The sequence below is a fragment of the Bacteroidota bacterium genome (assembly GCA_040388375.1).
Taxonomy (GTDB): domain Bacteria; phylum Bacteroidota; class Bacteroidia; order UKL13-3; family UKL13-3; genus JAAFJM01.
Genome location: JAZKBU010000005.1, coordinates 186,825 through 244,495 on the forward strand (window position 1 = coordinate 186,825; position 57,671 = coordinate 244,495).

38 protein-coding genes (1 of these 38 only partly in view) are annotated in these 57,671 nt (G+C 36.1%); 13 read left to right on the top strand and 25 right to left on the bottom strand.

The window, feature by feature from the left end:
* The 7 genes from V4538_08420 to V4538_08450 all read right to left on the bottom strand — a co-directional run.
* Window positions 1-6,067: hypothetical protein (locus V4538_08420; GenBank protein ID MES2381050.1), on the bottom strand; the 6,067-nt coding region annotated here is incomplete at its 3' end.
* A gap of 555 nt (window positions 6,068-6,622) precedes the next feature.
* A complete protein-coding gene (gene odhB / locus V4538_08425; protein ID MES2381051.1) occupies window positions 6,623-7,843 on the bottom strand; it encodes a 2-oxoglutarate dehydrogenase complex dihydrolipoyllysine-residue succinyltransferase in 1,221 nt (406 codons plus the stop codon).
* A gap of 208 nt (window positions 7,844-8,051) precedes the next feature.
* The gene (locus V4538_08430; protein MES2381052.1) at window positions 8,052-11,570 is read right to left on the bottom strand and encodes a T9SS type A sorting domain-containing protein; all 3,519 of its coding nucleotides are present in this window, start codon (window positions 11,568-11,570) and stop codon (window positions 8,052-8,054) included.
* Window positions 11,571-11,840: 270 nt separating this feature from the next.
* Complete coding sequence (locus V4538_08435) at window positions 11,841-14,240, bottom strand: T9SS type A sorting domain-containing protein (protein ID MES2381053.1); 2,400 nt, start codon at window positions 14,238-14,240, stop codon at window positions 11,841-11,843.
* Between the two features lie 183 nt (window positions 14,241-14,423).
* A complete protein-coding gene (locus V4538_08440) occupies window positions 14,424-15,983 on the bottom strand; it encodes a T9SS type A sorting domain-containing protein (GenBank protein ID MES2381054.1) in 1,560 nt (519 codons plus the stop codon).
* Window positions 15,984-16,200: 217 nt separating this feature from the next.
* Window positions 16,201-17,421 (bottom strand): T9SS type A sorting domain-containing protein, encoded by a 1,221-nt coding sequence (locus tag V4538_08445; GenBank protein ID MES2381055.1) that lies wholly within the window; start codon window positions 17,419-17,421, stop codon window positions 16,201-16,203.
* Window positions 17,422-17,638: 217 nt separating this feature from the next.
* On the bottom strand, window positions 17,639-20,485 hold the full coding sequence (locus V4538_08450; protein ID MES2381056.1) for a TonB-dependent receptor: 2,847 nt from the start codon (window positions 20,483-20,485) through the stop codon (window positions 17,639-17,641).
* Window positions 20,486-20,740: 255 nt separating this feature from the next.
* Here V4538_08450 and V4538_08455 point away from each other — a divergent pair, with 255 nt between their 5' ends.
* The gene (locus tag V4538_08455; GenBank protein ID MES2381057.1) at window positions 20,741-21,106 is read left to right on the top strand and encodes a DUF4783 domain-containing protein; all 366 of its coding nucleotides are present in this window, start codon (window positions 20,741-20,743) and stop codon (window positions 21,104-21,106) included.
* Between the two features lie 57 nt (window positions 21,107-21,163).
* Entirely contained in the window at window positions 21,164-21,853 is a 690-nt protein-coding gene (locus tag V4538_08460) for a hypothetical protein (protein ID MES2381058.1), read from the top strand.
* Window positions 21,854-21,890: 37 nt separating this feature from the next.
* On the opposite strand, the gene V4538_08465 is transcribed toward V4538_08460, so the two are convergent.
* Window positions 21,891-23,765 carry a DNA topoisomerase IV subunit B gene (locus tag V4538_08465; GenBank protein ID MES2381059.1) on the bottom strand — a complete coding sequence of 625 codons (1,875 nt, stop codon included), beginning with the start codon at window positions 23,763-23,765 and terminating at the stop codon, window positions 21,891-21,893.
* Window positions 23,766-24,153: 388 nt separating this feature from the next.
* Here V4538_08465 and V4538_08470 point away from each other — a divergent pair, with 388 nt between their 5' ends.
* Window positions 24,154-26,421, top strand: a complete 2,268-nt coding sequence (locus tag V4538_08470) for an aconitate hydratase (GenBank protein ID MES2381060.1) — start codon at window positions 24,154-24,156, stop codon at window positions 26,419-26,421.
* Between the two features lie 218 nt (window positions 26,422-26,639).
* On the opposite strand, the gene V4538_08475 is transcribed toward V4538_08470, so the two are convergent.
* Both V4538_08475 and V4538_08480 read right to left on the bottom strand, forming a co-directional pair.
* Window positions 26,640-27,761 carry a cytochrome c peroxidase gene (locus V4538_08475; protein MES2381061.1) on the bottom strand — a complete coding sequence of 374 codons (1,122 nt, stop codon included), beginning with the start codon at window positions 27,759-27,761 and terminating at the stop codon, window positions 26,640-26,642.
* A gap of 28 nt (window positions 27,762-27,789) precedes the next feature.
* On the bottom strand, window positions 27,790-28,485 hold the full coding sequence (locus V4538_08480) for an outer membrane beta-barrel protein (GenBank protein MES2381062.1): 696 nt from the start codon (window positions 28,483-28,485) through the stop codon (window positions 27,790-27,792).
* A gap of 182 nt (window positions 28,486-28,667) precedes the next feature.
* Between V4538_08480 and V4538_08485 the strand changes: the two genes are divergently transcribed.
* Window positions 28,668-29,342: a hypothetical protein gene (locus V4538_08485; protein MES2381063.1), complete on the top strand. Its 675-nt coding sequence runs from the start codon at window positions 28,668-28,670 to the stop codon at window positions 29,340-29,342.
* A 61-nt stretch (window positions 29,343-29,403) separates the two neighbouring features.
* Here V4538_08485 and V4538_08490 read toward each other — a convergent pair whose 3' ends face one another.
* On the bottom strand, window positions 29,404-29,811 hold the full coding sequence (locus V4538_08490) for a DUF1801 domain-containing protein (GenBank protein ID MES2381064.1): 408 nt from the start codon (window positions 29,809-29,811) through the stop codon (window positions 29,404-29,406).
* Window positions 29,812-29,874: 63 nt separating this feature from the next.
* On the opposite strand from V4538_08490, the gene V4538_08495 reads away from it, so the two are divergent.
* On the top strand, window positions 29,875-30,744 hold the full coding sequence (locus V4538_08495) for a bestrophin family ion channel (protein ID MES2381065.1): 870 nt from the start codon (window positions 29,875-29,877) through the stop codon (window positions 30,742-30,744).
* Between the two features lie 289 nt (window positions 30,745-31,033).
* Here V4538_08495 and V4538_08500 read toward each other — a convergent pair whose 3' ends face one another.
* Window positions 31,034-32,890, bottom strand: coding sequence for a multicopper oxidase domain-containing protein (locus V4538_08500; GenBank protein MES2381066.1), 1,857 nt, complete (start codon window positions 32,888-32,890; stop codon window positions 31,034-31,036).
* Window positions 32,891-33,391: 501 nt separating this feature from the next.
* Here V4538_08500 and V4538_08505 point away from each other — a divergent pair.
* The gene (locus tag V4538_08505) at window positions 33,392-34,192 is read left to right on the top strand and encodes an SH3 domain-containing protein (GenBank protein MES2381067.1); all 801 of its coding nucleotides are present in this window, start codon (window positions 33,392-33,394) and stop codon (window positions 34,190-34,192) included.
* A gap of 25 nt (window positions 34,193-34,217) precedes the next feature.
* Here V4538_08505 and V4538_08510 read toward each other — a convergent pair whose 3' ends face one another.
* The 5 genes from V4538_08510 to V4538_08530 all read right to left on the bottom strand — a co-directional run bounded on the left by V4538_08510 (window position 34,218) and on the right by V4538_08530 (window position 38,376).
* The gene (locus V4538_08510; protein ID MES2381068.1) at window positions 34,218-35,120 is read right to left on the bottom strand and encodes a T9SS type A sorting domain-containing protein; all 903 of its coding nucleotides are present in this window, start codon (window positions 35,118-35,120) and stop codon (window positions 34,218-34,220) included.
* A gap of 6 nt (window positions 35,121-35,126) precedes the next feature.
* Complete coding sequence (locus tag V4538_08515) at window positions 35,127-36,056, bottom strand: hypothetical protein (protein MES2381069.1); 930 nt, start codon at window positions 36,054-36,056, stop codon at window positions 35,127-35,129.
* 251 nt (window positions 36,057-36,307) lie between these two features.
* A complete protein-coding gene (locus V4538_08520) occupies window positions 36,308-37,291 on the bottom strand; it encodes a hypothetical protein (protein ID MES2381070.1) in 984 nt (327 codons plus the stop codon).
* 165 nt (window positions 37,292-37,456) lie between these two features.
* Window positions 37,457-37,681, bottom strand: coding sequence for a hypothetical protein (locus V4538_08525; GenBank protein MES2381071.1), 225 nt, complete (start codon window positions 37,679-37,681; stop codon window positions 37,457-37,459).
* Window positions 37,682-37,695: 14 nt separating this feature from the next.
* Entirely contained in the window at window positions 37,696-38,376 is a 681-nt protein-coding gene (locus tag V4538_08530) for a DUF4145 domain-containing protein (protein ID MES2381072.1), read from the bottom strand.
* A gap of 1,235 nt (window positions 38,377-39,611) precedes the next feature.
* Here V4538_08530 and recG point away from each other — a divergent pair.
* From recG to V4538_08560, 6 genes are all read left to right on the top strand, one after another.
* On the top strand, window positions 39,612-41,717 hold the full coding sequence (recG, locus tag V4538_08535) for an ATP-dependent DNA helicase RecG (protein MES2381073.1): 2,106 nt from the start codon (window positions 39,612-39,614) through the stop codon (window positions 41,715-41,717).
* A gap of 259 nt (window positions 41,718-41,976) precedes the next feature.
* A complete protein-coding gene (locus V4538_08540) occupies window positions 41,977-42,441 on the top strand; it encodes a DinB family protein (GenBank protein MES2381074.1) in 465 nt (154 codons plus the stop codon).
* 114 nt (window positions 42,442-42,555) lie between these two features.
* A complete protein-coding gene (locus tag V4538_08545; GenBank protein ID MES2381075.1) occupies window positions 42,556-43,956 on the top strand; it encodes a DUF2807 domain-containing protein in 1,401 nt (466 codons plus the stop codon).
* Window positions 43,957-44,026: 70 nt separating this feature from the next.
* Window positions 44,027-44,842 (top strand): SDR family oxidoreductase, encoded by an 816-nt coding sequence (locus V4538_08550; GenBank protein ID MES2381076.1) that lies wholly within the window; start codon window positions 44,027-44,029, stop codon window positions 44,840-44,842.
* A gap of 213 nt (window positions 44,843-45,055) precedes the next feature.
* Window positions 45,056-45,955: a phosphatidylglycerol lysyltransferase domain-containing protein gene (locus V4538_08555; GenBank protein MES2381077.1), complete on the top strand. Its 900-nt coding sequence runs from the start codon at window positions 45,056-45,058 to the stop codon at window positions 45,953-45,955.
* Window position 45,956: 1 nt separating this feature from the next.
* Window positions 45,957-46,493: a hypothetical protein gene (locus V4538_08560; protein MES2381078.1), complete on the top strand. Its 537-nt coding sequence runs from the start codon at window positions 45,957-45,959 to the stop codon at window positions 46,491-46,493.
* A gap of 5 nt (window positions 46,494-46,498) precedes the next feature.
* Here the strand turns inward: V4538_08560 and V4538_08565 are convergent, their stop codons facing one another.
* The 8 genes from V4538_08565 to V4538_08600 form a co-directional block, all read right to left on the bottom strand.
* Window positions 46,499-49,099: a S8/S53 family peptidase gene (locus V4538_08565; GenBank protein ID MES2381079.1), complete on the bottom strand. Its 2,601-nt coding sequence runs from the start codon at window positions 49,097-49,099 to the stop codon at window positions 46,499-46,501.
* A gap of 35 nt (window positions 49,100-49,134) precedes the next feature.
* Window positions 49,135-50,331: a TIGR03862 family flavoprotein gene (locus V4538_08570; protein MES2381080.1), complete on the bottom strand. Its 1,197-nt coding sequence runs from the start codon at window positions 50,329-50,331 to the stop codon at window positions 49,135-49,137.
* 131 nt (window positions 50,332-50,462) lie between these two features.
* On the bottom strand, window positions 50,463-51,836 hold the full coding sequence (locus V4538_08575; protein ID MES2381081.1) for a DNA/RNA non-specific endonuclease: 1,374 nt from the start codon (window positions 51,834-51,836) through the stop codon (window positions 50,463-50,465).
* A gap of 104 nt (window positions 51,837-51,940) precedes the next feature.
* A complete protein-coding gene (locus V4538_08580; GenBank protein ID MES2381082.1) occupies window positions 51,941-53,131 on the bottom strand; it encodes a hypothetical protein in 1,191 nt (396 codons plus the stop codon).
* Window positions 53,128-53,952: a GMP synthase gene (locus V4538_08585; GenBank protein MES2381083.1), complete on the bottom strand. Its 825-nt coding sequence runs from the start codon at window positions 53,950-53,952 to the stop codon at window positions 53,128-53,130. Before V4538_08585 ends, V4538_08580 begins: the two co-directional genes overlap by 4 nt.
* 11 nt (window positions 53,953-53,963) lie before the next feature.
* Window positions 53,964-55,076 (bottom strand): carboxylate-amine ligase, encoded by a 1,113-nt coding sequence (locus tag V4538_08590; GenBank protein MES2381084.1) that lies wholly within the window; start codon window positions 55,074-55,076, stop codon window positions 53,964-53,966.
* An 18-nt stretch (window positions 55,077-55,094) separates the two neighbouring features.
* Complete coding sequence (locus V4538_08595) at window positions 55,095-56,099, bottom strand: hypothetical protein (GenBank protein ID MES2381085.1); 1,005 nt, start codon at window positions 56,097-56,099, stop codon at window positions 55,095-55,097.
* 36 nt (window positions 56,100-56,135) lie between these two features.
* Window positions 56,136-56,840 carry an alpha/beta fold hydrolase gene (locus tag V4538_08600; protein ID MES2381086.1) on the bottom strand — a complete coding sequence of 235 codons (705 nt, stop codon included), beginning with the start codon at window positions 56,838-56,840 and terminating at the stop codon, window positions 56,136-56,138.
* A 172-nt stretch (window positions 56,841-57,012) separates the two neighbouring features.
* Between V4538_08600 and V4538_08605 the strand changes: the two genes are divergently transcribed.
* Window positions 57,013-57,671: the 5' portion of an alpha/beta hydrolase-fold protein gene (locus tag V4538_08605; protein MES2381087.1), read on the top strand. Its footprint extends 130 nt past the window's final position; 659 of the gene's 789 nt are visible here — the first part of the coding sequence; it begins with the start codon at window positions 57,013-57,015; its stop codon lies beyond the right edge, outside the window.

Consider the following 57,671-nt stretch of genomic DNA (forward strand, 5'->3'; position numbering starts at 1 on the left):
TAGTACCTGAAGTAAAAGTAGCCGAGCTTGTAAATGTACCTGCTACGCCAATAGTTCCACCATTTACTAAGGTAACATTGTTAGTGGTTCTGGCTCCACTTACTATTAAGTTGTTATAGTTAAAAGCATTGATAGTTTGTGCTCCGGTACCATCAAAATCAATAGTTGAGCCGGTGTTGGTATATGTACCTGCACCCACTGTAAATGTGCCTGAAATGGCAATGGTACCTGTATTGGCTAATACCCTGTTTCCACCTGTACCATTTAAATTGGTGTAATCACCTGCAACTATGTTTTGAGCACTTGCACTATTGTATACTACAGAACATGTCCATGTTTCTCCGCTTGGAATAGGTGTAGTAGCTACACTTTGAGTATTCAGTGTTCCTGTTCCACTGGTGCTGGCTATTCCGTTTAAAGTAAAAGTAACCATGTTTAAAGTAACGCCACTGTTAATAGTTAATATTCCATTTACCGTAATATCGGCAGTAGCAGTTTTGGTACTTGTACCTGCACAGGTTAAATTGTTAAAAGTAAAATTAGGAATATTTTGTGCAGCACCATTTAAATTAATATTGCTATTAGTGGTAATGAAAGAACCTGAAGTAAAAGTAGCCGTATTGTTTAAATTACCTGCAATGGCAATAGTACCGGTAGGAGATAGTGTTACATTGTTTGTAGTTCTTGCACCACTAATAGTTAGTACGTTATAGTTAAATGCATTTACGGTTTGTGCACCAGTTCCATTAAACTCAAAAGTATTACCGGTAGTAACAATAGTACCTGAAGTAAAAGTAGCCGAGCTTGTAAATGTACCTGCTACGCCAATAGTACCGCCATTTACTAACGTAACGCTGGTAGTAGTTCTTGCACCACTCACCACTAAGTTATTGTAATTAAATGCAGGAACTGTTTGTGCTGTGGTACCATTAAACTCAATGGTAGAGCCTGTATTTACAATAGTACCTGAAGTAAAAGTAGCCGAAACTGTAAATGCACCTGCAATGGCAATTGTTCCGCTGTTGGCTAAAGTAACATCATTGGTAGTTCTTGCCCCGCTTATGGTTAAGTTATTATAGTTAAAAGCTCTAACCGTTTGTGTTGTTATACCATTGTAGTTAATAGTGTTAGCAGTATTAACAAAAGTTCCCGAAGTAAATGAAGCTGTGTTGCTAAAAGTACCGGCAATTCCTATAGTGCCACCGTTTACTAAAGTAACATTGCTAGTAGTTCTGGCACCGCTAATGGTTAAGTTATTATAATTGAAAGCAGGAACTGTTTGTGCTATAGTACCATTAAAATCAACAGTAGAACTAGTGTTGGTGTAAGTACCTGCACCTATTGTAAATATACCTGCAATACCAATAGTACCAGTTGGAGATAATGTCCTGTTTCCACCTGTACCGGTTAAGTTAGTATAATTACCATCTACTATATTTTGTGCGCTTGCACTGTTATAAGCTACAGCACATGTCCAGGTTTTGCCACTTGGAATTGGTGTAGCAGCTACACTTTGAGTATTCAGTGTTCCTGTTCCGCTGGTGCTGGCTACTCCGTTTAACGTAAAGGTAACCATGTTTAAAGTAACCCCACTATTAATGGTTAATACTCCATTTACAGTAATATCAGCTGTAGCAGTTTTTGTGTTACTACCAGCACAGGTTAAATTGTTAAAGGTAAAATTAGGAATATTTTGAGCTGCCCCATTTAAGTTAATATTACTGTTGGTCGTAATAAAAGCACCCGAAGTAAAAGTAGCCGTATTGTTTAAATTACCTGCAATAGCAATAGTACCGGTAGGAGATAGTGTAACATTATTTGTAGTTCTTGCACCACTAATGGTTAGTACGTTATAATCAAAAGCATTAACAGTTTGAGCGCCTGTTCCGTTAAAATTAAAGGTATTGCCACTGGTAATAATAATACCTGAAGTGAATGTAGCAGAATTAGTAAACGTACCAGCTACTCCAATAGTACCGCCATTTACGAGTGTAATATTGTTGCTGGCTCTGGCTCCGCTAATGGTTAGGTTATCGTAGTTAAATGCAATAATAGTTTGTGCATTAGCGCTGTTGTAATTAACAGTACTACCTGCAGTAATAAATGCACCCGTAGTAAAAGAAGCAGAATTGGTAAAAGTACCAGCAATGTTTATGTTACCTGATAACGTAACATTATTAGTAGTTCTTGTTCTTGTAATGCTTATGTTATCATAATCAAAAGCAATAACAGTTTGCGCTCCCGTGCCATTGTAAGCAACACTACTTCCTGTTGTAATAAAAGTACCCGTTGTAAAAGAAGCTGAGTTTGTAAAAGTATTACCAATACCAATAATACCACTACTGGCTAAGGTTACATTATTAGCACCTCTTGCACCACCAATAGTTAAGTTATTATAATTAATGGCAACAATGGTTTGTGCCGCAGTACTGATATATTCAAAAGTATTACCGGTACTAATAAAGGTACCCGAAGTAAAACTGGCCGAATTAATAAAATTACCGATAACAGTTATTGTACCTCCATTGGCTAAAGTAACACTGGTAGCAGCCCTTGTGCCACTCACCGTTAAATTATTATAGGTTAAAGGAATAACAGTTTGTACAGAGTTTCCATTGTAATTAATGGTAGTACCCGTTGTAATTAAGCTGCCCGAAGTATAAGTAGCTGAATGAGTAAAAACACCTGAAATGCCTATTGTTCCACTGTTAGATAAAGTTACATCATTGGTAGTTCTTGCACCACTAATAGTTAAGTTAGTATAATTTAAAGCGGGTATGGTTTGTGCACCAGTACTGTTAAAATTAAAAGTACTACCGGTAATTAAAATAGCACCGGTTGTAAACGTAGCTGAAGTAGTAAAAGTACCTACTATATTCACTACTCCGCTAATAGTAACATTATTGCTGGTTCTTGTACCACTGATAATTATATTGTTATAATTGGCAGTAGGTACTGTTTGTGCACCGGTACCATTAAAATCAACAGTAGAACCGGTGTTGGTATAAGTACCTGCACCCACTGTAAAGGTACCTGCAATACCAATAGTACCCGTAGGAGATAATGTCCTGTTTCCTCCAGTACCATTTATATTAGTGTAATTACCTTCTACTATATTTTGTGCGCTTGCACTATTGTATTGTACCGTAAATGTCCAATTTTCTGCTGTAGGAATAGGAGTAGCACTTACATTTTGAGTATTCATTGTTCCTGTTCCGCTGGTGCTGGCTACTCCGTTTAAAGTAAAGGTAACCATGTTTAAAATAACTCCACTGTTAATGGTTAATATTCCATTTACGGTAATATCAGCAGTAGCCGTTTTAGTACCGGTACCTGCACAGGTTAAATTGTTAAAAGTAAAGTTAGGAATATTTTGAGCCGCTCCATTTAAGTTAATATTACTATTGGTAGTAATAAAAGCACCCGAAGTAAAAGTTGCCGTATTGTTTAAATTACCTGCAATGGCAATAGTACCGGTAGGAGATAGTGTAACATTACTAGTAGTTCTTGCACCACTAATGGTTAGTATATTATAATTAAAAGCATTAACCGTTTGTGCTCCGGTTCCGTTAAAATTAAAAGTATTACCTGTGGTAACAATAGTACCGGAAGTAAAAGTAGCAGAATTAGTAAAAGTTCCTGCAACACCAATAGTACCATTTGCCAAAGTAATATTATTCGTAGTTCTGGCACCGGTAATGGTTAAATCATTATAGTTAAAAGCAATAATAGTTTGTGCATTAGAACTATTGTAATTGATGGTGTTCCCTGTTGTAATATATGCACCTGTTGTAAAAGTGGCTGAGCTTACAAAAGCACCTCCGATAGTAATAGCATTACCAAGCGTTACACTGTTAGTCGTTCTGGCACCACTAATAGTTAAATTATTATAATCAAACGCAATAACAGTTTGTGCACCTGTACCATTGTAAGCAATAGTACTACCTGTATTAATAAAATCACCTGAAGAAAAAGTAGCCGATAAGGTAAGTGTACCTGACACACCAATGGTACCACTGCCGGCTAACGTTACATTATTAGTACCTCTTGCTCCACTAATAGTTAAGTTGCCATAATTAATAGCAACAATGGTTTGTGCTGTGGTACTGTTATATTCAAAAGTATTATTTGTACCAATAAAATTACCCGAAGTAAAAGTAGCCGAATTAGTAAAATTTCCGGTAACAATTATAGTACCTCCATTAACTAATGTTACGCTGGTAGTAGTTCTTGTACCGCTCACCGTTAAATCATTATAAGTTAAAGCGGCAATGGTTTGTGCGGTATTTCCGTTGTAATTAATATTAGTTCCTATTGTAATTAAGCTACCCGAAGTATAAGTAGCTGAATGGGTGAAAACACCTGAAATACCTATCGTTCCACTGTTAGATAACGTTACATCATTGGTTGTTCTTGCACCACTGATAGTTAAGTTAACATAGTTTAAAGCAAGTACAGTTTGACTACCGGTACCATTATAATTAATAGTACTACCGGTGAAAACAAGAGCTCCTGAAGTAAACGTAGCAGAAGGAGTAAAAGTACCTGCAATATTTACTACCCCGGTAAAGGTAACATTGTTGCTGGTTCTTACTCCGCTAACAGTAAGATTATTATAGTTGAAAGCAATAACCGTTTGTGCTCCTGTACCGTTGTAATTAATGGTGCTCCCTGCGGTTATATAAGCACCGGTGGTAAAAGTAGCTGAACTGGCAAAAGTTCCTGAAATATTTATATTACCGCCAACGGTTACACTATTGACGGTTCTAGCACCACTAATAGTTAAATTGGTATAATCAATTGGCATAATAGTTTGCGCGGTGGTACCATTATAGTTAATGGTAGTACCTGTAATTACTAAACCACCCGATGTAAAAGAAGCTGCATTGGTAAATGCACCGGCAATACCAATGGTTCCATTATTATCCAATGTCACGTTATTAGCACCTCTTGCACCACTAATGGTTAAATTGTTGTAATTAATAGCAGCAACAGTTTGTGCAGCGCTACTATTGTATTCAAATGTATTACCCGTGGCAACATACCTACCTGAAGTAAAAGTGGCTGTACTTGTAAAAGTACCCAGTATAGTTATAGTTCCACCGTTTACTAAAGTTATATTCGTTGTTGTTCTTGCTCCACTAATAGTTAAATTATTGTATGTTATCCCAACAATAGTTTGTGCTGTAGTGCCATTGTATTCAATAGTAGTACCAGAGGTTATTAAACTCCCTGTAGTATATGTGGCCGAGTTGGTAAAAGTGGCGGCAATGGTTATAGTTCCTGTATTGGCAATAGTTACATTATTGGTTGTTCTTGCTCCGCTAATGGTTAAACTGTTATAATTAAAAGGAATTACCGTTTGTGCTCCAGTTCCATTGTAATTAAAAGTTCCTGTTACAATATAAGCACCACTGGTAAAGGTAGCAGTGTTTGTGAAGGTATTAGATACATTGGTATTACCCATTGTAATAGAGTTAGTTGTTCTTGCGCCACTAATATTTAAGTTATAATATGAAGAAGCCCTGATGGTTTGTGCACCAGTACCGCTATAATTAACAGTTGTTCCAGTGTTATTTACTGTAAAGGTTCCTGTTGCAGAGCCTGTTACGCCTGCGCCAGTTATGTTTATAGTACCCGCACCAGTAACGACAAAAGAGTTTTCGTTACTAGCCCCGGCAAAAACAAGATTTTCAATATTCACAGTACCCGTGCTTACGGTAACAAAGTTATCTTCATTTCCAGAAGTAGTATTTGCAAACATTATGCTTCCGCAAGTTAATGTACCAGCCCCAACCGCAACAGTCTGATCATTATTGTTACCAAATGGATCTACAAAGGTTATTGCACCTGTTACTGTTAGTGAATTACTACCAGAAATGGTAATAGTACACGAAGCATCAGAAGTATTACCAAAGATAAAGGAGCTGCAAACAGCCGCAACATCCACGGTAACGCTTCTTCCACTTGGTAATGTTACATCGTCACCTATACCAGGTACACCTGTTGGAAGCCAGTTGGCTCCGTTGTTCCAGTTACCAGTTGTCACATTAAATGTTTTGCTCACAGCAAATACATGTATGCTTGACAATAACAAAATGGAAAAGAATAAAAATTTTACGAGGGGGTTTAATAGGTTCTTTTGTTTATTAAAATTTATGTACATTTATAATGAGGCTTAATTTTGTTCTTATATACGAATTAACTATACATTACAGATTTTATCAATTGGTAAATATTATCTTTTGTTTAAATAATAGCATGTGTTCGCTAGGTTGCAATATAATTATTCAAGTGGTTATAGGTGCCTAGCTGTAATAGTTTTGCCCCAATTAGACAACTGAGTGTACTAAATTTGTAACTCAGACGATATAATCGTCAACTAGCATAATTTAAGGATGTTAACATAAGTTTAAAATACCCAAGTTATCAACATAAAAAGTAATTTTTTGAAGTTGAAAAGGTGTTAATAAACGACATGATGATAGCAGAAATTGGCAAAATATTAATGCCTGTATTTTTAACTAAAGGCAGTATTTTTTTCAATTATAAACTGTATAAAAACAAAAAAAATCCCAAGCTTTAAACTTGGGATTTTTTGTAATCTGTAAAATACTTAATTTTATAAATCAAGAACCATTTTATGAGGGTCATTACCTTCGGTAAGTAACAAAACAGGATTCTCTAAACATTGTTTTACTTTTACTAAAAAGCCAACAGATTCTCTTCCATCAATAATTCTGTGGTCATAACTCAATGCTAAATACATCATGGGGCGGGCTACTATTTGCCCATCCTTAACAACAGGACGTTCAATTATATTATGCATGCCCAATATAGCCGATTGAGGAGCATTGATAATAGGAGTACTCATCATACTGCCAAAAACACCACCATTCGTTATGGTAAATGTTCCACCGCTCATTTCTTCTAAACTTAATTTGTTATCCCTAGCTTTACCTGCCAAACGAGCTACTTCAGCTTCTATTTCAGCTAGGCTCAAGCTTTCCGCATTTCTAATTACCGGAACTACCAATCCTTTTGGAGCCGAAACAGCTATAGAAACATCGCAGTAGTCATGGTAAATAATTTCTTCACCATTAATGTAAGCATTAACTGCCGGGTATTGTTTTAAAGCTACGGTTACAGCTTTGGTAAAAAAGCTCATAAAGCCAAGGTTTACACCATGCTTTTCTTTAAACTGAGTTTTAAACTGGTTACGTAAATCCATAATTGGTTTCATGTCAACTTCGTTAAAAGTAGTTAACATAGCTGTTTCATTTTTAACAGCAACCAATCTTTTTGAAACAGTTTTACGCAATGAGGTCATTTTTTCAGTACGCTCATTTCTTCCTTTTGTTTCATTGGTAGTTATTTTCAACTGTGCTTGCACAGCATCATTTTTTGTTATACGTCCGTCTTTTCCGCTGCCTTTTACATCCTTTGCATCAATTCCTTTTTCAGCTAATATTTTAGTTGCTGCCGGTGAGGGAAAAGGTTTAGCATTATCGTTAGTAGTATTAGCAGTAGCAACAGGTGCAGTAGTTTCTTTGGCAACAGGAGCCTCCACTTTTTTTGCTTCAGGTTTTGCACCCTCAGGTTTAGCAGCACTATCATCTATTAAACAAATTACATCACCTACTTTTATAGTATCACCTTCGTTGGCTTTAGTAGTAAGTATGCCTGCTTTTTCAGCATTCAATTCAAAAGTAGCTTTGTCACTTTCAAGTTCACAAAGCAATTCATCCATTTCTACATAATCACCTGTTTTTTTATTCCAGCGTGCAACAGTTACTTCGCTAATAGATTCGCCTACGGTAGGTACTTTTATTTCGAGCATGATTGTAATTGATTGTTATAAAATTTAGCGCAAATTAATCATTTGGAAGTTTATAAAACAAAAACAGCTGGTAATTTTAATTAGCTTATTGTTTTTTATACCATTACGATTGCTCAATACATTATAATATGTGGGATAAACTATAAAATAAAAGCCCGGTTGGTACATATACTAACCGGACTTTTATGGATTTATTGAATAAATGAATAACTTATTCCTTAATCATTTTTTGAATATAAGTAGTGTGCTCGTTTGATACTTTCAATAAATAAATGCCTTTATTTAAAGTACTTGTGTTTACTTGTATCTGGTTTAAAGTATTGTTTTCAAACGATTGATTTAAATAAACCTTACCCGTTATATCCATTATACTTACTTCTATATTATTATTCAAAATAGAATTAGGCAATACAATAGAAATGTTTTCGTTAAAAGGATTAGGGAAAGTAAGTAATGGCGCAGCCGATACATTTTTTACACCCAACATATTTCCTAACGTAAAGTTAGCTGTAAAAACAGAATCTGAGCTCTTGCTAAATAAACCAGATGCAGCATTTACTTTCCAAATGAACGATTTGGTTTGACCTTTTTGAACACCCAATGAAACCAATAAAGCCCTAATTTGGCCATAGGTTAAAGTTAAAGAAGTATCAGCTCCGGCTGTAGTAGAAGGAATACTTAATATAGGATTGGTAAAATTGCCGCCCGTAGAATCCAATACCCAAGTATAAGTAGCTGTGGCAAGTAAAGGACTATTGATTGATTTGGTCCATGAGATAAATACCGTTTGATTAGTGTCTCCCTGAATAGGAATAGTAGTATTGTTTGCAGGCGATAGTAATTTAAAGTTACTCAAAGCAGTGAATGTAATAATATCACTCGTACCCCGTGGTAAAATTTGATACCCAGTAAAGGCATAAGGTGAATTTAAGTTTGATTGTTGAGTGCCCAAACCAATAACATGGAAGAAATTAGTAGTAGGCTTCAGTGCCCCAACTAAATTACTCGTTGCATAAATTCTTATGTTTGTGGTATCGCCTGCCAAGGTAATTATTGGGTAAGTTGAATTGGCTCTCCAAATAGTGTCGGTTTGTGTTGTTAAAAATTTAACACGGTTTAACCTAACCAAATTATTTTCTGTATTTTCATCCAATTTGCTTTCTAAAACAGGATTGTTAATTGATTTACCTGAAGCCAATAATTTTAAAGTATCTAAAGTATTAATAATAAGTAAGCCCCTGTTAGATGATACCATACCTTGTACCAAAATACTATCACCTTCACTTGGTGTGTAACCAAAATTGTTTGCTGTATTTGATACCGTTATGCCCCCAGTATTGTCGCGTAAAACAAACTGTAAACCATTCGTACGTTGATTTACGCCATAAACAATGCCACTCAACTCTACTAAGGTATTCAATGAGTCAGGAACACCAGTAATTGAATTGATAGCGTTGATTTTTGATATAGTATAGTGTGGGGGAGGTGGAGAGGAGGTACCTGATCCAGTTGCACTTAAGATAGAATAAGAAGAATCTATGTCGCGTACTACATAAATTAATACGTGGTAATTATTGCTATGACTTATGCTTGTAATATTTACAAAATTAGTATCGCCTTTGTATACACATTTAGCATTGGTATCATTTTGATAACGGGTGCTAAATGTAAAAGCAAAATTAGAAAAGGCGTTATAGTAAGTTACTGTTTTAGTCGGAATTCCCGCTGTAATACCAGCATTTGCTTTAACAAAAACCAAAGTAGTATAAGTAGCGTTGGTATAGCTGCTTGGTTTAGTCCATTCAATTTTAGCACTGGTGGTTGTTAGACCCGTAACTGTTACACCAATAATATTTTCAGGTGGCACAGCTTTGGTAATTCCAGTTACATTACTTGGGTTAGAGTATAAAGAGTCGCTGTTGTTTACTACATATATTACAGCATAATAAGTAGATGAAGGAACTAAATTTACCGGGGTTATTACGTTTGAATCACCATTGTAAACACAGAAAGCACCCGGATCAATTTGATAAGGAGTACCTGCACCAAAAGTTGAATCAGGGCTATAATACAATGGGTCCCTGCTAGGGCTTCCCGAGTTAATGGCAGAACCTTTTTTCAAAAATACCAGTGTTGAATAATTGGCATTGTTATAAGTACTGTCCTTGGTCCATGATAAACGGCAGGTGTATGGAGTAAACGAAAGGAAAGTAACTGATTTAACATTAGCAGGACCTGCGCTAGCCGTAATACCTTGCGCATTAATTACAGGCGAGTAGTTTGAGTCAACATTATTGATAGCATAAGCTACTAAATAATAGTTTGTTCCTGCAGTTAATCCTGCAATTCTTAAAGTAGTACTATCGCCTTTATAAATACAATAAGCGCCTGAGTCAAGTGATAATGGAGAACCATTTCCAAAGTTGCTATCAGCAGTAATTAAAGTTGGATTTGTTGTTGGTATACCTGCGGTTATTGCGGAGGCTGCTTTTACGTATACAACCATGGTGTGGTTAGTATTTGAGTAACCTGTTGGTTTTGCCCAGGTAATGGTAGCTGTTTCTCGTCCGTTATTACCAAAAGTTAGTGCTGTTATTGCCCTTGGAGCAGTGCTTTGAGTCGTAAAACTTCCTAATGTAACTGTAGCATAAGCACTATCTAAATTACGTACAACAAATATTGCTACTTGGTACAATGTGTTTTGAGTTAAACCAGATGTAGCCACATTATTTGTATCACCTTTGTAAATACATCTGGCAGCAGCATCATTCTGATAAAAAGAACTAGCCAATGAAAAATTAGCATTAGCCGTATAATAATCGGCAGATAAATTAGGACTGCCCACAGTAATAGCAGTAACAGGTTTAACAAAAACCAAAGTAGTCATAGTACTATCTACATAATTACTATTTTTAGACCAAGTAATATTAGTTGTTGTAGTGGTAATTGAGTTAAATGCAGTGGTAAATACGGATGGTGGATTATTGCTAGCACTAGCATTTAAATCAGCCCATGTATTAGCCGTTCTAATACCATCCATGTTTAAACGAGGTGCAGAAGCGGCTGTGCCTTGACGTAATGCCAAACGGCCTAAAGCCGCAGCATCAGCTGTTGCACCACCAATGGTAGCTACTGTAGCAGTAGTTGGCTCAGTTGAAGGAAAGGCACTTGGTATATTATAAACCAGAATACTATCATTGGCAGTTCCTGTTGTAAATTGGTATTTTACTACCAATAACGAAGTAGTGTTAGTTGCAAAACTATCAGTACTGTAAACCGCCAGATCAGTAGATTTAGAAATACCTATACGGTAATATCCGGTACCTGCTGCTTTTATAAACAAACGACCCGTAAACAGGGAAGTAGAGTTTTGTGGTAAATAAGCAAAAAAGTAATCGCCAGCATTAGTTGCTTTACTTACGTTCAGCATAAAAGAAGTATACAAACTGCCTGAATTAGTATTGGCAAATAAATCCCTGTATACATCTTGTCCGGTAGTGTCAATTTTAGCTCCATTACCTATGGCAGATAAGTTGTAGCCAGAAAACGATAAACCAGCATTTGTTACAGAAACAGGTAATACCGTGGATGTTAAAATTTGTACCCAATTGTTAGTAGTAAGAGGGCTTGTAGCGGTGTAGTCAAAGTTTTCAGTAATAAGTTGTTGTGCTTGTACTGAATAGTTAAACCCCCATACTAAAAATAGCAAAAAAGTAAATTTTATTTTCATAGAATTATTTAATAAGTTTTTCAATGATACATTTTTTTGTAGTTAAAAAAGAGAGAGATTTAATAAGGATAGAAATTTGACAATCAATGTTTAGTGTTAAAAATTGTTAATCAATATTACATACTTACTATTTAATAGCAATTGTTTTGTTTAAGAGAGAAATAGCGTTTTATAGCTTATATTATTAACCCTTCATTTGGACTTATTCTAAATAAAAATCCCTGATTAAGCAATGTTAATCAGGGATTTTTAAATCATCGAAATCAGTAATTATTCCTTGATAATTTTTTTAGTATACACCTCATTTTGATTGGTAAGCTTTACTAAATAAATACCTCTGTTTAAAAAGCTGGTATTTATTTCAACACCGTTAACAGAAGCTGCTGCATTTATTTCCTGACTAACATACACTTTACCATTTATATCTAATATTTCAATAAACTGAGTGGTGTTTGCATTGGTAACAATATTTAATTTATCGTTTACCGGGTTTGGACTTAATTCCACTACTAATTTAGTTTCATTGTTAATTTGAATAGTTTTTGAGTAGTCAAACTGACCGTCAAAATCAATTTGTTTGAGCCTGTAGAAAATAGTTGAGGGTTTGCTTGTATTATTCAATGCATCAATAAAAGTATAATTGCAGGTAGTTGAAATATTTCCGTTTCCTTTTACTTTACCAATCATTTCAAAGTTTGTTCCGTCAAAACTTCTTTCAATTTCAAATTCTTTGTTATTGGTTTCCGAAGCAGTAATCCAGTTTAGAACAGAGCTGTTATTAATAGATACACCAGTAAATGAAATATATTTAACAGGCAACGGATTTTGCGAAGCAGCCGAACCAATATAAAACGTATTATTAATAGTTGTTGTGGTTAAATTAGTTCTACTTGCCTGAGGTAATAAAACCGTTCCACCTCCGTCAACAGCAGTTCCTGGCGCAATGGCACTTGCCAAAGTTAAACGTATATTAGCCGGTGTTGTAATTTGCCCAATAGTAGCAGAACCTTGCACTTTAACGGCAAAGTCAGTAGCTGAAATACCATTTCCCGTAGCAATAGTCCAGCTGTAATTTTTACGAACGTTCACTGTAACATTATTGGTAGCGTTATCGCTAAAAGGGCTTGCAAATAAAGTAAAACCGGCTGCATCAGTATGTGATACAGTTAAAGTACCAGCCGATGAGGGGTTACTTGTTATCCATGCATAACGTTTTGATGTTGGTGTACCGAAAGGGAATAAACAAGAATCTAAATTATTAGTAGAGGTATTGCCCGATGGAAACCAACGTGTTAAATTTCCGGTTCCAAAAAGGTAACCAAGGTTGGCAGTAATAAGTCCATTATTGGTTCCACTATTACCAATGGTTAAATTATATCCGTTTAAATTAAGCGCTCCGCTATCAAGAGCCAATCTTGCACCTCCAAAGTTTACAGCCCTGTCTAGGCGTAAACCAAAAGCATTATTGCTTAAAGTAAAGTTTATATTGGCAGTACCGGAATTATTAATACCCAAAATACCTGCTCCGCTTATGGTTTGTAATTTTGTACCATTAAAAATATAATTAGGTGTTCCACTCGCTGCATTCATATAACAAATACCGGGTGAGTTAACAATAATGCTTCCTTTAATATTGAGTGTACCCGTTAGTCCCAAAGTAAATTGTCCTGAATCTACCTGTAAATTTTCGAAAGTAGCTGTTCCACCTGTTGCGCTATATGATGATGTTGAACGGTAGATAAAATTAGCATAAGTTCTTCCAGAAAAAGCAGGACCACCAGTTGTTGAAGAAAATATAAAATTACTACCAGAAGAGAAAGTTACTTTAGATGCTGGTTGACCCAACCCAAATGGATTAGCTCCTGCATATTGCTGAAATACAGAGCCAGAATCAAAAACAACAATATTGGGAACACCAATCAAGCCAAAAACATTACCGGTATAGTAGTTGCTATTCATTTGTACCTTTCCTTGATTTCTTACTCTAATGGCATTGGCATCTGTGGCAAACAATTTACATTTATCCGAAAAGGTAATGGTACCCATTATTTCGGCATAAGCACCAGTATCAATAATCATGGTTACAGAAATTCCTGTGCAGTACATGTTTAAAGTGGCCCCACTGGCAATTTCTAGTGCAGGTAGTGTAGTAGATACGTGTTTGAAAACTAATTTTGGAAAAGCCCCAAAACTAGTTGAAGCTGCTATAGTACTAGAACTACCTGTTGTTAAAGTAGTATTACTAGCTATGGCCGAAATCTCACCTATAAAATTGTTGGTTCCAGTATATAGTTGGTCGTACAAACGAAATTGACTTAAAAAAGTAGTACCTGTGCCAGTTACGGTTACCCCACTTCTACCAATAGTACCTGTTCCAACATCTGCTACTGCTGTTGAAAAATTTACATTGACACCGTTAATTAGGCGTAAACGACCAATGGTTTGTGTACTCACATTGGTAACAGTTGGGTTGGCTTGTGTACTACCGTTAAAAACAAGTACATCATTGGCTGCTGGGCTCGTTCGTGTGGGTGTCCAGCTGGCTGCAGCGGTAAAATCGCCTGTTGCAACATTCCATGTGTAAGTTGTTTGCGCCATTAACTGGTTGTATCCAACACAGATTAATAAACAAATAAAACTTTTCGCAAAAAGTGTAAATATTTTTTTCATAGTCCTTTATTAAAGTGTCGCAATTTATAGCTTACAATTCAAAAGTTTATAAAAAAAATAGCCCTGATTTTGGCTTTTACATAACAAGAAAAATAACATTTTAATGTCATAAATGTGATGAAAATACAAAAGCCCGTTCTACTTATATAGAACAGGCTTTTATATTTTAAATCGGATTAAAATTTAATTTTTAACAATACGTTTGCTAATAGTTTGTTCACCATTATTTATTCTAATAAAATAAATTCCATTATTCATATTATCCAGTTTAAAGCTATAAGTTAAACTATTTGGATTGCTAGAGAAACAAACTTTACCCGTCATGTCTATTACTTCAACAGCATAAATATTTTGATTGCTTGTTACCTTAATTTCATTGCTGAAAGGATTGGGACCAACTACCACATCCAATTGATTATTATTTGATACTTTTACAACATTGGTATAAGTAAATTGACCATCAAAATCAATTTGTTTTAAGCGATAGTAAGTAGCGCTAGTCATAGGAGTGTAGTCAATAAACTGATAATTGCTTAAAGCATTGGTTGTTCCATTGCCTTTTACAAAGCCTATTTTTTCAAACGATTTGTTATCAGAACTTTTTTCCAATTCAAAACCGTAATTATTTAGTTCAGTAGCTGTAGACCAGTTTAAAACTACATTGTTAATAGTTGCGCTGGCATTGAACGATATTAGTTTTACCGGAAGTGTAGTTGTTCCGGGAGTAAAAGCAATACCTCTAAAAATAGTGTTAGTAGCAGCAGTTGCCAATGTAACAGCGGTTACGTTAGAAGCAGTATCGTTAATTCTTATAGCTCTGTTTAATGCCGCTTCAGCAGTAGTTGCTATAATTGTTGGTGGGGTAGTAGTCCAGTCAACAGCCAATCCGCGAGCACCAACAGTACTACCGGTTCCGGTTGTTAATGTATAGGCTAAAGTCCAGGTGCTTCCACTTCTGGTCCATTTTTGAATACCACCACCATTGGCAATACTTCTGTCATCAGCTACATAACAAATGCTTGAATCATACTTCATAGAGAAAGCATACGGAGAACAAGATCCTGTTCCGCCAACAAGTGTTATATAAGGAGTAGATACATTACCTGAATTGGTAGGAGCTCCGGTACCTAATTTCCAAATACCAATAGTTCCAGAAGCAGTTGCATAATACAATTGAGTTCCGGCATTGCTTATAAAGCGCGTATTAGTACTTGAAGTTGTTACAATCGTGTCAATATTTGAAGATGTATTACCAAAAACAATTCCGGTGTTTCCACCTCCACCCCAATAGTTTGTTCCATTGGTAAAAACGTGGCGCGGGTTATTACCTGATAAAGTGGTACTGGTGAAAGTAGGAATAGTAGCTACTCCGGCACTATTAACAGATACAACAGCACGGTTAACGGCTGCTGAAGTTGTTGCACTAACTGATGATGTATAAGGCGCAGCTGTTTTATAGGCAAATAATACCAATGACGATTTATTACCTGCTAAAGTTAGCATTCCTTCCGATGTTGCAGAACCACTCAGGCAAACAGCATTGCTTCCCGTTCTGGGTAAAATATTGGTGTTTACATAAGCACCGGTTAAGGTAAATTGATCAATAGCAACATTATTCCCTGTGTTGGCAAGTGTTGCTAAACTATCTCCAACTCTTAGTACAGCTATGTTTCCGGCAGTAAACTGCGCTTTAGCAGCTAATAATGACAATGAACTTATTAATAGTAATAGTATTTTTTTCATGATATTTTAATGTGTGAATTTTTTGCAAGGTTAATATTGACGCTTTAGCAAATAGTTAGGTTTATGTTAATATAATGTAACCAATTTTAAACCCCGTTTCAAAATTCAGGATAAGTTTATATTTTACCTATATCAGATTTAAACCCCATGTTTATTACAGAATTAAAACAAAAAAAGCTGCCCGTAAGGCAGCTTTTTAATAGAATAATATTTTTGATTAGTTTTTGATAATGCGTTTGCTGATTGTTTGCTCACCATTATTTACACGGATAAAATAAACACCATTATTCATGTTATCTAACTTAAAGCTATAGTTTAAACTATTTGGATTGCTTGAGAAACAAACTTTACCTGTTACATCAATTACTTCAATAGCAGAAATGTTTTGGTTGCTTGTTACTTTAATTTCGTTGCTGAAAGGGTTTGGTCCAACTACTACATCCAATTGATTATCGTTTGATACTTTAACAATATCAGAATAAGTGAATTTGCCATCAAAATCAACTTGTTTTAAACGGTAGTAAACGGTTGTTGATACCTGTGTATTATCTATAAATTGGTAGTTACTAATAATATTTGTATTTCCGTTTCCTTTTACTTTGCCAATGGTAGTATAGTTCTTAGCATCAAGGCTACGCTCTACTTCAAAGTAGTTATTGTTTATTTCACTGGCTGTACTCCAGTTTAAAGTAGTATTGTTATTATTATTGTAAGCAGTAAAATTATTCCATTTTACTGGAAGTGTTCCTGCTACTGTAAAACTATAGTCATCAATACTTAACCCGTCATCACTTCCACCTACGTTTGGATCTTGCCATCTTAACCACAATGTATCACCAACATTAACTGTTAAACTTGATACAGTGAATTGGTAATAAGCTCTATTGGCACTTTGGTTACCATCTAGAGTAGTAGCTGAAGCAAGCGTAACTTTACTTACTAAGTCGCAAGCAGGAACTCTTGTCCATGTGCCTGTAAATATTTTTGCAGTACCAGCTGTGTCTAAACTATTATTAACGGAATAATAAAAGTATAATGAATCTAATCCTGTTCTGCCACCTGATCTCCATTGTTCCATAAACATATTGATAGAGAATGAAGTAAAACTAGCTCCAGAATTATTAATGTATTTTACTCCAAAATTAGGTGCAACACTATTACTAGCTAAACCACCTAAACATCTTTCTGAGTTAGTTCCTGTGCCGAAACTATAAGTATCACCAGAATTAGCACTACCATCACCTGCACGGTAAGTAGTGTTTCCGGGGAGTTCATTTATCCACCAGCCAGCAGGTAAAGTTGTTTGCGCTGTACCAGAGGTTGATAACGTATTAAAGTTTTCTGAATAGATAGATGACTGATTAGTAATGGCAATAAATTGACCAAAACCTGATTTGCTTGCAAGCAATATTGCTATTGCGTAAATTAATTTTTTCATTTCTTGTTATTAAAGTGCGGCAAAAATAGGCGATTAAACTTGAATATTACTATAGGGGAAACACTAGTAATTAACATTTTGCCCTGTTTTATGTACTTTCCCTCTGTGTATTAGGTAGTTCCGTTTAAATGTTATTTAAATATTAATATTAAAAACATTTAATTTTACAATACCAGTTATTAACTAATTGATATTGTTGTAATAGCAAAGTTAAAAACTAGAATTTAACAGCCATACCCACCATAATATGGCGTTGTTGCAAATACCTGGCAGGATTAGTAGGAGGTGGGCCACCATTGCCTAAACGAGGGTCATTGTAACGAGGGTCAGTCCATGTTTCAGGTACGTTATCGCCATTAGCGTAAGCTGAACCTGTAACCGGGTTAATAATGGAAGCATTTTGGTTGTTGAAAATATTGGTAATTTGAATATTCCATGAAACATTTACTTTTTTAAATTTCATGTATTTAGTAAAAGTAAAATCAGCCCAGAACCAATAATCGCCAATTTTACTCCAACGTGCATCAGGGTTAGGGTCGGTTACATATATGGGTCTGCCCGTTTGTGCATCTACACGCTGAAATATAGCAGGCGTGTACCTGATACCTGAACGCGTAACGGTTTCAAAATAAAAACTCATGTTATTTAACCACGATTTATTAAAGAATCCTTTTTTACGAGCAATTTTAAAAACATGGTTTGTTTTAAAATCAATTGGCACATCCCAAGGTAAAAAATATTCTTTGGTATCTTCAACAGCTCCACTGGCCAATAATTGTTTTAGTTTTTCATTGGCACTGGCACTTTGCCCGGTAGTTACCATATAGGTTACCGATGCTTGACCTTGATACCATGTTCCTATACGTTTAATATAGCCCAATTCAATTCCCCTGCTTCTGGCATAATCAGAGTTAATACGCATGGTACGGGTAACATCTCTACCGGTCACATCTTTTATAATAACGGAAGCTGTGGTCACAAAATCGTATTTATCTTTCCAGAAAGCAGAAACGGTTAAAGCGTCATTGGTAGTAATTTGAGAACGTAAGCCAATTTCATAGCTAATATCCACCTCAGGGTTTAAGTTAGGATTACCAACCGTAGCAGCCGTACTTCTATCTTGGTAAAGTGGGTTTAAGCCCGGATATATGTAAGAAGGATGTGGTAAAATGGTACTATGCCCGTAGTTAAAATAAAGCATTTGGTTTTCGGCAATAGGGAAGGATGCAGATATTTTAGGTAAAAACCTGAACTTATAACGCATATCGCCAATTTTAGTAGTTAATGATAAAAAGTCGGCACGTACTTCATCTCTGATTGGCGAGTTACTATTAGCTATCGCATCATCAATATATTGTCCTGGAGCCCAATATTCAAAACGACCACCAATACTGGCTACTAAACCTTTGTATTTTATTTGATCAGTTATATAAAAACCACCTCTTCTGGGATTTACTTTCCATACATCGCTTTGCTGACCTAATCTAAACGATTGAGATTGAGAACCGTCAGATAATGTAATGGGAGCTCCAACCCAAGGCCTTACCACATCAATCCATAACATTTCCTGAAATTTCATTTCAAAACCAAAAGTGAATTTGTTTAATGAATTTCGTGAAAAAACATTTCCTTGTGCTTTAGCTACATATTCCTCTAAGTAATGGTGATGCCATAAACTGGCAATTCCATTGTTATTATTAAAACCACTAGGTAACTGCACAAAAACAACATCGGTACCTGCAGTAGGTAAAAATATGGGACTTGGGAATAAATTAATGGAGTTTGCATCAAACTCTTGGTCAACATTTTTTGGTCGCCAGTCACGGCCATTGGCATCAGCACGTAACTGAACAAAAAACCTTGAAACGGTAGCATCAAAACTAAAACGTTTATTAACAGATTGTTTATAGTTAATTACCTGCATATAAGCATCGTGGGTAAACGTATTGGCATTATCCATTTGCTCGCTAAAGTTATATTGGTAACCCGGTTGAAAAGGCACATCATTACCAAAAATACGCAACATATTAATATCCTGATTAATAGTTAACGACCTTAAAAGACTGAAAGTGAATTTTTTGCTATTACTTAAATCGTAATTTACTTTTATAAATGCACTCCACTTATTATCTTGGTAAGGGCTCCAATCCGTATTGTTATAAAGCGATGATTTAACTTGTTTGGCCGGGTTCAGGTAAAACTCATCAGTAAAAGCAGCACGTAAAGCTACTGAAAACTTTACCTTATTTTTTAAAGCTTTTTTCAAAAGGGGGCCACTTAAGTTAAGTTCGCCCACTTGTGTATTCCAATTGGCTCGTGAGGTATTATTAAAACCAAAATTATCCCTTTTATAGCTGGCATTTACTTCGTATTTATCGCCACCTCTTTTTGTTTTTGTACTAATTACCCCTGCCGTAGCATCGCCCACTTCAGCTCCAATACCACCTGTAGTAATTTCAATTTCACTAATGGCATTTGAGCCAATGTCAAGTCCAAAACCTGTTCCCGCTAAAGGGTCGGTAACAGAAACACCGTCAATATAAGTACCTGTTTCGTAAGTTCTACCACCGCGAATATTCACACCAGCAGGCGATTGTACTACACCGGGTTGTGTATTTACCAATTGTTGTAACTGGCGCGAAGGTCCTAAATCAATATTGTCCTGGCTAATGGTATTAACAGTTTGTGGTTTATCAACATCAATTAAGGGTTTTTTACCTACAATAACTATTTCGTCCATATTGGTACTGGCAGGAGTCATTTCAATAGTTCCAATATTGGTTGTTTGGCCTGCTTTTACTATTACTTCCGTTTTTAAAGTAGTTTTAAATCCTAAATATTTTATTTCAAGATTGTACTCACCAACCTTCATGTTTTTAATAGTAAAAATACCATCGCTATTGGTTTGGGCACCAAAAGAACTTCCTTTTACTACTACTGTTACACCTATAAGTGTTTCATTTCTTTTAGCATCAATTACTTTACCCGTAATGTTACCAATATTTTGCCCAATTAATTGAGTAGTAAGTAAACAGAATAATAAAGCCGTATAAATATATTTCATGAAATAGCTGAATCAATAAAAGGCTTGCAAAATAGTTGTTTGTATTTGTTTTGCATAATTAAGTTTATGTTGTGTAGGCTTGTGCAAACATTTTTATAATGCCGGTTGACTGATTGTTGTTTGAAAACCGCCAATGCACGGGAATTTACTTTTGTTACAATTCAATTATCCTGCACTTTGAGTATAAATTAATGGCATGGTTTTAGTTATTTTTTGTTATGCTTGCAATACTAAAATTGTAATCGCAAAAATAATATGAAACGAATATTTTTATTTCTTTTACTAATACCATTTATCGCCAAAGCTGATGTGTTTGATGATGTGGTTGCTTCTATTAGAACCAATAATAGCGATGTAGTAGCAAAATATTTAAACCAAAGCGTTGAACTTACTTTGTTAGAAACGGAAAGTTTGTGCAGTAAAGCACAGGCTGAACAAATGCTAAAAAAGTTTTTTGATAAATATCCTTCTAAAACAATTGTTATTAAACACCGTGGATCTTCTGCACAGGGTGCCAAATACGCTATAGCTACTTACGAAACAGCTTCGGGTATGAAAATGCGATTATATATTTTCATGAAAGATAACTTAGTACATGAATTAAAGGCAGAACGAGAATAAAATTGAAGTAACAGTTTTACATTTATTAAAATTTAAAATAGCATATAATTATAGCCTATGGAGAATCCATTAGAGAAGATAACAGAACTGTTATTAAATAAATCATCGACTAAGCAATTAGCATTTCGTACTACCAAGCAAGCTTTTTCTATTTTAAAAACAGAGCTTAAGCAAATAGAAACAGCATTAATACCTAGTATAACAGCTGTTGACAAAAACGTAGAAGTAAAATATACCGATAAAGGTGAATTAGAAATTCATTTAAAGTTTAGTGGCGATACACTGGTTTTTATGATGCACACCAATGTGTTTGATTTTGATGAGCAACATGCGGTAGCCAAATCGCGTTATGTACAACAAGATGCATTAAGAGAGTTTTGCGGATTAATTCAGGTCTATAATTTTTTGAGTGATTCTATAAAATATAACCGCGAAGCAGATGCCGGTTTTTTGGTGGCACGCATTTTTGTCAATAAAGAAAACCATTTTTTTGTAGAAGGTAAAAAACCATTTTCATTTTTATATAACGATTTTGAAAAACAGGTTTTTGATAACAAAGCAGCTCATGACATTATTGTAGAAGCCATCAAGTTTACACTTAATTTCGATTTAAAGATGCCTCCTTTTGATGCGGCTCAATTTATTAGTCTGGAGCAAAAAAATATGATGAGTTATAGTAGTGGTATTCCAACACAAAAACAATTAGGGTTTACTATTACAAAAGAAAACACCGAAAATAATTACTAAAAAAAATCCCCATTTGCAATTACAAATGGGGATTTTTTTATACCAATTCTTCGTCTTCTACTTCGGCAAATAAAAAGTCTTTCTCAACCCTTAAATTATTGATGATAAAGTTTTGCCTGTCCATGGTGTTTTTACCCATATAATATTCCAGTAATTTTTGAATAGTAGTTTCCTGGTTTAACAGAACTGGTTTTAAGCGGATATCTTTACCAATAAATAAACCAAACTCTTCCGGGCTAATTTCACCCAATCCTTTAAATCGGGTAATTTCAGGTTTTCCTTTTAACTCATGAATGGCTCTTTGTTTCTCTTCTTCGTTATAGCAGTAAATAGTTTTTTGCTTATTACGTACACGGAATAAAGGAGTTTCTAAAATATACAAATGCCCGTTTTTAACCAAATCAGGGAAAAACTGCAGGAAGAAAGTCATAATCAATAAACGAATATGCATACCATCCACATCCGCATCAGTTGAAATAACTATTTGGTTGTAACGCAAATCATCAATGCTTTCTTCAATATTTAAGGCATGTTGCAACAAGTTAAATTCTTCATTTTCATAAACAATTTTTTTGGTCAGTCCGTAACAGTTTAGTGGTTTGCCACGTAAACTGAATACAGCTTGCAACTCTACATTTCTACTTTTAGTTATACTTCCACTTGCACTATCACCTTCGGTAATAAACAAAGTAGTATCAAAGCGTTTATCAGTTGTATTGTCGTTATAATGCAAACGGCAATCGCGTAATTTTTTGTTATGTAAATTAGCTTTTTTAGCACGCTCATTGGCTAACTTACGTACCCCGGCTATTTCTTTACGTTCACGCTCACTTTGCATAATACGCTTTAATAAAGCGTCAGCACTTTCAGGATGTTTATGTAAGTAATCGTCTAATTCCTTTTTTACATAATCAACAATAAATTGCTTTAAACTAGGCCCGTCAGGGTAAATAGCAGTAGAGCCTAACTTTGTTTTGGTTTGACTTTCGAAAACAGGTTCCTGAATACGTACACTTACGGCAGCTACTATACTTTGGCGTATATCTGCTAAGTCAAACTCCTTTTTATAAAACTCGCGTACTGTTTTGGCAAAGGCCTCTCTAAAATAAATTAAATGCGTTCCACCCATGGTGGTATGCTGTCCGTTTACAAAAGAGTAATATTCTTCGCCATATTGATTTTCGTGGCTAATAGCCAATTCAATATCTTCCGATTTTAAATGGATAATAGGGTAACGTAAATCTTCTTCGTTGGTTTTACGTTTCAATAAATCCAATAAACCATTTTTCGAAAAATACTTTTCACCATTAAAATTAATAGTTAAGCCGGCATTTAAATAAGTGTAATTCCAAATCTGGTTAACAATAAACTCATTGATATACCTGTAATTTCTAAAAATAGTTTCGTCAGCTATAAAAGTAATTAAAGTGCCATCAGGCTCCATGGTATCATTAATCTTGTGGTCTTTTACCAGTTGTCCTTTTTCAAACTCAGCCGCTTTTGATTTACCTTGGCGGTACGATTGTACTTTAAACGAAGCCGATAAAGCATTTACAGCCTTGGTTCCCACACCGTTTAATCCTACCGATTTTTTAAATGCTCCACTATCGTATTTACCACCGGTATTTATTTGACTTACACAGTCAATTACTTTACCTAAAGGAATACCACGTCCAAAATCGCGTACGGATACTTTATTGTCGTCAATTTTTATATCAATAACACGGCCATTACCCATTACAAACTCATCTATTGAGTTATCGATAATTTCTTTTATAAGCACATAAATACCATCATCTACCGAACTACCATCGCCCAGTTTTCCAATATACATTCCCGGACGAAGACGAATGTGTTCGCGCCAATCGAGCGAGCGTATCGAGTCTTCGGTATAATTAACTTCTTCTGCCATATTGCATCCAATTTTAAAAGGCAAAAATAAGCTAGTTTAAGAGCTCTTTTATTTAAATTTATCAACTAAATATTTTGTGCTTAAACAGAGCGAGTTAACGGTAAATGCAATGAATACGGAAATTGAAATGAGTTTTAGTAATTTGTTTTTTAAACTTATAAACAGCTTTTATTGAGTGCGGTGTAAAATGTAATAGTCTCCCGAAACTATTTAGATAAAATATAAATTAGATACGTAAAACACTGTCGAAATGTTCTTAATTTTCGAAAGTGCTTTTTATTATAAATTTTTGTTGGTATTTATTTTTCCAAAAAATTAATTAATGCTACATTGCGACCACTTTTGAAAAAAGGTACATTTTACATCGTAAAACAACAATTTTTATAATATGGCATTTGATATTGAAATGATTAAAGCTGTATACGCCAGAATGGATGAACGTATAGCAGCCGCTCGCAAAGCAGTAAATAAACCTTTAACTTTAACGGAGAAAATTTTGTATAGCCATCTAACTCAAGGCAATGCAACTACCAGTTATGTAAGAGGTAAAAGTTATGTTGATTTTGGACCGGACAGGGTAGCCATGCAAGATGCAACGGCTCAAATGGCTTTATTACAATTCATGCAATCAGGCCGTCCAAAAGTAGCAGTTCCTTCTACTGTTCATTGCGATCACTTAATTACAGCTAAAAATGGTGCTGACGAAGATTTAGCTTTTGCCAATAAAGAAAGTAAAGAAGTTTTTGAATTTTTAGGTTCAGTATCTAATAAATACGGAATTGGATTCTGGAAACCGGGTGCAGGCATTATTCACCAGGTAGTTTTAGAAAACTACGCATTCCCGGGTGGAATGATGATAGGAACAGATAGCCATACTGTAAATGCAGGTGGTTTAGGAATGATTGCCATTGGTGTGGGTGGAGCTGATGCTTGCGATGTAATGGCCGGCTTACCTTGGGAACTAAAAATGCCTAAATTAATTGGTGTAAAACTAACCGGAAAACTAAACGGTTGGACTGCACCTAAAGACGTAATATTAAAAGTAGCTGGTATTTTAACCGTAAAAGGTGGTACCGATGCGGTGGTTGAATATTTTGGCGAAGGTGCAACAAGTATGAGTTGTACCGGTAAAGGAACTATTTGTAACATGGGTGCTGAAATTGGAGCAACTACTTCAACATTCGGTTACGATGATTCAATGGCTCGTTATTTAAAAGCAACTGGCAGAGCAGAAGTAGCTGAACTAGCTGATGCTGTAAAACACCATTTAACGGCAGATGCAGAGTGTTATGCAAACCCTGAATTATATTTTGACCAAGTAATAGAAATTGATTTAAGTACTTTAGAGCCACATGTAAACGGACCTTTTACTCCTGATTTGGCTACTCCAATATCAAAATTAAAAGAAGTGGCTTTAGCTAATGGCTGGCCAACTAAAATATCAGTGGGTCTATTAGGTTCTTGTACCAACTCAAGCTACGAGGATATTTCAAGAGCCGTTAGTTTAGCTAAACAAGTTTCTGCTAAAGGTTTAACAGCTAAAGCTGAATATTTAATTAATCCGGGTTCAGAGCAAATACGTTATACCATTAAACGCGATGGTTTCTTAGAAGTGTTTGATAAAATAGGTGCAAAAGTATTTACCAATGCCTGTGGACCTTGTATAGGTATGTGGGATAGAATGGGTGCAGAGAAACAAGAAAAAAATACCATTATCCATTCATTCAACAGGAACTTTGCTAAACGTGCTGATGGTAATCCAAATACTTATGCATTTGTGGCTTCACCGGAAATAGTAACAGCAATGGCTATTGCAGGTGATTTAACTTTTAACCCATTAACAGATTATTTAACAAACGATAAAGGTGAGCAGGTAAAATTAGACGGACCTTACGGTGATGAATTACCAACCAAAGGTTTTGCGGTAGAAGATGCGGGCTTTATAGCTCCTGCAGTTGATGGAAGTCAGGTACAGGTTGCCGTTTCTCCAACTTCTGACAGGTTACAATTATTAGATCCGTTTGCAGCTTGGGAAGGCAGCGATTTAAAAGGATTGAAACTATTGATTAAAGCTAAAGGTAAATGTACTACCGACCATATTTCAATGGCTGGTCCTTGGTTAAAATACCGTGGACATTTGGATAATATTTCTAACAATATGCTAATTGGAGCGGTTAATTTCTTTAACGAAAAAACTGATTCAGTAAAAAACCAATTAAATGGCGAGTATGCTTCGGTACCTAAAGTACAACGCGAATACAAAGCACAAGGAATTGGCAGTATAGTAGTTGGTGATGAAAACTATGGTGAAGGAAGTAGCCGCGAGCATGCAGCTATGGAACCTCGTCATTTAGGTGTACGTGCGGTATTGGTAAAATCATTTGCCCGTATTCACGAAACCAACTTGAAAAAACAAGGTATGTTGGGTTTAACATTTACTAATAAAGAAGATTACAATAAAATATTAGAAGATGATATAATTGACATTAATGGCTTACATACTTTTGCTCCGGGTAAACAATTGGAGTTGGTATTAAACCATAAAGATGGTTCAAGCGAAACTATATTGGTAAACCACACTTATAACGAGCAACAAATAGAATGGTTTAAAGCCGGTGGAGCTTTAAATATTATTAGAGCAAGTGTAGGGAAATAGTTGTTAGCTGATAGTTGACAGACCATAGACGATAGTCACACTGAGCGAAGTCGAAGTGTTTAAAATCAGCAATCAATTTATTTTGGTTGCTGATTTTTTGTTTTTACATTCTTCCGTAGAGACATTGCATGCAATGTCTTATACAAAACAAAAAGCAATCAGGTAATCTTGATTGCTTTTTGTTTTAAAGAAATAATAATAAGGGCAGTTATTTTTAGTTAATTAGCTACCACCTGGAAAGGATTGCTGAATTTTGGATCACTTATCATTTTATAATCAGTTAGTGTTTTTAAGAAAGCCACCAAAGCTTCTTTGTCTTCTTTGGTATAATTAAATCGTTTAGGCATTTGCACATTATTGGTAATTTCTGAAAGCTCCCAACTTAAGTCTTTGTGGTTTTTAATACCTTCGCTGTAATGGTTAAGCACATCATTTAATGTGGCAAACCTGCCATCGTGCATATAGGGTGCTGTTAAGGCTACATTGCGTAAACTTGGTATTTTAAAGCTACCGTTTAATGCAGTATCCATAATTCCGAATTTGAGTACAAAAGTATTATTGCCTGCAATTCCTTTATCGGTATAATTTAAATCCAATCCAATATTGGCCCAGTTACTCCAGCTTCTTTGAAAGTTGCTATTAGGGTTATGGCAATCAATACAACCATTTTTTATAAAAAGTTGTTTTCCTTTGTTTTCCACGGGTGTAAATGATGGAAAATTAAACGTATAATCAAAGTTGCTTGCATTAAGCGCTATATCAAATTTACTGTTTTCGCAACGGATTGCTTCCAGGAATGTAGCAATGGAAATAGCAATATTCTCCACGGTTACACCATCAGAAAACGCCTTTGCAAATAAGTTTTGATAATCCGGGTATTGTTTCAATTTCTTAGCTATTGCATTAATATCGGTAAAACCCATTTCTACGTGATTTGATATAGGTTTAAGTACCATTTCGGTTAAATTGCTTTCTCTCAAATCCCAGAAAAAGCCACTGTTGTTAGCTAGGTTACTAAAGCCCATGCTGTTTCGGCTGGTCAATTCGTTTTTAAAGCCGGTTGAAAACTGTTTGCCGTCAGCAAATGCGTTTGCCTGAAAATGGCAACTGGCACATGCAATGGCATTGGTGGCTGATAGGCTTTTATCGTAAAATAAAACCCTGCCCACGGTGGCTATTTGGTTTTTGTTGGCAGAACCTTCGTAATAAACGTAGTTGTTATCGGGTAAAACAAGCTTTGTTGCTTTTAGCTGGTATGAATCCGGATTTTTAGTACATGATTGTATAAACCAAAAACTGATTAATACCAATGCGATGAGGGTGAATAATTTCGATTTCATAGTTTAAAGTATTATATGGTTTGATATTTTAAAACACAACAATAAAGTTTAACAAATTGGGTAAGGTTAATGCAGCTCCTTTTGTCTTGGTATTGGAAGGAGGTAAATTACTGGGATCATTACTACTATAATTAGTAGTCATTGTCCATGAGTCGCTATAATAGTAGCTGGCTTCGGTAGAAAGTGCCAAGTGCTTATTTAAATTAAACTGCATACCCAATACCAAGCCCGCTCCGTCCATAGAGGTTGACCTGTTATTTGATGTAACAAATTCCTGTTGAAATGGTCCGCTGGCAAATCTTGATAGGGTATTATTAACCGATTTCTGAGAGATATAATCAAATCCGATATAACCGGTCCATCTTTTGGTTATTAAAGTCTGGTACTCCATACCCAAGCGTAAATCCAATGTTTCAGTAAAAGTACTGTTTTGGTTAGTAGAGCTTTCGTCAGAGTTGTTATTGTTTACATAACCCGTACCTATTCTTATACCAATTAATGCATTTTGACGGGGTAAATATTTAAAGGCTTTTAAACTGATGGTATAAGGACTTGTAACAGTATTGTTTGGTGTTCCCGAAAAATTAACAAATTGCCTCACAAAGGAAACTACGTTTAAGCCAATCTGGAATTGATAAGGTTTACTACTGATTTTAATAGAGTCGTTTGTTTGGGCGCAAACAGTACCGGTAAGTAAAAGTAAAATGAGTGTTAATTTTTTCATAGGTGATGTATAATTCAAATGTATTTTTTATAATCCGGAATTACAATGTGTTGGTAACGTATGAATTAATAATTAAGTATAATTTTACATTTATTGTTTTGTCATTTATGTTAGACCACACAAAAATAAAAAAGGCTGCATGCCGTTAAACATTATTTATATTTATAATAAACAATTTACCCATGAAGAAATTAATAGTGTTTTTTTTACTGATAGCTTTTACTAAAGTTTCATACACGCAAAATTTAAGTTACGACAGCCTGTTAAGAGAAGTAAAGCAACAACAGGTTGTGTTGGGTAATTATTATAAAAAAGCAGTAACTGTTAAAAGCAAAGACTCCATTATTGCATGTGCGCAGTTTTATATTTTAAGAACCATTGCCAATAATTTTTTTAACCATTGGTATGGAACCCGTTGGAGTTTTTACGGACAAACACGCACTCCGAAAGAAGGCTCCATTGCTTGTGGTTATTTTGTAACGACTGTTTTATACGATGCGGGTTTTAAAATACCGCGTGTGCAGTGGGCTCAACTGGCATCAGAAGTTTTTATAAAACGATTCAGTACTGATATAAAACGTTTTCGCAATGAGCCTATTGAAAACATAAAAAAGTATGTAGCTGACAAAAGCAATGGTTTATATATAGTGGGTTTAGATTGTCATGTTGGATTTATTTTAAAATATAACAATACCATCCAATTTATTCATTCCAGTTATTATAATAATGGAATGGGTGTAGTTGCTGAAAACCTGGAAGGACATAATCCGCTTGATGATTCCCATTACGTAGTAATAGGAAAAATTTTAGATAACAAAAGTATTATACATTGGTTATTACAAGAAAATATTTCGTAGAGACGTTGTATGCAACGTCTAAATATTGACTGTTATTAAAAAGACTTAGCTTGCTACGTCTCTACAGGTTAGACTTTTTAAGAGATAAAGCCATCAACTCCTTTAAAACTTCCATATCTACATCAGCTAATTTTTTTATATAAAGACAAACCTTGCCGGTTTTGTGTTTACCCAGCCTTTCCAACAATTCATCCTTATTGTCAAAGCTTGCTTCCAGGTATATGGTAAGGTCGTTTTTACGGGGCGAAAAGGCAATTATAGGCATATCGCCTTCGCGGCCGCTTTCGTATTTATAATGGCAGGTGCCAAAACCAATAATAGCCGGTCCCCACATTTTGGCTTTAAACCCTGAAAGCTCTTCCATCATTTTTACTATGGTAAAGCAATCTTGCTTTCTGGAGTCATCGGCAACTGTAGCTAAAAAATCGTTTACACTTGCTGTTGTTTCTACCGTTTTATTTTTTGCCATGGTTTATATCATTAAGTTTGTAAAAATATTTCATTTACACCTAAAAATTATATCATTGTTTTAATGAAAGCCTATAATCCAAAAGCCTGGACCAAACTCATTTTCCATTTTCATAAATCAGATTCGTTTAGAATGCTATTGCCTGCCATTATAGCCCTAGCTATTTATTCAGCAGTATTGTGTTATGTAGAGGTTGAATTAAAACTTATTCATTTGCGTAGCACCACCGTGCTACACTCACTTTTAGGTTTTGTGTTATCGTTGTTATTGGTTTTTAGAACCAATACTGCTTACGACAGGTGGTGGGAAGGGCGCAAGCTTTGGGGCGATTTGGTAAATAACAGCCGCAATTTAATGTTTAAAATAAATGCTTTTTTACCTGATGGCGAAAAAGAAACAAAACAGCATTTCAGTATTTTAATAGGCAATTTTGCCATGGCTTTAAAAGAACATTTGCGCCACGGTATTAAACCTGATTTGATTGATGAACACCCAAACTTAAGCAAACAAACATTGGCCGCAAGCACACATGCGCCCAATAAAATTATACAACAGTTATTTATTGAAACCAACAAGCTGCATGAGCAAGGTATTATTAATGCAGAAAAGCTATTGGTGTTAAATGGAGAACTAAGCTCGTTTGCCAATGTGGTGGGTGCCTGCGAGCGTATTAAATCTACACCCATTCCTTATTCGTACAGTACTTTTATAAAGCGTGTTATTTTAATTTATACCATTACGCTTCCCTTGGGTTTGGTCGATGATTTTAAATGGGCCACTATACCCATGGTGTTGTTTGTGTTTTATGCATTTGCCGGATTGGAGCTGATAGCAGAAGAAATTGAAGACCCATTTGGTAAAGAGGATAATGATTTGCCTACGGATGATATAGCGGAAAGAATAAAGAAAAATTTGGTTGATATATTGAAGTAAAACACGTTGTTCGTTGTTGTGTCTCCCGACCAACAACTTTAGTTTGTGGATTGGTGGGGACACCAACCACGGACAAAATATCCAAATAATATAAAAAGGAGGCGAGCGCGGGGCAGACAAAAAAGCGGGCCGCGCATCAGGCCTGCGGGGAGAAGCATTTTTTTGTCTAGCGTTTTTGGATACTTTTTTGGCAATGCAAAAAGTATCAAGAAAAAAAGATTATAGCTAAAAACAAAAGGGTTGACTAAACATTAGTCAACCCTTTTGTTTTAATGATTGTAGTTAAAACTTATTGTAATAAAATTTTCTGTACCATACGTGTGTTGCCTGATACGTACTCTACAAATACAAATCCTCTTGGTAAATCATCTACCTGAATACTTGTGTTGCCATTAATAGCAGCTATATTTTCTTCTTTAATGGTTCTGCCTAATACATCAATAAACCGAATGCTGCCTTTACCCGCAGTATAACCTTTAATGTTTAATACATTGCCGGCAGGGTTCGGATAAAATGCTAAGTTGGCTTTTTCTGTTAAAGTACTTTCTTTTATACTAATATGTTTGCCCGTTACTTTGTTGTAAGATGCTGTATCTAATACCACAAACTGATGCATCATAGCGCTGTCTTCGTGGGTAAGAATATGGCAATGGTACATAAAACCACTCATCATATCAATTTGATTATGCATCATTAAAGTATCACCATAATGGTCAAATTGAGCAATAAAGCGTAGCGTAGTTCCTGCTCTTATCAATACATCGTCTTTGTAACCCATTAAGTGTTTAGGTAAAGTATTGTTGTAAACAGATTGTTTAATGCCTGCACTGTCAATATCAAGTACCTGGAATTGCACTTTGTGAATATGGAAAGGATGCGCTTTGTTGGTTTTGTTTTCAATAGTCCATATTTCGGTAGTACCTACTAAAATGGTATCATTCATTAATTCCATATCCATTGGCATACTGTCAATAGTCCAAACGGGGCCGCCACCGCTACCACCGCCACCGTTTCCGTATAAGCGTTTTGGTGCTCTTTTAAAAGCATTGGTTGTATCCAATATCGGGTACGATTCCAAAGAGTCAGGAATGCTTGTTATTTTACTCGCTGCTTTTAAAGTGGTATCAATAACCAATGCCATAAAAGGAAATGCTGCAGGTCCGCTAATAATATCGGCAGGAATAGTGTTGGCTAAGTTTTGCAAATAAATAGTATCACCTTGTTGTTTACCGGTGCAGTTAACCAACATTTCCATTCTTTCGCCCGGTGCTATTATGATCGATTGCATAGGGAATGCTTTGGGTGTATAACCACCATCAGTAGCTACCAGCCACATGCTGTCGTTTGGATTGCTAACAGGTGCTATGCTATCGTTAATACCTAAACTAAGCGAGCTGATAGGTGAACCATTTAAAAAGCGCAAACGAACTACTTCGTTAGGTACATGCATGGCTCCGTATAAAAGACCATTTACCATTAAGTAATTACCGGGGCCCGGACGTGAGTTAGCTACCATTGATGTAGCTACATGATTGGTAAAATTAAACTTTTTTTCTTGTACAACTATCGGGAAATCGTTTACACCATAATCGTGCGGTAACTTGTTTTTTACTGCATCGGTAGGGCTTTCTATAATAATCATACCCGCTAAACCCATTGCCACCTGCATAGTAGTACTATCCATTAAATGTGAGTGGTACCAAACGGTTTGTATCGGGTCTATTATTTTAAAGCTGGGAACCACCGGCATATCCCACATGCTGTTCGATTCAATTATTTCATGTGGACCACCATCCATGTTTGAAGGTAAGTTTAACCCATGAAAGTGCATGGTGGTTCTTTGGGTCATGTTGTTAAACGCATTGATAGTTACTTGTTGCCCTTGTTGCCAAAACATAGTGGGGCCTAAGTAGCTAATATTGTTACTATCCATTTGGTTGTAACAAAAAGTGGGTACTGTTGCGTTGGTTGAGTCCGTTCCACCATTGGGGTTAAAGTTATGGTTAGCGCTGTCAATGCTAATATTAAAGGTGTTGGTGTTTCTGATGGCCGGTGGCGCATAAACTCTGTTGATGAATTTTTGTGCCGTAGTCATCTTGCTAATCAGTAAGATAAATACGAGTGTAGTGAGTACGTTTCTTTTCATAGTTTAATGTTTAAGTGTTTGTTTGAGGGCGCCAATATACTATTAAATAGTGTTGGCAAACAAGAGGGGAAATACTCTTTTTGAAGGGGGAAATACTCTTTTTATGCACAGGTTATTATTAAAAGTTGTTTATGCCATTGCAGGCGTCCTCGCCTGCAATCTTTTCTTTTCTTATTTCGATACTTTTTGCATTGCCAAAAAAGTATCCAAAAACGCTTTAGGTTGTTGGTCGGGAGACACAACAACGGCAAAATGCTTCTCCCCGCAGGCCTGATGCACGGCCCGCTCCCGTCCCGATAACTATCGGGAGCTATCGGGATTCGTCTGGCCTGCGCTCGCCTCCTTTTTATAATTATGGTTTATGATATTTAAAAAAACACTGGCTTGCTTGTTGGTCGGGAGACACAACAAGGGACAGAAGTGGGAGGCTTGCTTCCGATAAATTTAACTTTACTATTCGTATTAAAAACTATTAATTGCGTAACCCTTTTTATAACAACAATGAACTTAAACTTCTTAAAGCGTAACTTTTTTTTTGTACTATTTCTTGGCCTGATGGCAAGCACAGTGGTGTCATGCGGAAGCGATAACGAAATAGCCTCGGTATGTATGACCGATAAAGCACCCGTATACAGCAAGCCATCGAAAAAAGAAGGTACACTTTTATCTGCGGTATCGCTTGGTGAAAAGCTCACCTTTTTAGATGAAAAGGAAGAGGATGAAAAAGGAAAGAAATATTTAAAAGTAAAATTAGTTGATGGCAACGAAGGCTGGATACTGGCCGATTATGTGGTGGTGAAAGCCATGCCTGGGGTAATTTATGAAAAAATGAATATTTATTCGCGACCTGATTTGGCTTCTATTACTAAAAAGACTTTGGATGAAATGGATATTATAGCCATTGTTACCAGAAAAGATGACTGGATAGAAATAATAGCCAAACGCACTACAGGCAAAGGAACTGAAAAGGGCTGGATAAAAGACAAAGGCTATAGTGAAGGTACTACCGATTTAGCTGCAGCCGTATTTATTACCCGTGCTATGGGTATTACCCAACCCGATGAAAGGTTAACCGAATTGAAAGCCGTAATGGATAATGATAATTTATCAGGCTCCAGCTTTCACCACATATTATTAAGCGAAATAAGAAAAATAGACCCAACCGCTTACCCTAGTGAGGAAGAATACATGGAAGAGTTGCAGGCAAAGGCTGCACAGGAAGCAGAGGCCGCACAAGCCGCAGCAGAACAGGTAGCAACACCTGATACAGCAAAAGTGATAAACGAACAGGCTCCGCAATAAAAACTACTAATAGAAAATACTTATATTATTTAGTCTTAATTATTCTTATTGTTTCCGTTTGTTTTTCAGGAGTAACAACAGTTAGTATATAAATGCCCTTTGCCAAATGGCTAATATCAATTGGGTTTAATATTTCATGTAGTTCTCCTTCCATCAATACTTTTCCGGTCAAGTCCGATAAATAGTATGGTGTCAAAATATCTTTTTGATGTAACTCCACATTTACTATATCCGTTGCCGGATTTGGATATACTTTAGCCAATATTTCAAAGTCATCCGCTTCTATTGGAGCAGATACATCTTCTACGTCACTGGCTTTAAAATTGGCGCTTGCCCGTATTATTTCAAAGGGCTTTGTATTGGCTAATATAGAGGTATATAATTTTCTAAGCTCCCTCTTATCAGGATGCAGTCGTATAATGTTTTTCTGCTTGTCAGTAAACTTAACAAGTTTCGTATATTTTCCTTGTTCAATCGCACTATCAATTTGAGCATATTGAAAATAGTTTTGAAGCCCATATATTAAACTATCCGTAACTTTTAAAGCAAATATTCTATAGGAACTATCATTTATCTGCTCACTGAAATAATAAAGCGTTCTGAATTTACAAACAGTCCCTTTAAAAAGAGTATCGCCCGTCTCAATATTAATAATACAATTATATTTCCGGGTAGATGAAATTTTGAAAGTTAAAGGGAAACAACGCCCTTCAATTTGTAAAGTATCACCTAAAATTTTTGAAAGGTTTCGGTTTCTCTTAGGAAACGGAGCATCAAAAGTGCTTTTTAAATTTTCCCTTATGGACTTCTCCATCGCTATTTCGTCTGCCATGCATCCCATCATCATCTTAACTTTTTCTTCGGCAGAAGGCCCACATGAAAAAAGAAAAAGTATAGCGCTTATAAAAAGTATAATTAAATGTTTCATGAGTCTTTAATATTTTAAAGCCTTCATTTTTTTACCGAAAAACAAAGCCCTCGATGGCTCGTCAAGTTCATTTTTCCAGCCAATTAAATATTGCGTAAAAGGCGAAACATTCAAAGAGTCAATATTCCGGTAAGCAAAAGCCATTACCTCATTCGGATATAGTTTCATGGCCGTTGCCTTTTTACGCTTGGCACTTCGTTTCGTATCAAACGGACTAATATACAAATCCAACGCACCAAAAATATGCAAGAACTCATGCGCTATGACAGCCGGATTTTTAAAGCTCACAATGGAGTATTCAATATTGGCACTACTGGCAGAATGAAGCGTAACCGAAATTTCATCTGTATAATAATTATTTACAAAGTACATCAACACCACATTATCCGTTTGGTTAATATCGCGCAGACGGGCTATCAACCTTTCGCGGTCACTCAAGTTGTTTTTGGTTTTTACTATCGTGGCAGAGTCAACCGGAAGCGTGAGCCCTGCAGTTTTAGCAATGCGGTCAGCCCAACGGTCCAGTTTGCCTATACCAACCGAAGCAACAGGCGAAAAGAGCGTACCGTAAAGTGTTTTATTGGGAAAGTTATTGGCAATAGGAATAACCTTTTTATTTTGATGGTATTGCACATCAATATTTAATGGAATATTATTTTCAAAAGCCCTGTTTTCAATCCATTCCGTAGCTATACCAATCGAGTCAAGCGTTGATTGAATATCATAACTAGTCCAGGCTTGCGTACCCTTGGTATCTACAAATATGGTGTACAGCACCACCTTGCCAATTAGTTTTTTACATACATTATTATCAACGGTGGCAATTCTAAAAGTATTTTCATTGTTTTTATAGGAGTGACAAGCACCGAAAAAAAATAGGGCTGCTGTCAGCAAAAAAAGAAGGACCGTTTTGGTATGCGTAACTGTTGTACTCAAGCTATGGGATTTTTTGTCCAAACCTATTAAAAAAATACAGCTAAGCAAGGGCTTGCTTGTAGTATTTGTTTTAAGAAAGCCATACCGCTTTGTTAGAATCCTTAAACAACATGGTTAACGTTTCGCTTATTTGCTTAGTTGCAGTGTGCGGAACGAAAATTTGTCGTGCTAAGATAGAAATGAAAGTGTAAAACAAATCTGAATTTAAGCGATTTAGCGGCAATTGAGCAAGACTACTTGTTAGGCACAGTTTATTTTCCTAGCGAGGCTGTCGAAGGATTTATTGGGGCATTTTTTACTTCTTCAGATTCTCGCAGTCTAGCCAACATTAAACTCAATGACTTTAGCTTGTCTGTGCTTAATGTCAAATTAAGAGCGGTGCCTTGTGAACGAATATCAAAAACTCTTTTGTGTGTCTCAGAAAGAAATATTCCTTTAGAACCACTTGTCAAAACGAAGCTTCCACCCATTTTACAAATTTGAGATGTCATGTATAAACCGTAACCAGAATTAGCCCATATATTTGATTCGTCAGCTTTTACGCCTGCATAAGCTTTACCAGATATACCTGGTTGAATAGCAAGCTTTACGGCATCAGTATCATTTAGAACACTTAAATAAGGATTCTGCATTAAACTTTGCTTCAGTCCAATTCCTCTGTCAAGTATAGCTAAAGATACCTTTTTCCTTTCCGGCCAATGTTGTGCGCAAAAGCCAAATTGATTCGATTCTGAATGTTCAACCACATTTCGAAGAATTTCCCTGATTGAATACTGAAGAGTATCAAATAAATCACCTGAATCAGTTCTCGTTAATATGTGACTCAACGTAGTTGCTCTTCCAGTAAGGTATTCTCCAACAGGCTTACCTATTTTATCAGCATCTTTAATGATGTTATTACAGTAAAATATTTTAATTGGAATTGCGGTCAGGCTTTTTTCCCAATTTGGATCAGCATCCCCATATTCAATTCCGATTGCTCTAAAAAATCCCATGTCAGCAGCTTCTTGCATTTTTTTAATATTTACTCCCGAAAATTTCCTTTCAGGCCTGTAATCTCTGAAATGCTTTATTTCACTGCTTAGAAATAACAATGTAAAGGGCTCCACTTTTCCAGCATTTTCAAAATCGAATACATATTCATCCGTTTCCTCAAGAAACCACAGATCAATTATAAATTGAATTGTCTGCATGTTTGATGTCAATCTTGGTATTTTAATTGTCTGTTTTGTCATAAATTGGGCCTAACGTTTTGTAGCCTAGCGCTGTTGCTGATTGCGTGACATTAATTTGTTTTGCTAAGATAAATATTGAATGCGTAAAACAAAGTTCAAACACAGCGATATAGTGGCAATAGAGCCAAGGGCTGGGCTATTGTTCTAAATTATAATGACAAATTATTACTTAATCTTTTGACTAAGTCCTTGTAATGACCTTTGCATTTCTGATTGTCCAGTTAGTATTTGGGATAAGCCATTGTTTGCAATCTCAGCAAGAGTTGAGAGATAAATAGTTTGCAAATACTGAATATATAATTCAGGTTTTGTATTCCAATCAACCCCGAATTTCTGTTTAAAGGGTATTTTTTGTGCTTCAAAAGTTTTGTCAAAGTTAGATGTTGCCATGCGATTAAATTTATTTATGAACGATTGTCTCTTTTGTCGATTGCTGCTTTTGCTCCTTCTGGAATTTTGAACGAATAAAAGTCGTCTATCTGTTTGGGTTGCGTAATTAATATGTCAGTAATGATATTTACAAAGCCGAATAGTTTATATGCGGCTTCTCTGTCATCAGTTAAATCAATTTGTCCTGGATGAACAGCATTATTGCCAATTACTCTAACGCTATCTAATGCTTTCTGCATTTTTTCAGGAAGCCCCTTCTTAACAAGGTTACCAATGTCCTCGTTAATATTTTCTCCTTTTTCACCAAGGTGTTTACAAAGCTTCTGAACCGCCAAACGAAGTAAGGCTGTTGCTCCTCTTGGAGAAAGCTCCACTATACCTCGTGCTTCTTCAAAATCTTTCTTAATATCATCTGGCATATCTGCGTTGGCAAGGGGAGCAGAGCCAGCAGTAGGGAATAACATCCTTCTTTCATCAGTGTGTCTGTTGTCAAGCCAAATTGTATGTTTTTGGCAATGTTTACACTGGGAAAAAACAAGCTCTGCAATATTGCCTTGCCATTCTTTTTGTCCTCCAGAGTTTGCTCTCTTTTTGTCATACTTGTCAGCATAGCTCCAAATATGTTCAGAGTAAGCACCACAAATAGGGCAATTAAATGAACTTAACTCAAATTGTATCGGAGTGTATGGTGTCATAATTTGTTAGTTTGTATTTTTTGTTTCATGGTATCTCGTTTTTTCAGCCTTGCCGGTAACTTATATATATGAATCATTTTATTAGACTAATACAACCGTTTTAGGGTGTATTAGTCTAACTCTCGTTACTCAAACCTATCTAAAAAATATATCCAAACAATAGCTTGCTTTTACTTGCTTATACAGACTTAGTTGTTTTGTTAAATAGTAAATAGTTGAAAATAAAATAAATAAAAGCCAAAGTAGTGTTTTTTGTTTAAGCATACCACCTGAAAAAAGAGTATTTATACTACTAAAAAAGGGTATTTCTACTACAGGTATTAAAAGGGCTTAATGTGTTTTTATGCTCCCTCAGTTTTCAAGGTGCACCAAAAATAGTTTTTACATGCACCCTCAATTTCTATGGTATAGTAAAAATACTTTTTACATACTCCCTCATTTTTTAGGGAGTACCAAAAATAGTTTTTACATACTCCTCCAATTTTTAAGGAGTACCAAATTAAGGAGTTTCATATACCTTGAGTTTTTAAGGTGTAGTAAATTAAGTTGTTTCATGCTCCTCCGATTTCTAAGGAGTACTACATTAAGTAGTTTTATACACCTTCAGTTTTGAGGTAATAATAAATGACGTTATTTTATACACCTCCAATTTCTAAGGAGTACCCAATTAAGTAGTTTCATACACCTTGGATTTTTAAGGGGCAATACATTAAGTTATTTAGTGCTCCTTCCATTTCTAAGGAGTATAGAATGGCATAATATCTTTTATTGAACCCTTTCAGGGTTCTCGTTCGTATTTTACTTTTTACCGTAGGTTTCACCTACGGTTAGTCTATTTAACCCCTTCGGGGTAGTGTATATGATGTGGTTTAATAATATAAGCATTCAACGAGTTAACCATTCAACCAATTAACAATCTTCCCTTCGGGGTTAGTCTGTATGGTGCGGTTCCACAATATAACCATTCAACCAATTCCCCCCTTCGGGGTTAGTTTATAAAATGCGGTCGAACAATATAACCATTCAACAAGTTAACCATTCAACCAATTAACAAATCCTCCCTTCGGGGTTAGTCTGTATGGTGCGGTTACACAATATAACCATTCAACAAGTTAACCATGCCACCAATTAATAATTCAACCAGTTAACATGCCAACCAATTAACCCGTTCACAACCCAACCCATCAACCCAATAACAAATAATTAAAAATCACTTATCATTGCAATGAATCTACATGCAAGGCAAGTCGTTTTTAGAAACTCCCATAGAATATTTAAAAGGTGTTGGTGCGGCCAAGGCTGAACTGCTGCAAAAGGAGTTTGCTATTTTTACCTTTAACGATTTACTCTATTACTTTCCCTATCGCCACATTGATAGAAGTAAAATGTATCAGATTAGTCAGTTGGACGATACCATGCAGTATGTGCAGTTAAAAGGTACCATTAACAATATAAAAACAGTAGGGCAGGGTGCGGCAGCGAGGCTAACAGCCACCTTAAACGATGGCTCCGGAAGTATTGAACTTATTTGGTTTCAGGGGCAAAAATGGATAAGGGAAAGTTTAGTGGCCGGTAAACCCTATGTGGTTTTTGGTAAGCTAACCGAATTTAACAGGGCTTTTAGCATGGTACACCCCAGTATGGAAGACCCCACACAGGTAAATGAAAAGCTGTACATGAAAATGATGCCGCTTTACAATGCCAGCGAAAAAGCCAAAAAAAGAGGATTGGATACCCGAACCCTCATGAAGTTAACCAATACTTTGTTAACCGATACGCGTTTGCATATTGAAGAAAACTTACCTGAACCTATTATAGCCAAACATAAGCTGATAAGCCGCAAGCAAGCCATGATGCAGATTCATTTTCCCGAATCGTTTCAGCTATTGCATGCAGCCGAGCAACGTTTAAAGTTTGAAGAATTATTTTTTAACCAGCTGCGTATATTACGCTATAAGCTAAAACGGCATGCCGTTTATAACGGCATAAAAATTACCAAAATAGGCGAGCATTTTAATGGTTTCTTTGCTAACCAATTGCCCTTTGAATTAACCAATGCGCAGAAACGTGTGTTAAAAGAAATACGTGCCGACATTCGCAGTGGCAAACAAATGAACCGCTTAATACAGGGCGATGTGGGCAGTGGTAAAACAGTAGTAGCCTTAATGACCATGCTGATGCTGATAGACAACGGTTACCAGGCTACTATGATGGCACCTACCGAAATATTGGCTACACAACATTATGCTACCATAAAAAGTTTATTGGGCGATATGCCCATACGGGTAGAATTGCTTACCGGTTCGGTAACCAAGAAAAACAGGAAACCATTATTGGAGGATTTAAAAGCTGGAAAAATACATATACTCATTGGTACCCATGCATTGATAGAAGATGCGGTGGAGTTTAACCGATTAGGCATTGCCATTATTGATGAACAACACCGTTTTGGGGTGGAGCAACGGGCTAAGCTCTGGAAAAAAAACCAGCACCCGCCACATATATTGGTAATGACGGCTACACCCATTCCGCGTACTTTGGCTATGACCTTGTATGGCGATTTGGATACCAGTATGATAGATGAATTGCCCGCAGGGCGTAAGCCTATTAAAACCATTCATAAGTACGATAATAACCGATTAGAAGTATATGGCTTCATCAGAAACGAAATACAAAAGGGCCGACAGATATATATTGTATACCCCTTAATAGCAGAAAGCGAAAAGCTTGATTTTAAAAACCTGGCCGAAGGTTACGAAAGTATTTGCAGGGAGTTTCCTTTACCGCAGTATGCTGTAAGTATGGTACATGGTAAAATGAAAGCAGCGGAAAAGGATTTTGAAATGCAGCGTTTTGTAAAGGGACAAACCAATATAATGGTGGCCACTACGGTTATAGAAGTAGGCGTAAATGTACCCAATGCCAGTGTAATGATTATAGAAAGTGCGCAACGTTTCGGGCTTTCGCAGTTGCACCAGTTACGGGGCAGGGTAGGGCGTGGTGCCGAGCAAAGTTATTGTATATTAATGACCGATTTTAAAATAAGCCAGGATGGAAAACTCCGCATGAAAACCATGGTAGAAACCAACGATGGCTTTAAAATAAGTGAAGTAGATTTACAGTTGCGCGGTCCGGGCGATATGGAGGGTACTATGCAAAGTGGCGTATTGGATTTACGCATAGCCAGTATAGTTGATGATAAAGATATATTGGAAACAGCCCGAAAGGAAGCACAGTTAATTTTAGAAAACGATAATACCCTTGAAAAACCCGAACATATATTATTAAACCAATACTTAATGTTATACAGACAAACCAATAAGTGGGGAGCGATTAGTTGATTGAGGATTGCGGATTTGTGAATTATGATTCTTGAATTATGATTTTTGAATTATAAAAAATCACACATCACAAATCCGAAATTACAAATGCAATTGATGAGTTTAACGAATAAATAAATAATATTGAAAAAAAATCATACATCCGAAATCAAAAATGTAATTTTATGTTTGAAGTATAATAATGAAATAAAAATATTGAGTTTTAATAAAATCACAAATTCGAAATCCAACATCACAAATCCAATATCATAAATCACAAATGAATTTTCACCAATTTCCCGATATAGATTTTACTGCATTGCGCAAAGAGTTACATGCAGAAACACCTGCCACCTTTGGCAGCATGAATGCCCAACAGATGATAGAGCATTTGAGTTTAATTTACGATTATATACTTTCTGACCTTACCATTACTATATTAACACCCGAAGAGAAGATAGAAAAAGTGAAGAAACTGTTTTTATGGTCAGTAGGTGGGTTTAAGCAAGGCGTAGTAAACGACTTTACCCGTACCTTATCGTTTGAAACAAAACACCCCAATATAGAGGTAGCCATTGGCGAATTTGAAAAACGCCATTATCTGGTTGCGGATGTATTAGCCCAACAAAAGGTAGAGGGTAAAACCCACCCTGTATTTGGCTTATTAAATAACGAAGAGTGGCTGCAGTTTTTTACCAAACATACCTGGCACCACTTTAATCAGTTCGGTTTAGTGAGCCTTTAGGCCAAAAGTTCCATTTTTTATCTGTCTATAAATCAGCTATAAATATTTTTTTTAGGGAGTATTGTAACAAAAATTACCTGTTCACGTATTAACCAACAAAAAAAGAAAACATCTATGAAAAAATTAATACTAGTAAGCACTTTATTCCTGGTTGGATTAATGCTTAGCGCACAAAACAAAATAGCTTTAGCTGACTTTACAAAAATTACTGTACCAGCCAATTTTGAAGTAAAATTAGCCCAATCAACAAGCAATCAAATTGAGTTTTCGCAAGATCAAATAAAAAGATACAATGCCACCTACTTGGAGAAAGGTTTTAAAGTAGAGAACGGAACTTTAACTTTTAACTTAGGTGAGTTTAACTCCGCTTTACCCGTAGAAGTAACTATTTATAGCAACAACCTACAGGAAATAAGACTAGAAGGAAACGGACAAATAGGCATGGCTACCGATAGTGTATTTAAAGTACCCAGCTTAAAAGTATATGCAGACGGAGCCACCAAAGCCGACCTTTATTTAGAAGTAGATAAATTAGTAGCTGAAATAAACGGAGCCAGTAAATTAGTAATTGACGGAAAAGCAACTGAAGCTAAATTAGAAGCTACAGGTGCATCGAAAATAGAAGCATTGGGTATGGCTTTTGAAAACCTGGATGCAGAAGCCAGTGGTGCTTCAAAAATAAGAGCTACTGTAAAAAATAATTTAAAAGTATCAGTAAGCGGCTTATCGAAAATGGAGTATGCCGGTAACCCTAAAAATATAGAAAAAGAAGTAAGCGGTGGTGCCAAGTTAGAGCAAACAAATGAAGATGAGAATAGTGGAAGTATAAGTGCCGGTGTTGATATTAATAAAGGAAGAAAACACCGCAATAAAAAACGCAGCACCAATATGGAAACTGCCTTTGGAGGAATAGAAATAGGTGTGGGTGGTTTAGTTACCCCTGATATGAATACTACTTTAGCTGCCTCAAACAAAAACTTGGAAACAAATTTTGGTAGCTCATGGCGTTTTGCTATCAACTTTGGCGACTGGGATATTCCAATTGTAAAAGGTCGTTTAGCATTTACTACCGGTTTAGGTCTTAGCTTTGACCACTACGGTTTTAAAAATAAAGATTCTGTAATAAGCGATAACAGCAAACAACTTGCTTTTGATGCGCCCGCAGCTACTTTATCAACCAACCGCTTAAGCCAGTTTAACTTAACTTTACCATTATTGCTTAAATACAATAGCAATTACAATAAACACGATAACCGTTTTTATGTAGCAGCAGGTGTTATAGTAAACTACTCAGTAACCAACAGCATTTACACTGAATACAGCAAAAACGGAATTGATTATGAAAACCGTGCAAGTGGCGACTTTTTTGTAAACCGTTTACGTGCCGATGCAACAGTAAGAATAGGTTACAGCTTTGCCAGTGTATTTGTTAACTATGGTTTGGTTCCTTTGTTTGAAACCGCAAACGTGGCCGATACAAGAACCATTCAAACAGGTATAGCTTTTAATTTTTAATAAAATAAACAATAAAGAAAAACGAAACTCAAACAGTTTCGTTTTTTTTTGCTTTACAGTGTAGTGTATTATGAAAACTATTTTAATTACAGGCTCATCAACAGGAATAGGTAAAGCTACTGCTATATATTTTGCAGAAAAAGGTTGGAATGTGGCAGCCACCATGCGCAATACCGAAAACGGAAAAGACTTATCAGCATACCCCCATGTAAAAGTATTGGTGTTGGATGTAATGAACCAAGCCAGTATTGATAAAGCCATAGAAGAAACCATTGCCCTATTTGGCCGCATAGATGTGTTGTTTAACAATGCGGGTTATGCCCTGGTGGGTGCTTTTGAAGCCATGAGCGAAGAGCAAATTAAAAAACAGTTTGATACCAATGTGTTTGGGGTAATGAATGTAACACGTGCCATTTTGCCTTATTTCAGAAATAAGCGCAGTGGAACCATCATCAATACTACTTCGATGGGCGGTTTGTTTACCTTCCCCTTATACAGCGTTTACCATGCTACCAAGTGGGCTTTAGAAGGTTTTATGGAATCGTTACACTACGAGTTGAAACCATTTAATATACGCGTTAAGAACATAGAACCCGGTGCTATCAGAACCGATTTTTATGACCGTTCGCTCCAATTGGTATCTATGGCAGCATACGATGCTTATGTAAAAACAGCGCATCACAATATGTTAAATGCAACAGCCAATGCATCCAATGCAGAAGTAGTAGCCAAAGAAGTATTTAAAGCCGCTACCGATAACAACTTCAGACTGCGTTATCCCGTTGGTGGAGGCTCATCATTATTACTTTTTATAAGAAAGCTAGTACCCTTAAATATATTTTTTGCCTTAATGCGCTGGCAGGTAGAAAAGGGTTTTAAAAAATAAGGCATCATACAAATGGATATATAGTATTTGCATGCAATACTTAAAAAGCATTTAAATTATTTAGAGGGTTTGAATACCTGTTAAAAGTAATGGTAGATAGGGCAGAGTAAGAATAAAACATTAATTTTGGCCGTTTGTTAAAGTAATGGAAAGCTAATAAGAATAGCGGCAAGATTATTGTCGTTTCAATTACTTTAAAATTAATAATTCAATATGATAGAGGATAAACCTGTTTTAAAGGGAAAAGAAATACCGTTAACAGTTAGCGAATATGTTAGCAGGCTTCGCTCTTTAACAGCCATTCCAACATCCAATTTTCTACTATCAACCATTCAGTTTTGGAATGACGAGCAAACAGTAAAGTTTTATGCCATAGAGGAGGCATTGTTACTGGTGCATTTAAAACCACCCTTTGGCTGTCCCTTTGCTTATGTATTGTGTACTGAAATTACTGATGAATTGATAAACTGTTGTATGGCTATTATACAGCCATTAGGTGTATTTAAATTACGTGTTACCGAAGCCACAAATAGTTTAAGCAATTATGTTTTACAAGCTGAGTTAGATGAGAACGAATATGTTTACCAATTAAAAGACTTGGCTGAATTAGCAGGTAGTAAATATAAAAAACAACGCAATGCTTTAAAAAAAGTAGTGAAAGAAAATGAGGCCATTCAATTCAATGTATACGAATTAAAAGATTACACTGAAATAGAAGCGTTAACTACTTTTTGTAAAGAATGTATAGAAGCTAAATCAGATAAAAGCGATTCGAATACCGTTAACTTAAACAAAGAATGGCTTGCCTTTAACAAGTGTATAGCCTTGCGAAAAGAGCACCCATTAAAATTGGCTGTTGTAACCATAGCCGGTAAGTTAAGCGGTTTGCTTATTTTCGAGGAGCTTAACAAAGACTGGATAGTAGGGCATTTTTTTAAAACAATAAATGGTTTAGGTGTGTATTTGTTAAATGCATTCAGTACTTTTATGCTTAGTCAAAATTATTCATACTTCAATTTCCAAGAGGATAGAGGCGTGGAGTCGTTGCGTTATTTTAAGCAGCAATTAAATCCAATCAGTTATTTAAAGTCGTATCAAGTTATCAGTAAATAGTATGAAAGTTTGGTTAAATAGAATATTACTGTTTTTAACGGGAGCCACTACGTTTACGGCCATTAACTATAGTTTCGATTTTATTTTATACCCCTTTGTTATTTACCATATGGGTGTATTGTATGGTTTCTTTATCATGATACTGCTTTCGTTTTTATTTTGCTGGCTGTACTTTATTATATATGATTATTTAAAGCGCGATTTTTTAGGCATTGAATATTCAAAAGAAAAAATGAATGCCATTATTGCCAACGAGGAGAGCGTAGGCTTGAAATTATTATTGGTTAAAATATTGCGTAAAAGCAGGGCTTTCCTATTTATATTTTTGTCTATTTACTTTGATCCGTTTGTGGCAGTGGCCTTTGAGCGTAAAGGTAATTTTGAATACAATGGTTTAAGTGCCCGCGATTGGCGCTTATTTATTTTGAGCTTATTTATCAGCAATGGGTTTTGGGCAAGCACTGTATTTTTAGGCTTATCGTTTTTTGAGTTTGTGCTAAAACTAATCAAAGACTGGTGGTATTTGTTAGGGCAATAAGTGCGCTATTGTTTCATTATTTTTTTAGTAATTACTAAATCGCCAATGATGGTTTGTACTATATACAAACCGCTTTGCAATGTCTTTAATTCGCTCAGATCAATTTCTATATTATTGTTACCTACTGTAAAGGTTTTATTTAATTTTAGTTGCCCTGATAAATCATACACTTTAAGGGTACAATCACCTATCGTTTTGTTTGAATTTATTTTTATATAACAAGTTTCACTAAACGGATTGGGGTAAAATAGTATATTGGTTAATGAAGGCGCATCAACACTTACTGTTTTAGAGTAGTGGTAAGCACCATCGTAATCCAATTGTTTTAACCTGTAATATATTTTGTTGCCAAAGCTGTTGGCATTACCAAGGTCGTTTAACGCATCAGTGTATTGGTAATTTTGAACACGCAATGAATTGCCTACTCCTTTTACAAAGTTTATTTTAGTAAATAAGCTGTTATCGAAAGAGCGCTCTATGTCAAAACCATTATTGTTTATTTCAGTAAGCGTACTCCACTGTAATAGTATTTTACTGTCAATATTTTCTGCATTGAAGCTAAGCCATTTTACAGGCAATGTAATAGAGGAAGCAGCAAAGCTTTTGGTATTGTATAAGCTAAAGGTAGAGTCGCCATTGTAATCGAAAATAGCAATATGGTAAGTAGGAGTGCCCGCTATATTGTTATAAACAGGTAGCATACTGTTAGCAGTGCCATTATATACCACATAATTATTGGTGCCTACTTGCGTACCCAATCCAAAAGTATCTTTGGCTATGTATTTGGTTCCATTTACCGGTAATGCATTTACAGGCCCTGAGCTATTAGCTATAATTAATCGTTTAGTACCATTGCCTTTGGTAAAGCTGTTTATTCTAAAGTTAGCCGTGCTTGATGAAAAGTTTGCTAACACAATATTACTCGAAGCAATTTGTGGTGTAGCAATAAAACCACTGCCAATCATAGCAAATGCCTGTGGCGCTGCATTAAGTAAAGTGTTTTTATGTTTTACTTTAATGGTATAAAACCCGGTAGGTAAATTAGTAGCATAAATTTGTTCCACATTGTCCCTGTAATTATCGCCCGTAGTGGCTGCTGCGCTTGGGTTGTACGGATTTAGTATAAATGGCGTGTATATTTGATTGGTAGTATTATTAATCAGCCTAAGGTCTAAATCGTTTACCAAACGCAATATACTATCGTTTAATGCAGGCGGGCGGACTAACGCAGTTGGGTCCGTCCAACTAATGGTTATTTTAGTTGTGTCTGTATTGTTTATGTAGATAGGTAATTCAAATGAATCAGTATTGTTTAAACTGTATTCACGTATCATGTTTTTTGATGAATCGCTAATCAGTTGTGCTGCTTTGGCTATGTTTAACAAACCCCATCCGCTTTCGTAATTGGGGCCTAACGTGGCTTTGCAATTATCAGCAGTATGAATAGCCAAACCTTTTAGCGTAGCCGCTTTCATCCATTTGTTATTGGTGTTATAATAATGTTGTTGTAAAAGATACAACGAACCACTTGCCGCAGCTGATGCACCTGAAGTACCACCCAGACTTGTATAAGCAGAGTCGTGTGTACTGTTTGGTGTTACTGTTGTACCAGTTCCGGTTACTACATCCGGTTTTATACGGCCATCATCAGTTGGTCCCCAACTGCTATAACTATAAGTATTAATAGGAGCAGTAATAAACCCGTTGCTTTGTATGGGTACTGCACCTACCGAAAGTATATTTTTAGCCGTGCCGTATGTTACTACGCAATCATAAGGGCCAACGGTATCGCGGGTAGTATAGCTTAATGTCCATGCAGAGCCATTCCAGATATAATGTGGTGTGTTGGGTGCTAACTTATTTCCACGGTCATTGCCAACCGCTTTTACTATTAAATAATACGGGTTGGTATAAGCAATGCTGTCCCATTGTTTGGTGGTATTATCATAAAAGCCAAACTGCCAGTCTTTGGTAGTGCTAATGGTGGTGTCGCCTAACCAATAAGTATTGGGGCCACTCACAAACCAAGCCGCCAAGTCACCATACGCATGGTTTGATAGCAGTAAACCATTTGCTGCCGCAGCCATTTCAGCTATATCGTTATCGTAAACCCAAGCCTTTAAATTACTTTGGTAAGCCATTCCTTTTGCATTGGCATCAACGCCACCGGCTACCAGTATGCCTGCTATATTGTTGGAGTGACCTAACAATATAGTATTGGTATCCATTTGAGTTACGCGTCCTATAAATTCTTTATGAGTTGCCCTGATGGCTCCACCATCCCACATGCCTAATTTGTTTACACCTAAACCTGTTAAATTTAATCCTAAACCTCCAGCAGGCCAAACTTTATTTACACTAAGGGTATTGGCTAAACCTATATTGGTACAGGTAGTTTTATAACTCGGAAATCCATTGTCAGCAAAACCACTGAACTGAATTTTGTCCTGATTAAGTGTAATTGGATTTTGTTTGAACAAAAATAAATTGCGGTATTGCGCTAAATTGTTTTGGTATTTTTTGTAGAGTAAAAGCACTGCATCAGGCTGCGCTAACAGCCAAAGTGGTAGTAAGGTAATAACTACTATAAGCGCTTTTGGTTTCATAATCATTTTATAGTAAAACAAATATATTTATTTTACTATAAAATACGGTTAAAGTATTGCGCCAAGTAATAACCCATACTAAAGTTGGCTTGCAGTAAATAACCTCCTGTTGGTGCATCCCAATCAAGCATTTCGCCCATGCAAAAAGTATTGGGTATTTTGGTCAGCGCTAAGTTGGCATCAACTTCAGTTAAGGCTATACCACCAACGGTTGAAATGGCTTCGTCAATAGGAGCAGTACCTATAACAGTAAGCGGAAGATTTTTTATCTTATAAGCTAATATTTCTGCACTTAAAAATTCTTCTTTGGTTAATATAGCTTTTAACAAAGCTGCTTGTGTCGCATTGATGTTTAAATCAAATTTCAGTATTTCGCTTATCGATTTTTGTTCATTGCCTAACTTCTTCTCAATAGCTACCTGATGTAATGTTGGTTTTAAATCAATGGATAGATGAGCTTCGTTTTTTGAATTCAGTTGAGCTCTTATTTTATTGCTTAAAGCGTATATCGCTCCACCTTCTAGTCCTAATTTGGTAATAGCCAATTCACCTTTTTTAGTTAAGCTGCCACAAGTGGCCGCAATGTTTTTTAAATATTGCCCTTCGTGCTCGTTGATAAAATCAGCAGGCCATGTTATTTCAAATGCACAGTTTGATGCCTGAAAAGGAATGGTTTTAATGCCTTGGTTGACAAATAAGGAAAGCCATGTTCCGTCAGAACCTGTTTTAGCCCAACTGCTGCCTCCTAATGCAAAAACAGTATAGTCGCTGCTTATATGTGTAGTTTCGGTTGGTGTTTTAAATACCAGTTCATCATTGTTCCAACCTAACCATTCATATTGTGTTTGAATACTTACATTGTTTTGCTTTACCTGATTAACAATGGTGTTTAATACTTCAATGGGTTTTAAATCTTTTAATGGAAATACTCTTTTGCTGGAACCAATAAATGTTTCAATACCTATTTGGTGTAACCAGTATTGTAAATCGTTATTGTTAAAAGTTTCAAAAAAAGGCTTTATAAATTTAACAGGTGTATACTTATTAATAAACTCTTGCGGAACCTCAGAGTGTGTTATGTTTAAACCACCATCACCAGCCACTAAAAACTTACGGCCAACGGCAAAGTTTTTTTCATAAATAGTTACATCAAAAACCTGTGTGTTTATTTGTGCGGCTAGCATTAAAGCCGATGGGCCTCCACCAATGATGGCAATTGTTTTTTTACTCATGAATGTAAGCGCAAAAATGCTTATTTAATGTTTTAAAACAACTGCATAATCATACTAAATAAATACCCGAACAAAAAACAGGTCATTCTCCTATAAGAATGACCTGTTTTTATTTTAATGAATTGAATAAGTTAATTAGTTGGACCGTTGTCTACTGTTGCTTCTATCGTAGCTTGAATATTTGTAGGTAAGTTACTTAAAATATTGTAGCCGGTTGCTGCTTCAATAGCATCTACTGAAGTTCTGTAAGTTCCCCATGAGCTGCTCACTGTGTTTATATTAGGTGTGTTTACCGCAATTACACGTGTGCTGGTAGTTACACGGCTTACATCATTGGTGCCTTGTGTTAATACTACAATTACTTTCCATACATTGCTGGGAACAGTAATGTTTCCATTGTTAATGGTATTGAATGTGCCGTTTGAACCAGTACCACCAATTCCATAAGAACCCATAATAACATATACTTCATTGCCGGCATTAACCAATGTACGGGTATAGTTTTCTAGGTTAGCCCATGTTTGTTGGTTATTATTAGGTGCCTGAGGTATCATATTAGTCATTAAAAAAGTAGCTGAATTATTGGCAACAGTTGAAGTTCTGTCTGCTGACGGGCAGTTATGACCTCTGTCAAAACCACTACCTGAATAGCTTGTACTGCCTACTTGGTACCAACCGGCAGGTAAGGTAGCATCGGCTCTAAAATCATCCTGACGAGCGGCTGAACCTAACCAGTTTGGCCCTACATACCAGCTAACCCAATTAGCGGTAGCTCTGGAGCGGTTGTATGAAAGAATAAATTGTGTTTTTTGCATTAAATAGTTGTTTTCGTTGCTTATTACATTGGTTGCACCACTTGGGTTACCCATAGCCATGTGGTCACCGTCAACACCTCCGCCAGTTCCTCCACCGCTATTGTCATTTATAACAAAATCATCAATATTGATACGGTTGGTACCACCTGAAATTTTTCTGATTTCGAAACGAACGTTACCTGTAACTGACATAGTAAAGGTGGCTGTTTGTAAAGTAGTGGCAGAAGTAGTAATGGTTGAACCTACTTTGCTGTATGAGGTTCCGCTGTTTGTAGACATCCATAACTCCCAGGTACTGTTTGCATCTGTTCCGTATTTGGCATGTTGAATAGTTACACTTGATGCACCAGTAGTGGCATTAAACTGCATAGTTAATTTACCTGTATTTCTAATGCGTACTGATTTAGTTCCATTTTTAGGATCGCTGCTGGTGTTACCAATTAAGGCATCATCTAAATTCCAGCTACCAGAGCTAAGCGAAATAGCAGCAGCGGCATAGGCTGTTTTTGTTCCACTTTCAAAGTTTTCCGGAAAACCACTTGTAATGGCTAAAGTACTTGTACTGGATGGATTTTGTTTAGTGGTGTTTGGGGTATTGGCAAGTGTTGGACTGGTGTTTTCTTTTGAACATGCACTTAATACTAATAGTCCGATAATAGTAATAGCGAGGTACTGTTTAATTTGTTTCATGATTATATGGTTAAATATCATGCAAATTATCAGCCTTGAAGTTATTTAATTAACAAGCATTTATTAAGAATCAATTATCAAATGGTAGCTCTACTATTAATTGTTTACTCTTCAAAAAAAGCAATGTTTCCACCCACCCAATCAAAGTCTTTATTGTAACGTACACCAATCATTTTACCTCTGCTCATACGTCCTAAGTTGGTAGCTAATGTTGGCCGTTCATCGCCATCGGGCCAAAGGTACATCATGCGTATTTCGCATTTAACACCTCCTACAGGCGATTGAATGGCTGCTGCATAATTTACTTTTTCCTGTAAAATCCAATTCTCCGGGTCTTTTATGTTCTCCATGTCTGCTGGTTTTACATCTATAATAACCCCCATTCCACTAAAGCTGAACAGGGGTTTTAAAACATAGTTTTCCAAATCTGTTGGAATGCTTTTTAGCTCATGTAGAAAATAGGTATTGGGTACAAATTTGTTTCTTAAAAAAGGCATGGTGTATTTGCTGATTCTATAAAACCAATGTGGATGCGTAATCCATTCTACATCTAAATCATCTTGTAAATTAATGCTGTATGTAAAATCAGGATTGGCTGCTAAGTCATCAAAAATTAAACGGTTGTATATGCGTTTTACTGCTATTTCTTTTCCTTCTTTCTGGTAAAAAACTTTGTTGCCTTTTTGTATTAACTCGCTTAAGCAAACTATTGGTATGCCTAAGTTGGCTACAGTCGCATAAAAATCAATCCTCGTTTTTTGCTCATGGGGTTTCAGGTCCATGAGTATAACCTGTTCAGGATTGCAATTGCCAATAATGGTTTTACGCAACAAGGCTAAATAAGAATGGTGGTTTAAGCCGCTGCTGTAATGCGAAAAGTTATCGGGACAGTAAAACCACTTTTTGTATTCAAGGCCAATAATATCTTCCCAGGCATACAAGCTGGGAAAGCCTTGCAGCTCTATGAGTTTAGGTATAAAATTTCCTTGTTCATCTTGGCAAATACCAAAATCAATACAAATAAAATGAGGGTGTTTGCCTTCATTTTGCATGCGTAAATTTTTGGGTATGGCTTTTTCTGTTATTTCTTTAAAGTTGGGTTTAACTATTACATCTACTATTTGCTCGCAGGCTGAAACCAATTTTTGCTTTAAGTTTTTGTCAACAAACATCGGTGTTTCGGCTATTCTAAACACTACATCCTGTTGGTATAAATTATTTAAATGCTGCACAAAACTTTCGTAATGTGCCTGCTTAAATGTTTCGTTATACTTTTTGCGAATAGCGGCTATCATGCACTTACTTGTTTTTGTTGAACAGATAACAAAGCATTGTCTAAAAACTGTGGAATAATAAGGCTTTGGGTAAGCATAATTTTATCTTCATCATGCAGGGTTGCTATCATGGTATTGTATTTTTCTATACCATGGTTTTCTATGACCAATTGTTTTTTCTCTTCGCTTTGCCAATAATGTAACATGCCTTCAGCATCGGCTTCCGGATGAAATTGTGTGCCTACCATTTCCGGACTGAAACGAATAGCCATCAATGCTCTTTCTAACGATACATGTGGGCGCAGTTTTTCTAAGGCTAAAATCTGTGCACCCATTTTTTCTATTTTGCTATCATTAGGTGCTATAACCTGCCATTTACGTGAATCAACTATGTAAAAAGGGCGTGGCAGGTTTTTAAAAATTAAGTCGCCTAAACCTTCATCGGTTGAGAAAACAGGGTAAGTGCCAAACGATTCGCTTTTACGTAAACATACATCGCCTAAATTAAAATGATGGCACATCACCTGAAACGAATGGCAAATGAAAAAGATGTGTTTTTTATCGGTTGCTGTTTTATTGTGCTTCATTACATCTTTTACAAACTTTATATAGTTCTTTTCCCAGCCTTCATTATCTACAGGGCTTCCGGGGCCACCACTGGAAATATAAATATCATAATCTAAAGTAGGTTTCTCTTGTTTACCTCTTATATCAAATACTGTTTTTTGTATGGCTACGCGATGATTGGCAGCATAGTTATCCAGTATCTGGTGTATGTTTCTCATGCCTTGGTTTTCTGTACCGTTGTACATATCAAGGATGGCTATTTTAATATTTTGCATATGTTTATTTTTTATACGTTTGTTCCTATTAATGTTTGTGTGCTTATAAAATCAACCACATCTTTTAAATTATTGGTTTGTTGGAATACTGCCAACTGCCTGTCGGCACCGGTGCCTCGCTCTAACATTTTTTGTACATAATCTATTTCATTCCTACTGCCTAGTTCATCTACCACATCGTCAATAAAATCCAACAGTTCATATATTAACGATTTGGTATCTACTTCACATTCCTTTCCAAAATCTACCATTTTTCCATCAATGCCATAACGCGATGCACGCCATTTGTTTTCGTTTAACAAGGCTCTTTTGTAAATAATAAAGTTTAAGTTTTGACTGCGCAGTTTGTATAGCTTGGCACATAAAGCCTGAAATATGGCGGTTATGGCTAAGGTTTCATCTAACAGCATGGGTATATCACAAACCCTGAACTCTACTGTATCAAAAAACGGATGCACACGTAAGTCCCACCATATTTTTTTAGCATTGTCAATACAATTGGTTTTAACCAAAAGCCTCACATAATTATCGTACTCTTCAATGGTTTCAAAAAAATCAGGAATACCGGTACGTGGAAACTTATCAAATACTTTGGTGCGAAATGATTTAAAACCCGTATTGCGTCCTTCCCAAAAAGGGGAGTTGGTAGAAAGGGCATATACATGCGGTAAAAAATAACGTACCGAGTTGGCTATATGAATGGCCATTTCGCGGCTTTCCATACCCACGTGTACATGTAAACCAAAAATTAAATTAGAGCGGGCAGCATCTTGTAATTCATTTACTATTTCGTTGTATCGAGGGTGTTCGGTAATGAGTTGTTGCTCCCATTTACTAAACGGATGGGTACCACTTGCACCAATACGTAAACCTAAATCGCCTGCCACGTTATGAATGGTTTTACGTAAATTGGCTAAATCAATACGGGCTTCGCTCATGTTACGGCAAATACCTGTTCCAACCTCTACCACGGCTTGATGCATTTCTGCTTTTACCTGGTCGTCAGTTAATATTTTAGCTGCAGCTTCTACTATTTTCTGGTCATGCGATTTGAGCTCCCGGGTAACGGGGTCAATAACCATGTATTCTTCTTCAATGCCTACTGTAAATTTACTTAAATTCATCGTTCATCCACTTATAGTTTATACTTGTTTGGCTGACTTAGCTACTTTTTTAGCTGTGGTTTTTTTAGCAGGTGTTTTGCTTTTGCCTACAGCCTGGCTAATAAAATTACCCCACGATAAATTATCCTGATTGGTATTTTGTGCTTTGGCTCTTTCTATCGCATAATCGGCCATAGTGTTTACTACCCAATCAAAATTTTCCTGCCCCACACTTTCAACCGATGAGTCAGGAGCAGGGTTACAAAAATCAATAGCATAAGGAATTCCATCACGCACAGCAAACTCAACGGTGTTAAAGTCGTAACCTAAACCTTGGTTTAAACGCAGCGTATAATCTGTAATGGTTTCTAATGTTTTAGGATCAGCCGTTTCCCATTCCGCCTGATAACGCAAGTGGTGTGGATTGCGTGGTTCGTACTTCATTATTTTTACATGCTTACCGCCTACGCAGTAACAACGGTAGTATTCAGTAAATATAATTTCTTCTTGCAGCAACATAACCAACTGACCTGTTTCCTGATGCTTTTCAAAAAACTCGTTGGCATCATGTACTTTATAAACACTTTTCCAGCCGCCACCATCGTGGGGTTTCATGTATGCCGGAAAACCAATATGTGCAAACATGGCTTCCCAATCCAATGGCATAATCATATTGCGAAACGAATTTTCGTTGGTATCATCTGGCCTTTCATTGGAAGGCAATAAAAAAGTTTTAGGAACCGGAACACCTAATTTTACAGCTAAGCAATTGTTAAAAAACTTTTCATCGGCACTCCACCAAAATGGGTTATTGATAATGGCTGTGCCCATTAAAGCCGCATTTTTTAAGTAAGCCCTGTAAAAAGGTACATCCTGACTAATACGATCAACAATAACTGCATAACCGCTATCCGAAGCTTGTTCCAGTTTATCGAGTTTTACAAACTCAGCTACCATGTCTTTTTCACCACGGCTATTAATGGCATCAATAAATGCTTGCGGAAACGAATTTTCCTGTCCGAATAAAATACCAATTTTTTTCATGGCTTTTAGTGTTTATCGTTAGTAATGTTTTATGAATTAAATTAAGGAGAGATAATGCGGAAACATATCGCGCCAAACAGGCCAGTCGTGCCCGCCAAAGGGTCTTACATCAAGCCAATGGTCAATACCTTTGCTGTGTAATAGCTGGCTCATTTCTTCGTTGGCTGTTTTACACATATCGCCTTCGGCTGTACCTAAAAATATTTTCATGTTCCATAAATCCGGATGGTTATTAGCAGGTATAAAATCAGGTGGATTATTGAAGTAAATATTGTCATCGTAATAGCCAAACACTTGGTCTTTTATATCAAATTTAGCACCCATGCTAATCATGGCATGCACGTTTTCCGGATGTTTAAAAGCGTAATTGGCAGCATGGTAACCACCAAAGCTGCAACCTGCTGTTATTACCCTGTCAAAACCTGTTTCTGCTTTGGCACGTGGCACCAGTTCATGGTGTAACATGTTATCGTAACAAGTGTGGTTATAAGCTCTTGTGTATGCGTCAACATGTTTGTTATACCAGCTTAATTCGTCAATACCATCAATACAATATATTTTTACTAAACCATTGTCAATAAAGCTGGCTGCCGATTCAATTAATTTAAAATCTTTGTTTTGATAATACCTGCCCATAGAAGTAGGGAAAGCAATGACGGGCATTCCTTTTTCCCCAAATACTTGCATTTCTATTTCTTTGTCTAAGTTGGGGGAGTGCCACTTAAAATAATTTTCTATCATAGGCTTAGGTTGGGGTAATAAGTATTTACATCGTTGGGTAGCTTATGCTGTGATTTTGAATGGTATAACGTACACACAAATACGTTTTTTTTATATACAAAAGCAATGAATTATTTAATTTTTAATTTTGTTGATGTTTGATTTAAAAGCGCTTAACATTGTAACCTTTTAAATGAAAGCCCTCCGTCAGTTATTACTTTTTAAGTCAAATGCATTAAACCGTTCTGTTCATGCTGATTTAATTTTACCTGCACAAATTGACCCGGCACAAGCTTATTCTTTATTGGTTTTAAATGATGGACAGGATATGCAGGCGTTGCATATACAACATATTTTAGAGCAGCTATGGAGTAAAGGTATATGCAAGCCTTTTATATTAATTGCACCGCATACGCAAGATAGAATGGTTGAGTATGGTGTAACCGGTTATGTAGATTTTAAACAACGTGGTTCTTTGGCTAAGCAGTACACCCAATTTATTGTGGAAGAGTTAATACCTCAATTGCCTGAACGCTTACAGTTAAATGTGTTTAAAGAGCATGTAATAGGTGGTTTTAGTTTGGGTGCATTGTCGGCATTTGATATAGCCTGGAACAACCCGCAGGTGTTTAGCAAAGTAAGTGCATGCAGTGCTTCGTTTTGGTGGCGTAGTAAAGATTTAGATGAGGGTTATACCGATGCAGATAGAATAATGCACAAGGTTGTAAAAGAAACCAAGCATAAACCGGCATTACAAATATGGATTCAATGCGGTACTTTAGATGAAACGGCTGATAGAAACAACAACGGTATTATAGATAGTATTGACGATGCTTTGGATTTAATAAAAGA

Excerpts from the sequence above, each read along its gene's own strand:
- V4538_08430 (MES2381052.1), bottom strand. The coding sequence starts at position 11,570 with ATGAAAATAAAATTTACTTTTTTGCTATTTTTAGTATGGGGGTTTAAC.
- V4538_08435 (MES2381053.1), bottom strand. The coding sequence starts at position 14,240 with ATGAAAAAAATATTTACACTTTTTGCGAAAAGTTTTATTTGTTTATTA.
- V4538_08440 (MES2381054.1), bottom strand. The coding sequence starts at position 15,983 with ATGAAAAAAATACTATTACTATTAATAAGTTCATTGTCATTATTAGCT.
- V4538_08445 (MES2381055.1), bottom strand. The coding sequence starts at position 17,421 with ATGAAAAAATTAATTTACGCAATAGCAATATTGCTTGCAAGCAAATCA.
- V4538_08450 (MES2381056.1), bottom strand. The coding sequence starts at position 20,485 with ATGAAATATATTTATACGGCTTTATTATTCTGTTTACTTACTACTCAA.
- V4538_08455 (MES2381057.1), top strand. The coding sequence starts at position 20,741 with ATGAAACGAATATTTTTATTTCTTTTACTAATACCATTTATCGCCAAA.
- V4538_08460 (MES2381058.1), top strand. The coding sequence starts at position 21,164 with ATGGAGAATCCATTAGAGAAGATAACAGAACTGTTATTAAATAAATCA.
- V4538_08465 (MES2381059.1), bottom strand. The coding sequence starts at position 23,765 with ATGGCAGAAGAAGTTAATTATACCGAAGACTCGATACGCTCGCTCGAT.
- V4538_08470 (MES2381060.1), top strand. The coding sequence starts at position 24,154 with ATGGCATTTGATATTGAAATGATTAAAGCTGTATACGCCAGAATGGAT.
- V4538_08475 (MES2381061.1), bottom strand. The coding sequence starts at position 27,761 with ATGAAATCGAAATTATTCACCCTCATCGCATTGGTATTAATCAGTTTT.
- V4538_08480 (MES2381062.1), bottom strand. The coding sequence starts at position 28,485 with ATGAAAAAATTAACACTCATTTTACTTTTACTTACCGGTACTGTTTGC.
- V4538_08485 (MES2381063.1), top strand. The coding sequence starts at position 28,668 with ATGAAGAAATTAATAGTGTTTTTTTTACTGATAGCTTTTACTAAAGTT.
- V4538_08490 (MES2381064.1), bottom strand. The coding sequence starts at position 29,811 with ATGGCAAAAAATAAAACGGTAGAAACAACAGCAAGTGTAAACGATTTT.
- V4538_08495 (MES2381065.1), top strand. The coding sequence starts at position 29,875 with ATGAAAGCCTATAATCCAAAAGCCTGGACCAAACTCATTTTCCATTTT.
- V4538_08500 (MES2381066.1), bottom strand. The coding sequence starts at position 32,890 with ATGAAAAGAAACGTACTCACTACACTCGTATTTATCTTACTGATTAGC.
- V4538_08505 (MES2381067.1), top strand. The coding sequence starts at position 33,392 with ATGAACTTAAACTTCTTAAAGCGTAACTTTTTTTTTGTACTATTTCTT.
- V4538_08510 (MES2381068.1), bottom strand. The coding sequence starts at position 35,120 with ATGAAACATTTAATTATACTTTTTATAAGCGCTATACTTTTTCTTTTT.
- V4538_08520 (MES2381070.1), bottom strand. The coding sequence starts at position 37,291 with ATGACAAAACAGACAATTAAAATACCAAGATTGACATCAAACATGCAG.
- V4538_08525 (MES2381071.1), bottom strand. The coding sequence starts at position 37,681 with ATGGCAACATCTAACTTTGACAAAACTTTTGAAGCACAAAAAATACCC.
- V4538_08530 (MES2381072.1), bottom strand. The coding sequence starts at position 38,376 with ATGACACCATACACTCCGATACAATTTGAGTTAAGTTCATTTAATTGC.
- recG (MES2381073.1), top strand. The coding sequence starts at position 39,612 with ATGCAAGGCAAGTCGTTTTTAGAAACTCCCATAGAATATTTAAAAGGT.
- V4538_08540 (MES2381074.1), top strand. The coding sequence starts at position 41,977 with ATGAATTTTCACCAATTTCCCGATATAGATTTTACTGCATTGCGCAAA.
- V4538_08545 (MES2381075.1), top strand. The coding sequence starts at position 42,556 with ATGAAAAAATTAATACTAGTAAGCACTTTATTCCTGGTTGGATTAATG.
- V4538_08550 (MES2381076.1), top strand. The coding sequence starts at position 44,027 with ATGAAAACTATTTTAATTACAGGCTCATCAACAGGAATAGGTAAAGCT.
- V4538_08555 (MES2381077.1), top strand. The coding sequence starts at position 45,056 with ATGATAGAGGATAAACCTGTTTTAAAGGGAAAAGAAATACCGTTAACA.
- V4538_08560 (MES2381078.1), top strand. The coding sequence starts at position 45,957 with ATGAAAGTTTGGTTAAATAGAATATTACTGTTTTTAACGGGAGCCACT.
- V4538_08565 (MES2381079.1), bottom strand. The coding sequence starts at position 49,099 with ATGAAACCAAAAGCGCTTATAGTAGTTATTACCTTACTACCACTTTGG.
- V4538_08570 (MES2381080.1), bottom strand. The coding sequence starts at position 50,331 with ATGAGTAAAAAAACAATTGCCATCATTGGTGGAGGCCCATCGGCTTTA.
- V4538_08575 (MES2381081.1), bottom strand. The coding sequence starts at position 51,836 with ATGAAACAAATTAAACAGTACCTCGCTATTACTATTATCGGACTATTA.
- V4538_08580 (MES2381082.1), bottom strand. The coding sequence starts at position 53,131 with ATGATAGCCGCTATTCGCAAAAAGTATAACGAAACATTTAAGCAGGCA.
- V4538_08585 (MES2381083.1), bottom strand. The coding sequence starts at position 53,952 with ATGCAAAATATTAAAATAGCCATCCTTGATATGTACAACGGTACAGAA.
- V4538_08590 (MES2381084.1), bottom strand. The coding sequence starts at position 55,076 with ATGAATTTAAGTAAATTTACAGTAGGCATTGAAGAAGAATACATGGTT.
- V4538_08595 (MES2381085.1), bottom strand. The coding sequence starts at position 56,099 with ATGAAAAAAATTGGTATTTTATTCGGACAGGAAAATTCGTTTCCGCAA.
- V4538_08600 (MES2381086.1), bottom strand. The coding sequence starts at position 56,840 with ATGATAGAAAATTATTTTAAGTGGCACTCCCCCAACTTAGACAAAGAA.